Source organism: Polynucleobacter sp. JS-JIR-II-50 (assembly GCF_018687895.1).
Classification (GTDB): Bacteria; Pseudomonadota; Gammaproteobacteria; order Burkholderiales; family Burkholderiaceae; genus Polynucleobacter.
In genome coordinates this window covers 283,268-339,883 of record NZ_CP061307.1, presented here as the reverse complement: position 1 = coordinate 339,883, position 56,616 = coordinate 283,268, and the positions used below count along the sequence as shown (strand labels likewise).

66 protein-coding genes and 1 pseudogene (2 of these 67 only partly in view) are annotated in these 56,616 nt (G+C 41.4%); 14 read left to right on the top strand and 53 right to left on the bottom strand.

Annotated features, from left to right (window positions below):
* The 3 genes from FD963_RS01860 to FD963_RS01850 form a co-directional block, all read left to right on the top strand.
* On the top strand, positions 1-857 hold the 3' portion of the coding sequence (locus FD963_RS01860; protein ID WP_215362694.1) for an amidohydrolase. Its footprint begins 55 nt before the window's first position; the window shows 857 of its 912 coding nt (coding positions 56-912); its start codon lies beyond the left edge, outside the window; it ends in the stop codon at positions 855-857.
* Between the two features lie 72 nt (positions 858-929).
* Positions 930-1,154: a hypothetical protein gene (locus FD963_RS01855; RefSeq protein WP_215362693.1), complete on the top strand. Its 225-nt coding sequence runs from the start codon at positions 930-932 to the stop codon at positions 1,152-1,154.
* A 15-nt stretch (positions 1,155-1,169) separates the two neighbouring features.
* Entirely contained in the window at positions 1,170-1,541 is a 372-nt protein-coding gene (locus FD963_RS01850; RefSeq protein ID WP_215362692.1) for a hypothetical protein, read from the top strand.
* 88 nt (positions 1,542-1,629) lie between these two features.
* Here the strand turns inward: FD963_RS01850 and FD963_RS01845 are convergent, their stop codons facing one another.
* The 3 genes from FD963_RS01845 to FD963_RS01835 form a co-directional block, all read right to left on the bottom strand.
* Positions 1,630-1,932 carry a HigA family addiction module antitoxin gene (locus FD963_RS01845; RefSeq protein ID WP_215363766.1) on the bottom strand — a complete coding sequence of 101 codons (303 nt, stop codon included), beginning with the start codon at positions 1,930-1,932 and terminating at the stop codon, positions 1,630-1,632.
* A 10-nt stretch (positions 1,933-1,942) separates the two neighbouring features.
* Positions 1,943-2,221 (bottom strand): type II toxin-antitoxin system RelE/ParE family toxin, encoded by a 279-nt coding sequence (locus tag FD963_RS01840; RefSeq protein WP_215362691.1) that lies wholly within the window; start codon positions 2,219-2,221, stop codon positions 1,943-1,945.
* Positions 2,222-2,349: 128 nt separating this feature from the next.
* Positions 2,350-3,627: a serine hydrolase gene (locus FD963_RS01835; RefSeq protein WP_215362690.1), complete on the bottom strand. Its 1,278-nt coding sequence runs from the start codon at positions 3,625-3,627 to the stop codon at positions 2,350-2,352.
* Positions 3,628-3,807: 180 nt separating this feature from the next.
* Between FD963_RS01835 and FD963_RS01830 the strand changes: the two genes are divergently transcribed.
* The 3 genes from FD963_RS01830 to cobA are packed head-to-tail and all read left to right on the top strand — an operon-like array spanning position 3,808 to position 6,991.
* A complete protein-coding gene (locus tag FD963_RS01830) occupies positions 3,808-5,565 on the top strand; it encodes a nitrite/sulfite reductase (protein WP_215362689.1) in 1,758 nt (585 codons plus the stop codon).
* Entirely contained in the window at positions 5,562-6,137 is a 576-nt protein-coding gene (locus FD963_RS01825; RefSeq protein WP_215362688.1) for a DUF934 domain-containing protein, read from the top strand. Before FD963_RS01830 ends, FD963_RS01825 begins: the two co-directional genes overlap by 4 nt.
* Before the next feature lie 20 nt (positions 6,138-6,157).
* Positions 6,158-6,991 (top strand): uroporphyrinogen-III C-methyltransferase, encoded by an 834-nt coding sequence (gene cobA / locus FD963_RS01820; RefSeq protein ID WP_215362687.1) that lies wholly within the window; start codon positions 6,158-6,160, stop codon positions 6,989-6,991.
* Positions 6,992-7,001: 10 nt separating this feature from the next.
* Here cobA and FD963_RS01815 read toward each other — a convergent pair whose 3' ends face one another.
* From FD963_RS01815 to FD963_RS01805, 3 genes are all read right to left on the bottom strand, one after another.
* Positions 7,002-7,325 carry a HigA family addiction module antitoxin gene (locus FD963_RS01815; protein WP_215362686.1) on the bottom strand — a complete coding sequence of 108 codons (324 nt, stop codon included), beginning with the start codon at positions 7,323-7,325 and terminating at the stop codon, positions 7,002-7,004.
* An 11-nt stretch (positions 7,326-7,336) separates the two neighbouring features.
* Positions 7,337-7,615 carry a type II toxin-antitoxin system RelE/ParE family toxin gene (locus tag FD963_RS01810; protein WP_215362685.1) on the bottom strand — a complete coding sequence of 93 codons (279 nt, stop codon included), beginning with the start codon at positions 7,613-7,615 and terminating at the stop codon, positions 7,337-7,339.
* 107 nt (positions 7,616-7,722) lie between these two features.
* Positions 7,723-8,085 (bottom strand): sirohydrochlorin chelatase, encoded by a 363-nt coding sequence (locus FD963_RS01805; protein ID WP_215362684.1) that lies wholly within the window; start codon positions 8,083-8,085, stop codon positions 7,723-7,725.
* Positions 8,086-8,160: 75 nt separating this feature from the next.
* Between FD963_RS01805 and FD963_RS01800 the strand changes: the two genes are divergently transcribed.
* Positions 8,161-9,180, top strand: a complete 1,020-nt coding sequence (locus FD963_RS01800) for a calcium:proton antiporter (protein ID WP_215362683.1) — start codon at positions 8,161-8,163, stop codon at positions 9,178-9,180.
* 502 nt (positions 9,181-9,682) lie between these two features.
* Positions 9,683-10,771, top strand: a complete 1,089-nt coding sequence (locus FD963_RS01795; RefSeq protein ID WP_215362682.1) for a glycosyltransferase — start codon at positions 9,683-9,685, stop codon at positions 10,769-10,771.
* Positions 10,772-10,807: 36 nt separating this feature from the next.
* On the opposite strand, the gene FD963_RS01790 is transcribed toward FD963_RS01795, so the two are convergent.
* The 4 genes from FD963_RS01790 to FD963_RS01775 form a co-directional block, all read right to left on the bottom strand.
* Positions 10,808-11,077, bottom strand: coding sequence for a hypothetical protein (locus FD963_RS01790; RefSeq protein ID WP_215362681.1), 270 nt, complete (start codon positions 11,075-11,077; stop codon positions 10,808-10,810).
* Between the two features lie 2 nt (positions 11,078-11,079).
* Positions 11,080-11,481, bottom strand: a complete 402-nt coding sequence (locus FD963_RS01785) for a type II toxin-antitoxin system VapC family toxin (RefSeq protein ID WP_215362680.1) — start codon at positions 11,479-11,481, stop codon at positions 11,080-11,082.
* On the bottom strand, positions 11,481-11,720 hold the full coding sequence (gene vapB / locus FD963_RS01780) for a type II toxin-antitoxin system VapB family antitoxin (protein ID WP_371818481.1): 240 nt from the start codon (positions 11,718-11,720) through the stop codon (positions 11,481-11,483). The genes FD963_RS01785 and vapB overlap by 1 nt, the downstream gene beginning before the upstream one ends.
* Positions 11,721-12,312: 592 nt before the next feature.
* Positions 12,313-12,687: a hypothetical protein gene (locus FD963_RS01775; protein WP_215362679.1), complete on the bottom strand. Its 375-nt coding sequence runs from the start codon at positions 12,685-12,687 to the stop codon at positions 12,313-12,315.
* Positions 12,688-12,776: 89 nt separating this feature from the next.
* Between FD963_RS01775 and FD963_RS01770 the strand changes: the two genes are divergently transcribed.
* Both FD963_RS01770 and FD963_RS01765 read left to right on the top strand, forming a co-directional pair.
* Positions 12,777-13,055, top strand: coding sequence for a hypothetical protein (locus tag FD963_RS01770; RefSeq protein ID WP_215362678.1), 279 nt, complete (start codon positions 12,777-12,779; stop codon positions 13,053-13,055).
* A 10-nt stretch (positions 13,056-13,065) separates the two neighbouring features.
* On the top strand, positions 13,066-13,992 hold the full coding sequence (locus FD963_RS01765; protein WP_215362677.1) for a site-specific integrase: 927 nt from the start codon (positions 13,066-13,068) through the stop codon (positions 13,990-13,992).
* A 190-nt stretch (positions 13,993-14,182) separates the two neighbouring features.
* Here the strand turns inward: FD963_RS01765 and FD963_RS01760 are convergent, their stop codons facing one another.
* The 27 genes and pseudogenes from FD963_RS01760 to FD963_RS01630 form a co-directional block, all read right to left on the bottom strand.
* Complete coding sequence (locus FD963_RS01760) at positions 14,183-14,932, bottom strand: glycosyltransferase family 2 protein (protein ID WP_215362676.1); 750 nt, start codon at positions 14,930-14,932, stop codon at positions 14,183-14,185.
* Positions 14,933-14,963: 31 nt separating this feature from the next.
* Complete coding sequence (locus tag FD963_RS01755; RefSeq protein ID WP_371818480.1) at positions 14,964-16,142, bottom strand: O-antigen polymerase; 1,179 nt, start codon at positions 16,140-16,142, stop codon at positions 14,964-14,966.
* Positions 16,143-16,288: 146 nt separating this feature from the next.
* Entirely contained in the window at positions 16,289-17,173 is an 885-nt protein-coding gene (locus FD963_RS01750; RefSeq protein WP_215362674.1) for a glycosyltransferase family 4 protein, read from the bottom strand.
* A 223-nt stretch (positions 17,174-17,396) separates the two neighbouring features.
* Positions 17,397-18,548 (bottom strand): dTDP-4-amino-4,6-dideoxygalactose transaminase, encoded by a 1,152-nt coding sequence (gene rffA, locus FD963_RS01745; RefSeq protein WP_251367259.1) that lies wholly within the window; start codon positions 18,546-18,548, stop codon positions 17,397-17,399.
* A gap of 30 nt (positions 18,549-18,578) precedes the next feature.
* Positions 18,579-19,322 (bottom strand): class I SAM-dependent methyltransferase, encoded by a 744-nt coding sequence (locus FD963_RS01740; protein WP_215362673.1) that lies wholly within the window; start codon positions 19,320-19,322, stop codon positions 18,579-18,581.
* Positions 19,315-20,247 (bottom strand): glycosyltransferase family 2 protein, encoded by a 933-nt coding sequence (locus FD963_RS01735; RefSeq protein ID WP_215362672.1) that lies wholly within the window; start codon positions 20,245-20,247, stop codon positions 19,315-19,317. The genes FD963_RS01740 and FD963_RS01735 overlap by 8 nt, the downstream gene beginning before the upstream one ends.
* Positions 20,248-20,314: 67 nt before the next feature.
* On the bottom strand, positions 20,315-20,983 hold the full coding sequence (locus FD963_RS01730; RefSeq protein WP_215362671.1) for an FkbM family methyltransferase: 669 nt from the start codon (positions 20,981-20,983) through the stop codon (positions 20,315-20,317).
* A gap of 255 nt (positions 20,984-21,238) precedes the next feature.
* Positions 21,239-22,897: a hypothetical protein gene (locus FD963_RS01725; RefSeq protein ID WP_215362670.1), complete on the bottom strand. Its 1,659-nt coding sequence runs from the start codon at positions 22,895-22,897 to the stop codon at positions 21,239-21,241.
* Positions 22,898-22,980: 83 nt separating this feature from the next.
* Positions 22,981-24,756 (bottom strand): ABC transporter ATP-binding protein, encoded by a 1,776-nt coding sequence (locus FD963_RS01720; protein WP_215362669.1) that lies wholly within the window; start codon positions 24,754-24,756, stop codon positions 22,981-22,983.
* Positions 24,757-24,790: 34 nt separating this feature from the next.
* Complete coding sequence (locus FD963_RS01715) at positions 24,791-25,474, bottom strand: PIG-L deacetylase family protein (protein WP_215362668.1); 684 nt, start codon at positions 25,472-25,474, stop codon at positions 24,791-24,793.
* Entirely contained in the window at positions 25,471-26,517 is a 1,047-nt protein-coding gene (locus tag FD963_RS01710; protein ID WP_215362667.1) for an N-acetylneuraminate synthase family protein, read from the bottom strand. Before FD963_RS01710 ends, FD963_RS01715 begins: the two co-directional genes overlap by 4 nt.
* Before the next feature lie 5 nt (positions 26,518-26,522).
* A complete protein-coding gene (locus FD963_RS01705) occupies positions 26,523-27,236 on the bottom strand; it encodes a WbqC family protein (protein ID WP_215362666.1) in 714 nt (237 codons plus the stop codon).
* On the bottom strand, positions 27,233-28,297 hold the full coding sequence (locus FD963_RS01700; protein ID WP_215362665.1) for a DegT/DnrJ/EryC1/StrS aminotransferase family protein: 1,065 nt from the start codon (positions 28,295-28,297) through the stop codon (positions 27,233-27,235). Before FD963_RS01700 ends, FD963_RS01705 begins: the two co-directional genes overlap by 4 nt.
* Positions 28,284-28,739: a hypothetical protein gene (locus tag FD963_RS01695; protein ID WP_215362664.1), complete on the bottom strand. Its 456-nt coding sequence runs from the start codon at positions 28,737-28,739 to the stop codon at positions 28,284-28,286. Before FD963_RS01695 ends, FD963_RS01700 begins: the two co-directional genes overlap by 14 nt.
* 2 nt (positions 28,740-28,741) lie before the next feature.
* Positions 28,742-29,791 carry an N-acetylneuraminate synthase family protein gene (locus FD963_RS01690; RefSeq protein ID WP_215362663.1) on the bottom strand — a complete coding sequence of 350 codons (1,050 nt, stop codon included), beginning with the start codon at positions 29,789-29,791 and terminating at the stop codon, positions 28,742-28,744.
* Positions 29,792-30,481: a class I SAM-dependent methyltransferase gene (locus FD963_RS01685; RefSeq protein ID WP_215362662.1), complete on the bottom strand. Its 690-nt coding sequence runs from the start codon at positions 30,479-30,481 to the stop codon at positions 29,792-29,794.
* Positions 30,478-30,750, bottom strand: a complete 273-nt coding sequence (locus FD963_RS01680) for a hypothetical protein (RefSeq protein ID WP_251367258.1) — start codon at positions 30,748-30,750, stop codon at positions 30,478-30,480. Before FD963_RS01680 ends, FD963_RS01685 begins: the two co-directional genes overlap by 4 nt.
* A 108-nt stretch (positions 30,751-30,858) precedes the next feature.
* Positions 30,859-31,100: pseudogene (locus FD963_RS10400) on the bottom strand (class I SAM-dependent methyltransferase); the annotation flags it as partial.
* Positions 31,101-31,281: 181 nt separating this feature from the next.
* A complete protein-coding gene (gene pseG / locus FD963_RS01670) occupies positions 31,282-32,301 on the bottom strand; it encodes a UDP-2,4-diacetamido-2,4,6-trideoxy-beta-L-altropyranose hydrolase (protein WP_215362660.1) in 1,020 nt (339 codons plus the stop codon).
* Positions 32,291-33,016 (bottom strand): cytidylyltransferase domain-containing protein, encoded by a 726-nt coding sequence (locus FD963_RS01665; protein WP_215362659.1) that lies wholly within the window; start codon positions 33,014-33,016, stop codon positions 32,291-32,293. The genes pseG and FD963_RS01665 overlap by 11 nt, the downstream gene beginning before the upstream one ends.
* Positions 33,013-34,194: a UDP-4-amino-4,6-dideoxy-N-acetyl-beta-L-altrosamine transaminase gene (gene pseC, locus FD963_RS01660; RefSeq protein ID WP_215362658.1), complete on the bottom strand. Its 1,182-nt coding sequence runs from the start codon at positions 34,192-34,194 to the stop codon at positions 33,013-33,015. The genes FD963_RS01665 and pseC overlap by 4 nt, the downstream gene beginning before the upstream one ends.
* A gap of 2 nt (positions 34,195-34,196) precedes the next feature.
* Positions 34,197-35,195: a UDP-N-acetylglucosamine 4,6-dehydratase (inverting) gene (pseB, locus tag FD963_RS01655; protein ID WP_215299410.1), complete on the bottom strand. Its 999-nt coding sequence runs from the start codon at positions 35,193-35,195 to the stop codon at positions 34,197-34,199.
* Positions 35,196-35,385: 190 nt separating this feature from the next.
* Positions 35,386-36,618 carry a hypothetical protein gene (locus FD963_RS01650; protein WP_215362657.1) on the bottom strand — a complete coding sequence of 411 codons (1,233 nt, stop codon included), beginning with the start codon at positions 36,616-36,618 and terminating at the stop codon, positions 35,386-35,388.
* Between the two features lie 189 nt (positions 36,619-36,807).
* A complete protein-coding gene (locus tag FD963_RS01645; RefSeq protein WP_215362656.1) occupies positions 36,808-38,109 on the bottom strand; it encodes an O-antigen ligase family protein in 1,302 nt (433 codons plus the stop codon).
* 106 nt (positions 38,110-38,215) lie between these two features.
* Complete coding sequence (locus tag FD963_RS01640) at positions 38,216-39,028, bottom strand: hypothetical protein (RefSeq protein WP_215362655.1); 813 nt, start codon at positions 39,026-39,028, stop codon at positions 38,216-38,218.
* Positions 38,986-39,990, bottom strand: a complete 1,005-nt coding sequence (locus FD963_RS01635; RefSeq protein ID WP_215362654.1) for a hypothetical protein — start codon at positions 39,988-39,990, stop codon at positions 38,986-38,988. The genes FD963_RS01640 and FD963_RS01635 overlap by 43 nt, the downstream gene beginning before the upstream one ends.
* A gap of 37 nt (positions 39,991-40,027) precedes the next feature.
* Entirely contained in the window at positions 40,028-40,783 is a 756-nt protein-coding gene (locus FD963_RS01630) for a glycosyltransferase family 2 protein (RefSeq protein WP_215362653.1), read from the bottom strand.
* 250 nt (positions 40,784-41,033) lie between these two features.
* On the opposite strand from FD963_RS01630, the gene FD963_RS01625 reads away from it, so the two are divergent.
* Together FD963_RS01625 and FD963_RS01620 are read left to right on the top strand one after the other, a co-directional pair.
* On the top strand, positions 41,034-42,104 hold the full coding sequence (locus tag FD963_RS01625; RefSeq protein WP_215362652.1) for a glycosyltransferase family 10 domain-containing protein: 1,071 nt from the start codon (positions 41,034-41,036) through the stop codon (positions 42,102-42,104).
* Entirely contained in the window at positions 42,101-42,820 is a 720-nt protein-coding gene (locus FD963_RS01620; protein ID WP_215362651.1) for a hypothetical protein, read from the top strand. Before FD963_RS01625 ends, FD963_RS01620 begins: the two co-directional genes overlap by 4 nt.
* Before the next feature lie 40 nt (positions 42,821-42,860).
* Here the strand turns inward: FD963_RS01620 and FD963_RS01615 are convergent, their stop codons facing one another.
* The 15 genes from FD963_RS01615 to FD963_RS01545 all read right to left on the bottom strand — a co-directional run bounded on the left by FD963_RS01615 (position 42,861) and on the right by FD963_RS01545 (position 53,670).
* The gene (locus tag FD963_RS01615; RefSeq protein ID WP_215362650.1) at positions 42,861-43,844 is read right to left on the bottom strand and encodes a GDP-L-fucose synthase; all 984 of its coding nucleotides are present in this window, start codon (positions 43,842-43,844) and stop codon (positions 42,861-42,863) included.
* A gap of 15 nt (positions 43,845-43,859) precedes the next feature.
* Entirely contained in the window at positions 43,860-44,990 is a 1,131-nt protein-coding gene (gene gmd, locus FD963_RS01610) for a GDP-mannose 4,6-dehydratase (RefSeq protein WP_215362649.1), read from the bottom strand.
* 65 nt (positions 44,991-45,055) lie between these two features.
* A complete protein-coding gene (locus tag FD963_RS01605) occupies positions 45,056-46,540 on the bottom strand; it encodes a mannose-1-phosphate guanylyltransferase/mannose-6-phosphate isomerase (RefSeq protein WP_215362648.1) in 1,485 nt (494 codons plus the stop codon).
* A 375-nt stretch (positions 46,541-46,915) separates the two neighbouring features.
* Entirely contained in the window at positions 46,916-47,431 is a 516-nt protein-coding gene (locus FD963_RS01600; RefSeq protein ID WP_251367257.1) for an HPP family protein, read from the bottom strand.
* 179 nt (positions 47,432-47,610) lie between these two features.
* Positions 47,611-47,919: a high-potential iron-sulfur protein gene (locus tag FD963_RS01595; RefSeq protein ID WP_215362647.1), complete on the bottom strand. Its 309-nt coding sequence runs from the start codon at positions 47,917-47,919 to the stop codon at positions 47,611-47,613.
* A gap of 184 nt (positions 47,920-48,103) precedes the next feature.
* A complete protein-coding gene (locus FD963_RS01590; RefSeq protein WP_215362646.1) occupies positions 48,104-48,331 on the bottom strand; it encodes a hypothetical protein in 228 nt (75 codons plus the stop codon).
* The gene (locus FD963_RS01585) at positions 48,328-49,266 is read right to left on the bottom strand and encodes a hypothetical protein (RefSeq protein ID WP_215362645.1); all 939 of its coding nucleotides are present in this window, start codon (positions 49,264-49,266) and stop codon (positions 48,328-48,330) included. Before FD963_RS01585 ends, FD963_RS01590 begins: the two co-directional genes overlap by 4 nt.
* 4 nt (positions 49,267-49,270) lie before the next feature.
* Positions 49,271-50,074: a GTP cyclohydrolase I gene (folE, locus tag FD963_RS01580; RefSeq protein WP_215362644.1), complete on the bottom strand. Its 804-nt coding sequence runs from the start codon at positions 50,072-50,074 to the stop codon at positions 49,271-49,273.
* 90 nt (positions 50,075-50,164) lie between these two features.
* Positions 50,165-50,536: an MAPEG family protein gene (locus FD963_RS01575; protein WP_215362643.1), complete on the bottom strand. Its 372-nt coding sequence runs from the start codon at positions 50,534-50,536 to the stop codon at positions 50,165-50,167.
* A gap of 26 nt (positions 50,537-50,562) precedes the next feature.
* A complete protein-coding gene (gene plsY / locus FD963_RS01570; RefSeq protein WP_215362642.1) occupies positions 50,563-51,195 on the bottom strand; it encodes a glycerol-3-phosphate 1-O-acyltransferase PlsY in 633 nt (210 codons plus the stop codon).
* 17 nt (positions 51,196-51,212) lie between these two features.
* Positions 51,213-52,136: a site-specific tyrosine recombinase XerD gene (xerD, locus tag FD963_RS01565; RefSeq protein WP_215362641.1), complete on the bottom strand. Its 924-nt coding sequence runs from the start codon at positions 52,134-52,136 to the stop codon at positions 51,213-51,215.
* A 1-nt stretch (position 52,137) separates the two neighbouring features.
* A complete protein-coding gene (locus tag FD963_RS01560) occupies positions 52,138-52,551 on the bottom strand; it encodes a type II toxin-antitoxin system PemK/MazF family toxin (RefSeq protein WP_215362640.1) in 414 nt (137 codons plus the stop codon).
* Positions 52,548-52,829, bottom strand: a complete 282-nt coding sequence (locus FD963_RS01555; RefSeq protein WP_215364025.1) for a hypothetical protein — start codon at positions 52,827-52,829, stop codon at positions 52,548-52,550. The genes FD963_RS01560 and FD963_RS01555 overlap by 4 nt, the downstream gene beginning before the upstream one ends.
* Positions 52,830-52,985: 156 nt before the next feature.
* Positions 52,986-53,168 carry a CopG family antitoxin gene (locus tag FD963_RS01550; RefSeq protein ID WP_215362639.1) on the bottom strand — a complete coding sequence of 61 codons (183 nt, stop codon included), beginning with the start codon at positions 53,166-53,168 and terminating at the stop codon, positions 52,986-52,988.
* Positions 53,169-53,184: 16 nt separating this feature from the next.
* Complete coding sequence (locus tag FD963_RS01545) at positions 53,185-53,670, bottom strand: YajQ family cyclic di-GMP-binding protein (RefSeq protein WP_215321476.1); 486 nt, start codon at positions 53,668-53,670, stop codon at positions 53,185-53,187.
* Positions 53,671-53,855: 185 nt separating this feature from the next.
* Here FD963_RS01545 and murB point away from each other — a divergent pair, with 185 nt between their 5' ends.
* Complete coding sequence (gene murB / locus FD963_RS01540; protein WP_371818479.1) at positions 53,856-54,845, top strand: UDP-N-acetylmuramate dehydrogenase; 990 nt, start codon at positions 53,856-53,858, stop codon at positions 54,843-54,845.
* Between the two features lie 24 nt (positions 54,846-54,869).
* Here the strand turns inward: murB and xseA are convergent, their stop codons facing one another.
* Entirely contained in the window at positions 54,870-56,084 is a 1,215-nt protein-coding gene (xseA, locus tag FD963_RS01535; RefSeq protein WP_215362637.1) for an exodeoxyribonuclease VII large subunit, read from the bottom strand.
* A gap of 313 nt (positions 56,085-56,397) precedes the next feature.
* On the opposite strand from xseA, the gene FD963_RS01530 reads away from it, so the two are divergent.
* A protein-coding gene (locus FD963_RS01530; protein ID WP_215362636.1) for a MotA/TolQ/ExbB proton channel family protein crosses the window boundary here: on the top strand, positions 56,398-56,616 show its start. 423 nt of this gene lie beyond the right edge of the window; only the first 219 of its 642 coding nucleotides appear in the window; it begins with the start codon at positions 56,398-56,400; its stop codon lies beyond the right edge, outside the window.

The following is a 56,616-nucleotide window of genomic DNA, read 5'->3' as shown; positions in this document are numbered from 1 at the left end:
CACCCCTGATCCAGTTTCCGGCAGGGGCTGTGGACTGTCATGCTCATGTCTGCGGTCCTGCCACGCAATTTCCGTATGCTCAGGAGCGCATATATACACCGCCTGATGCCACCCTTGAAAGCTATCAAGCACTGTTAAAGATGTTAGGGATGGATCGTGCAGTTTTAGTGCAGCCTAGTGTATATGGCACAGATAACAGTGCAATGCTTGCCGCACTGAAATCCAACCCCCAGCAACTGAGAGGTGTTGCAGTTATCTCTAACGATCCCCATAAAGTAACGGATCAAGATCTTGCTGACTTACATGCGGCCGGAGTAAGAGGATTGCGTTGCAATATTGTCGATATCGCTGATAAATCTGCCGGACTCCCAATTGAGCAACTAAAAAACTTAGCAAAACGGATTCAAGGATTTGGCTGGCATCTAGAACTATTGATGCACGTGAATGAATATCCTGATCTTGCTAAAACGTTCGAAGATTTTCCGGTGAATTTAGTATTCGGTCACTTTGGTTATACCCATGCAAAGCATGGCGTTACCGATAAGGGATTTCAGGGGCTTCTCGATTTAATGAAACATCAGCGTGCCTGGGTCAAGATGACTGGACCATATCGTATCTGCGATGGCGATCTTCCTTATGTGGATATGCGTCCATTTAACGATGCTGTCATTGAGGCAAATCCAAATCGCTTGATTTGGGGAAGTGACTGGCCGCACGTCATGGTTAAGAAACAAATGCCGCACGATGCTGATCTATGTGACCTTCTAGGCTCCTGGGTTCAAGATACTGGTCTCAGAAATTCGATCTTGGTCGATAACCCCTGTATCCTGTATGACTTTCCAGCCCTCAAAAGCTAGAGGACCTAAATCCCCAAGACCTAAGAGGCAGGTCTACCTTGATGAATTTAGTAAGAGAGATTACAAATAAATATGGATAACACGCTCACCGTTATTTTAGGAATCGTTGCAATACTCCTTCCCCTAGTTGTAGGGCGTCTTTTCTGGAAACGTTTTGATCATTACTTTGGTAGAGGCGATGAGGCCTATATGGATACTCTGGAATATTTCCTCAAAAAGATTGGCTCAACTGTTTTAGTTGCATTTGTTATTTTGTGGATTGGCATGAGCCTCGTATTTAACGGTAGCGCCTCATAAAATATCAATATCAACATGAGCAATCAATTTAAAACCATTCTCCTTAAGGCAAAGCTCAACTTTGCGATCTTAGCTGCTATCTTGGTGATTGCCGTGTTGGGCAAATTTACTAATCCAGAACTAACCAATGGCATTTTTGTAACAGCAGATCAGCTGGTATCAGACCTTTACCTAGTATTTATTGCCATTACTTTGGGCGCTTTCATCCCCAACTTCAAACTCGTGGTATTTGGTGCGATCGCAGCTTTTATTGGCGCAGTCGTATTGATTCAGATGGGCATCTTTACCTATCTCACCACAGAGTACTTATTTGCAGTGCTGATTGTGGTTCTTGGCTTTGCCTCCATTGCCAATCTATATAGACACTACCGCGAGAACGGGCTGTAAGAGCTAGGCTTAGTTTTCGGAACGATTGATTCAAATAAAAAGCCCCGAACTGTCGGGGCTTTTTATTTCTTAAAACATTAAAGAGCAATTAAGCAGCCATTTTGAAAACGCGGATTCTCGATTCAATTTCGTTTTGTAAAGTTCTTTTTGCAACTCTCATGTCGTATTCTGATTGCAGATTTAACCAAAATCTAGGCTCCATCGAAAAGAACAGGCCAAGCCGCAAAGCAGTATCAGCCGTAATAGGGCGTGCGCCATTCACAATCTCACTAATACGACTGGGAGAGACATCTATATCGGCAGCCAGTTGTCGAGCAGTAATACTCATTGGCTTCATAAAGTCCTCAAGCAGTATTTCACCAGGATGAATTTCATCAAGTAATTTTTTCATCATCTTATCTTCAGTGGTAATCCACAATCTCTACGTTATATGCTCCGTCTTCACGCCATACAAAACAAATACGCCATTGCCCATTAATTCGAATACTGTATTGCCCTTTTCGATCTCCACTTAATGCCTCAAGCATATTGCCCGGAGGTATTCTCAAATCAAGCAAGCTAATAACGGCATTTAATTGCAACAACTTACGACGCGCTACCCTCTCAATATTCACGAATCTTCTTACAACCTTGCTTTCAAATAAGTCTTTAGTGAGTTCACAAGAGAATGAGCGGATCATCACCCATAATATTCCGTTAAACAGAATCTGTCAAATGGAATATTTATTACTTTTTATTGCCTTTCCATTCCCTCTATGCAAAAAGCCCCGAACTATCGGGGCTTTTTATTTCTTAAGCTTGAGATGAATTACTTCTCTAACGCTCCATAAATGACTGCATTAAGTTGCTCACGATGCACCTTGCGAATTTCTCCTGGTGCAACGCCCATCATCACTACTACCATTTGCTCTTTTGGATCGGCCCAGAAGATCGTTCCATAAGCGCCATTCCATGTGAAGTCGCCAACGTTACCGTTGATTGCTGATAGGCCCCTATCAGTGCGAACCGCTACACCCAAACCGAATCCATAACCCATACGGCCTGGCTCAGTGCCACTCACATTGTTCTTAATATCTTTATTGAGGTGGTTTGAAGTCATGAAAGCAACCGTCTGCGGACCAAGCACGCGCTTACCTTCTAAGCTACCGCCATTAAGTAGCATTTGTCCAAAACGAATGTAATCACCGGCTGTTGAGTATGCACATGAACCACCGCAATCAAACTTTACTTTCTGCGTATGAATATCCACCTTCTGTGGTTTACCAGTCAATGGATCTATTGGTAATGGTTGCGCTAAACGTGGACGGTCTTTCTCGGCAAGATCAAAGGTGGTGTTCGGCATACCAACCTTATTCCAAATGCGCTCTTGCATGATGGCGCCCAATGATTTACTGGCAATTTTTTCTTCAATAATGCCGAGCACATCTAGGCCAAAGCCATAGTCCCAAGCAGTACCTGGCTCATAGAGCAAAGGGTTGCTAGCTAACTTGTCGATAAATTCTGCTGCTGTGTATTGCACGGCTGCTGGTGCAGAACCTGCTGGATAGGTCTTATGTACTGGAGTAGCACCGCGTCCGCCATAAGTAAGGCCATTGGTATGGCGCATTAAGTCTTGGATAGTGATTGGATTTTTTGCAGGAATTAAATTGAGCTTGCCATCTGCATCTACTTGCCCAACCTTCATATCCTTAAATTGTGGCAACCAATTAGAGATCGGTGCATTTAAGGGAAGCTTGCCTTCTTCGTAAAAAGTTAAGGCACTGACTGAGGACATAACTTTAGTCATCGATGCCAAATTGAAAATGGCATCTGTAGTCATCGGTTTGTTATTTGCCTTATCTAAATATCCATAAGGCTTAAAGATGGTGAGCTTGCCGTTTTTGGAAATTGCAAGAACGGCACCGGCCATATTATTGGCAGCAATCTGATCGGCAAAAAATGCATCGATTCTCTTGAGGCCTTCTTGGCTAAATCCTTGCCCTGGGGTGGCGCTCAAAGGCAATGGTGCTTTTGAGGTATCCGCTGCAAATAGACTTGCACTCACTAATAAACCAGCAATAAGGCTGGTTGCCTGCATTTTTCTCATACTGTCTCCACTTTTTATTGTTTTTAATGGCAATTCTTGGGAATTTAGCTTCCTCTGCAGCTATTGAAGCAGAGTTTTCACAGAATAAGTAATTTTGGACTCTTTTATATGATTTTTGATATATAGGATTGATTTTTGAGTATTTGAAGGAATATTGAAAATACATGACAATCGACGGCTATGTATAAATACGACTCTATTGACCAAACCCTTGTAGATCAACGGGTTGCCCAATTCCGCGACCAAGTTGCGAGGCGCTTAGACGGCACTCTTGCCGAAGAAGAATTTCGCCCCTTAAGACTACAGAATGGCTTGTATCACCAACGCCATGCCTACATGCTGCGCGTTGCCATTCCTTATGGTTTATTTAGTGCAAAGCAATTACGCACCTTGGCACTCATCTCTGAAAAGTATGACCGGGGTTATGGTCACTTCACTACACGCCAAAATATTCAGTACAACTGGGTAACGCTAGAAGACACTCCAGATATTTTGGCTGAACTTGCCAAAGTAGAAATGCATGCTATTCAAACTTCAGGTAATTGCATTCGCAATATTACGAGTGACGCCTTTGCTGGTGTTGCTGGAGATGAATATGTTGATACTCGCCCGATTTGCGAGCTCTTGCGTCAGTGGTCAACGCTGCACCCTGAATTTGCACACTTGCCACGTAAGTTTAAGTTTGCAGTGAACGGCGCCAAAGAAGATCGCACTGTATTGCTTTGTCATGACGTCGGTATTGAGCTTAAGAAAAATCCTAATGTACATAATGGCGAACTAACGAATGAATTAACTGCGGACATCTATGCTGGTGGGGGTATGGGTCGTACGCCAATATTAGGCTCACTCATTAAGCAAGGACTCCCTTGGAATGTATTGCCAAGCTACCTTACCGCCCTACTGCGTGTATATAACCGCTTTGGCAGAAGAGATAATCTCTACAAAGCCCGTATCAAGATCTTAGTAAAGGCCTTAGGTCCAGAAGAGTTTGCTCGCCAAGTTGAAGGTGAATGGGCTCATATTAAAAATAGTGATGACAACTTTACACAATCTGAGTGGGAGCGCGTTGCTAAGCATTTTACAAAGCCAGCATACAAAACATTGCCTGCATTAAGCATTGATGAAATCATTCATACCGCCGCCCAAGCTGAGCAAGCAGCATTTGCTCGCTGGTTAGAGCGCAATGTCAAACCACACCAAGTACCTGGTTATGCCAGCGTGATTCTGTCGCTCAAGCCACATGGCACTGTCGCACCTGGTGATGCCACGACTGCGCAAATGCATGCGATTGCAGATTTATCCGACCAATATAGTTTTGGTGAATTGCGTGCTACCCATGAACAAAACTTGGTTCTTGCTGATGTTGAGCAAGCTAAGTTATATGAACTCTGGCAAGAGGCCAAGAAGCAAAAGGTTGCCTTGCCAAACGTTGGTTTACTCACTGACATCATCGCCTGCCCTGGTGGCGATTTCTGCTCCTTGGCAAATGCTAAATCCTTACCTATTGCAAAGGCTATTCAAGAGCGCTTTGATGATTTAGATTACTTATTTGATTTAGGCGACATTAGTCTGAACATCTCTGGATGCATTAACTCCTGCGGCCACCATCACGTTGGCAATATTGGGGTCTTAGGCGTCGATAAAGACGGTGAAGAGTGGTATCAAATTACCTTAGGTGGTGAGCAAGGCAACGATGCCTCCATTGGCAAAGTAATCGGCCCCTCTTTCTATGCTGATGAAATTCCTGATGTCATCACTAATGTCATCAACACCTACGTGTCACAGCGCAATGAAGATGAATCTTTTATCGAAGCTTATCGTCGCTTAGGAGTTGCTCCATTTAAAGAAGCGGCCTATAAAGATAAAAGCAAAGACAAAAACGAGGCTGCCAAGAAAAAAGAGCAGGCCGAGAGAGCAAACGATGGGGGTGCAGCATGAGTCAACTGAATATTGCCTCCCATTCAGAAATTTTGCATTTTCCTAAAGACGGTAAGCCTGCTTTAGCACCTAATGACTGGCAAGTGTGGGGTGGCAGCCAGGATGAGGGTGGCTTGCCCGATCTAGAGCACGGTGCACATAAGGTATTAGTGCCATTTACATGGTGGCTTGAGCATCATCATGAGGCTGATGTCCTAGCACTAGCTAAGAATGGTCAGATTGGTGTGTGGTTTGCTACTGATGATGACATTCTTAAGCATGCTGACGTTATCGAGGCAGGTAAAAAGGCCTGGCCTCTCGTAGCAGCGCACTTCCCTATCTTTAGAGATGGGCGTAGTTTCAGTACCGCAGCCCTACTCAGAAATCGCTTTGCTTGGGAGGGAGAGATACGTGCCATTGGTGATGTATTAATTGACCAGCTCTTACAAGGTGCTCGCGTTGGCTTTGATAGCTTTGCTTTGCGCCCAGATCAAAACTTAGGTGTCGCTTTGAAGCAGTTTGATTTGTTCACGGTTACGACTCAGAATAGTTGGCGCGGTATCAGAACCACACGCGCAACACTCAGCGCTTAAGCACCCAAGAAGCAAACATCATGACCCAGTCAATAAATAAGAAAACTAATACCCCTGGAAAGGTGTATTTAGTTGGCGCTGGTCCTGGCGCCGTAGATTTGATCACTGTTCGTGGCGCTAAGCTTTTAGAGAAAGCTGACATTGTTTTCTACGATGCCTTGGTTGATCCAGAGATGCTCACGCTTTGTCCGCAAGCTATTCAGGTAGAAGTTGGTAAACGCTGCGGCAAACTGTCTTCAGCGCAGCAGTTCATTAATAAGCGCCTTGTAGATGCAGCTCAGAAACATCAATTGATTGTGCGCCTCAAGGGTGGCGATCCAATGCTCTTTGGTCGTGCTGATGAAGAAATTCAGAGTCTTAAGGATGCTGGTATTGAAGTTCAGGTTGTACCTGGAATTACTGCCGCTCTGGCTGGCGCAGCAAGAATTCAGCAGTCACTAACATTGCGTGGAGTATCCCGTAGCGTGGCATTTATCACCTTAGCTCAGGGCGCCGAGAATGTCGCCCCAGGGCAGCCCATTTCCAATCCTACTGCTGACACTCTGGTGTATTACATGGGTCGCAAAGATGCGGCGCGTATTGCGCAGCAATTGATTGAACAAAGCCCCAATCAGAATGTCAGTACGCCTGTACAAATATTGGAGGCCGTGAGCACTCCACGTGAGCGCCTATGGACAAGCACTTTGGAAGAGTTGGCTGCAGGCAAAGCAGATCAATGGTTTGATAGCAGCTCGCCTGCCCTGATCATGATTGGTGAGGCACTTGCAGGGCGCAACATGAGTAATAAACAGGTGCCAAACGATTTAACCTTAACTTTTGTGGCCCCAACTATTCCAAAGAGCAAAGCAGCTTAATACAAGCTCTTTACGCCGCGAGTGCCAATAAGGTAATAGCAGTAGGTGCCGATTCTGGATGCTGCTGGAATTTTTGCTCCACCGCCCAAATATCAACTGCCTCTTGCATGTGCAGCCAACTCTGAGGTGTTCCGCCAATCACTCGCGCGATACGCACGGCCATTTCTGCGCTAATACCTCTTTTCTCATGCAGGATCTCTGAAACAGTAAGGCGACTCACCCCTAGGTGACTTGCAAGAACCGCTTGGGTAACGCCAAGAGCCGGCAATACATCTTCACGGAGAATTTCTCCGGGATGCGTAGGCCTACGATTTGTATTTCTTAAACTCTTCATTAATTTCTTCATTAGTGATAATCCTCCAAATCTACATATACTGCATTTTCACCATCAAATTTAAATGTCAGCCGCCAGTTACCAGAAACAAGTACAGCAAAAGTCTTTTTTCTTTTACCCTGCAGCTGATGAAAGCGATAACCCGGCAAATCCATATCCTCAGGAATAACTGCTGCATCCAGTCTATCCAGTATGCGAATGAGGCGAGCGGCATGCTGCGCTGGGATTGCCTTATAACTTCCTTTTGAAAAAAAGAGTTCTAAACCTCGATGACTAAAAGATTGGATCATTAAAACCTCTAACACTCAATCTCTTATTGTAATGTATTTAATTACACTGTAATGTATATCATTACATTTAGCAAGGTCTTAATTAAGGTCTAATTGCCTCAAACAAACTAAATGCTTCTTGCGCCAAATTCAATAATCGCTTGCAATACTGCCAAATCCTCGCCAACAGCAGGCGTAGCGCCTAATTGAACATTGGGGAATTTACCCCGACACTCTTCCAGCAACACCGGGAAGTCATTTCGTAAATGGCCGCCCTGCCCAAAGAAAACAGGCACTACAGTAATTTGAGTGGCACCACCGGCAGCCAAAGAAGCTACCGCCCCCTCCAATGATGGCTGCATCATTTCCAAGAAAGCCAACTCTACAGATGTGCTGGGATGCTGCTCTTGCCATAAAGCAGCCAGACGATCAAAAGGCTCGCGCCAGCGGCTATCACGGGCACCGTGCCCAAATAAGATAATGGCTTTCATGGATGGCTATAAACTCTCATTAATATGCTTTAACCGATAGCTTAACCTTATTTTGAAGATCAGATCAGACAGCCTATGACTAACTTACTCAGCCAAACTTGGTTCATTGTCCTTATGAGCGTAACGCTGATTGGAGCAGTTCTCTCAGCGGTTCACCATGCTGAAGTGATTGCCCATAAAACTGGTGAGCCATTTGGTACATTGATATTGTCGATTAGCGTCACCATTATTGAGGTATCCCTCATCATCTCGATGATGCTTGCCGGTCATGAAGGATCTGAGTTCATTGCCAGAGATGCAGTGTTTGCCACAGTCATGATTGTGATCAATGGTGTGATTGGCCTCTGTATTTTTATGGGTGGCTTAACGCATCATGAGATGACTTTCCGCAATGAAGGCACGAATTCAGCACTAGCGGTACTAACCGCTCTCGCAACCTTTATTTTGGTCATGCCAATTGTTACCGTAAGTACTCCTGGACCAGATTTCACTAAGAGCCAATTAGCATTTGCGGGCATCGCTTCATTTGCGCTTTATATTGCGTTCCTCTTCTTCCAGACAGTCAGTCATCGTGACTACTACCTTCCTAAGACAGAAGATAAAAAGACGGATAGTAATTTTCACGCTCTCAAACCTAGCAATATGAAGACTGCTGTTAGTGGAGTGCTACTGATACTCTCCCTGATTACCGTAGTAGGTCTTGCGGAGCTACTGAGTCCGGCCATTGAGCGCGGCGTTGCCGCTGCTGGCGCACCTAAAACGATTGTGGGTATTGCCATTGCACTACTGGTATTAATGCCAGAAGGCTTTGCAGCCGTTAGAGCGGCTAAGGCCAATCGATTGCAAAGTAGTTTGAACTTGGCCCTAGGCTCAGCCTTAGCGAGTATTGGCTTAACCATCCCCACAGTTGCAGCCATTGCGATCTTCTTTAATCTTCCGTTAAGCCTGGGAATTAGTGATCTCAATATGACACTGATGTATTTGTCATTCTTTATTGGAGCATTAACACTAGCGATTGGTAGAACCACCCTCTTACAAGGCGTAGTTCACATCATCATCTTCTTGGAATATTTGTTCTTAAGCTTGGTACCGTAATCAGAAAGCAGCCATAGCAAAGATAGCAATTTGCCACAAAACTTGTTTGGTCATCCACTCATCAGAATCGTTTATCTATTCTTAATGAGATACGCCTGGCAAAGATCATTTAATCATTCTCAAGAAACTGAGGAGTTGCCACAAGAGCATTACAAGTGCAAGAATTGCTAAAACCAAGGGACTTAACTCTATTCGGAATAGACGCACTCTTTTATTAACGTACTCAATTGATAGCATTGATGTTTTCCTTGGAATTTGCTCAACTAATAAGCGTAAACCAAACTCAATGTCTCATTACCATCCAATTACGTATTGTTTTGAAAGAAATAGATGATTCGCTCGTGACCAATATAAAAAATTAATGATCATAAAGCGCAATCTAAACGCCATTCGCATTCTCAATAGTCAATTTTTAATATTTATTAGCGATATTGCATAATTACAGCAACAGTATTGACGTCAATTATCTAAAAAAATTGATTTTAGAACTTATAATTAGCCCATGATCAGTTTACTGTCAGCCTTCTTTTCTTCCTTTATTGCGACCTTGCTCACTATTCGCTTTGAGCACCTTCATAGCCATCTTTCTGCAGACTCTGATTTATCGGGGCCCCAAAAATTTCATAAGAATGCCGTTCCCAGAATTGGCGGAGTAAGCATAGCCCTGGGTGTATTGATTACCATACTTCTAAAACTGCAAGTACAGGCCAATTCCACTATTGAAATCACCCTACTTGTTTGTGCTATCCCAGTATTTGCCATTGGACTAACGGAAGATCTCACTAAAAAGATTAGTGTGCGTATGAGGCTGTTTTTTACCGCAATAGGTGCGCTTATGGCGATCAATCTTTTAGGCATTCAAATTACGAAGCTGGATATACCCGGAATAGATTACCTCTTGGGCTTTTCGCCAATCGCAATTGTATTTACTGTTTTTGCAGTCACTGGGCTATCGAATGCTTACAACATTATTGATGGCTTCAATGGCCTTTCTAGCATGGTGGGAATGATTACGCTCATGGCACTTGGATACATGAGCTATGTACTTGCAGATCCGCTCATGATTTCTTTAAGCTTCATGATGGCGGCGGCAATACTGGGCTTCTTTGTTTGGAACTACCCTAGAGGGCTTATCTTCTTAGGAGATGGCGGCGCTTATTTAATTGGTTTTTGGATTGCCATCATCAGCATCATGCTGGTATCAAGACATGACAACGTATCCCCATGGTTTGCATTGCTTGTCAATGGCTACCCTATTCTAGAAACTCTCTTTACGATCTATAGAAGAAAAGTTCACCAAGGCAAAAGTCCTGGGCAGCCTGATGGCATTCACTTTCATTCGTTGATTTTTAGACGCGTTCTGAACTCAAATCATAGCGGCACAAAAAAGGCAGACTGGTTTACTGATAACGCCAAAACATCCCCTTACCTTTGGGTCCTCACCAGCTTCGCTATTGTTCCAGCAATTCTTTGGTGGCAATCAACCCCTATTTTGATTGGATTTTTTGCTCTCTACATCTTGAGTTATGTATGGCTCTACAAGAGAATTGTGAGTTTTAGAACGCCAGGGTGGATGCATCCAATAAGATAGATTTGGATTTTTATAGGGTCGCCAGAAATCTGCAGCTCAATGATGTAATACTATTGCCCCATAGCGGGCGTACCACCTATCAATCGAGCTCATAATCTCATCCATCTTTTCTTGAAGTCTTTTTTCAGACTCCTCTGTCACCTCAAGGATGGTCAATATTTCAAGACTTGGATTTTTTGTGCCACCTTTTGCTACATTAGTGAATGCTTCGGTCACCTTTGATCTAAGCTCACCAGCTGCCTTGTGATAAGCAGTCCATTGATCTAAGAGTTCATAAAACAAATTCTGAGCTTCTTCAATTTTCATAACTACAATACCCAATTTTCCAGCGCTAGATTTGGAACTCTTTTAAACTCTCGCAAATTGTTGGTAACCAGAATCAAGCCCTGGCTAATAGCATGGGCTGCAATATGAATATCATTCTCACCAATGATTTCTCCCTTCTTCTCCAAGACTGCTTTAATTTGACCATAATGTTGCGATGCTTTTGCGTCATAAGGCAGCACCTCAAGATGACTGATGAACTCTTCAATTGCTTCTAAATTTTTATCCACGTTGGAACTTTTTTCTGCACCGTAAATTAATTCCGATAAGGTAATGCTTGAAATCGCCATGCGACTGGCATTCGTATTAAAAATTTCCAGCACTTCCTTAGGCCTACGCTTTAGAACATAAATGACAATGTTGGTATCGAGCAAATACTTGAGCATTACAAGCTTTCCCTCTCAACTAGTTTTTGTATTCCGCGCTCATTCATAAAGTCATCAGATACCGCTGGACCATTTAGGAAAAAGTTATCCCAGGTATTTTCAATCGGAGTAATGATCCGTTCGCGACCTCGAATACGCACGATTACCTTTTTTACTTCATCAGGCAAACGCGCCTCAGCAGGCATTCTGACTGCCTGGCTTCGATTGTTGGTAAACACCGTTGTAATCGTTATTGTCATCACTTACTCCCATGTATATAGCATAAGTATATAGCATATCTCATCATGTCGATAAATATTGCTACATACCGACATTTCTATCAATAGGGCACCTGATACATGGCATTAGCGCACCTGTTACCCGTTCTAAGCCATATACCATATAGACCCATGGCAAAGTGACATTTCTGAGAATTTGCTTTAAAGCATCCAGGGTCGAGAAATGATTTGGGTCAATTTTCCGAATTCAGAACAAAAAATGGACTTCAAAAATCATTTTTGCGCTTTAAAAAAATCGAAAAGTTTTGAATGCATTTTCCGGATTTAGAAGTGAATGGAGATAGCCTCAATTTTTAAAGAGTGCGTGGACACGCGCTCTTTGGTTTTGGAGAAGCTTGTGAACTCAACCAAAAAGAGTATGGACACGACACGTTTCAAAAAATCCAACGATGTCAGCTCGCACCAACTTCATGACCCCAACATTAAAGATGCAGCTCAATATTGAGATGCATTTTAGACTCTGGAATAGTTCATGCGGAGATTACGTCCCTTATTCTCCGCATTTATTGCGGAGAATAATTGCTTTATGCAGACCAGGGCCTAATGGAGAAACCTACTCAAGGCCATAAGCCAAGACCAAACGCCCTTTAACTTGAGCAAAATCAGGATACGCATCTACATTAACCTTGGCGATGAACTCCTGTAAATCAGCCGAAATTCTATATCCCAGACTAATCCTCAATTGAGGGCTCAATAGATTGGATAAATTAACCACATCGTCTAGGTGTTTGCGAATATCGCCAGGACGAATGGGTGCTCCGGCCTCCTGACCTCGGGTTAAATTGAGCCAAGCCAATGCTTTCAAGGGGATCAAGCGATCTTCAGCAATCCATGTCAGACCTTCCCGCATCTTGCGCCCACTCATCACAAAATCGTAATAATCCCCATCAAGCAAAATCGCAGACATGTCCGAAATGTCATCCCCCATGGGAATGGGGCTCAAACGACTACCAGTGCAGTAATTCACCGGATAAACAATACAAACTGACTTCCACAGGCTATCTGCATGGCCATCAAATGACGGGCTTTTATAAGTTGCTGGAAGCGCGTACGAAATATGTCCCCGAATATCCAGAATCAAGCTTTAATCATTTGCGCCACCTCATGACAGCGCGTATGAGTAGCGACCCACTGAACTATCGCAATGCCCAAATGATTGAGTACGACTTGGTTCAATTAGCAGACATTCTCTCGGCTAAGGGTAACTTACACAGTGATGCCTTTTGTGGATTGCCCTTTGGCAAACATCCATTCCTAGGGAATAGCAAAACCCCTAACTTTAGATATGAACTGTAAGGAGTCAGCCATGGACAACTCAGAACTAAACCTAAAAGCAAGGGCGACTCTTGCCGAAACCCTCGAGAGAATAGAGGGGGCATATGCCCCAGCAAGCATTCGGGCTTACAAAGCCGACTTTAATGAGCTGATTCACTTTTGCGATGAGGAGGAAGAGGAGGCGTTGCCAACTCACCCTCAGACGATTGCAAACTTTATTGTGAAAATGAGTAACGGCAAGAGATCATCAGCCAGTATTCGAAGAGCAGTAGCTGGTATCGCAACCATTCATAAACTCAACCGCTATCTAGATCCCACTAAAGATCCCGATGTTGTTCTGGAAATGCGAAGAATGCATCGCAAGTTAGGGCGCTCTTGTAGTCAAGCTGCCAGTATCAATGCAGATACCCTGGATAAGTTGCTAGTAGCTACCGATGATTCCATTAGAGGGGTTCGGGATCGCGCTCTATTATTAGTGGCCTATGACACCTTATGTAGACGAAGTGAATTGGTCTCACTGCAAGCAAAGGATGTCAAAATTAATATTAAGAATGGTGTTGAAACGTCATCCATTCTCCTGAGAAAAAGTAAGACAGATCAGGACTCCACAGGGAAATGGCTATATCTAAGTAAAAGTGCCCACCTTGCATTGGTGGAGTGGATGAAAGAGCTTCCTGAAGGACAGGAGTACCTCATGGTCGGCATCGACCGCGGAGGAAGAATTTCACGCAGTAGCCTGGGCTCAGGTCAAGTTAATCGCATCTACAAACGAATAGCTAGGAATGCAGAACTCGACGAATTGGTTATTGAAGGGATCAGCGGCCACTCAATGAGAGTAGGTGCCGCGCAGGATTTACTTAATTCGGGAGCAAGCATGCCAATCATCATGCAGCGCGGAAGATGGTCAAAGACCGATACGGTCATGAGATATCTAGAGCACAGTGGATACGTTAGCTAACATTTAATAATGCAAGACTTCAAAGCCAATCCCACAATGATGCCGCCCATAAAAAGCAATTAGACACCCTAGCAACAGTAAGCATATTCACTACAAAACGGAAGCAAAGAAAATTCAAAACAAAACAACTAAGATTAAGGGGCTTGAGTACGTGGCAAGTAGGATTTTAATAAATTCATCTATCAAAATTCTATAAAAACTGAAAAATCTTAGAAAAGTTTTTTAAAAGCAATGCCTTAAGTGCATCAAAGCGACAAAAACCAACAGAACGAAGCGCCGCCCAATCTTCACATGACTTTTTAAAGATGATTGCCAAAGAATGATTGCTAGCTCCACCCATTCTCATTCGAACCAGAACCTTATTAAGATACACAGTCTTAAATTCAGGAATAGAGAACAATTTCAGAATACTCAAATAATCTGCAGCAATACGATATTCATCGTTGAAACCTCCTATTTGCTCATACCACTTTCGACGAACGAATAAAGTTGGATGAGGGGGCATCCAGCCAGCGCCCAATAGATCCCTGGAAAAACTTGTTGACCTCCATCTTCTGATGACTTTTTGAACTTTCAATCTGTCAACATAGACAAGATCCCCATAAACACCCTCAACCGAAGAATCCAAAAATGCAGCAGCAACATCACTCAAAACATTGTGGCCGGCGAAAATATCATCCGCATGCAAAAAACCAATAACCTCGCCAGATGACATTTTTAAACCCTTATTCAGGGCGTCGTAAATGCCGCCATCCGATTCACTGATCAAAATGGCAGACTCCGAGATTGATTTCTTAAGGATATCTAACGTACCATCAGTAGATGCTCCATCAATAATAATATGCTCAATATGCGGATAATTTTGGTCCCGAAGACTTGCAACAGAAGTGGCAATAGTTTCTGAGGCATTAAATACAACGGTTATTATGGATATTTTCAATGTAAATAAATTTCAAATTAATAAAATTGGGTTATTTAAAAATCCGAGAGTCAGCGTATATTACCAACCAGGTAATTATTATTGAAACAACATAGGCAAATTCAGAGAGTAGACCCCCCCTCATTAAAATGACAATAGAGCCAGAAACTTGCATATAAAGCAAACTTCTAATATTTAAACGTAAATCAGATGTGAAATTTTTATCAAACACTTTAAAAATAATACCTAAAAATAAGCTGCCAAATAAAATTCCAACATATGAAAAGTTTAGGTAGAATTCACCAAATATTGGCATAGATACATTCGTGAAAGAAAGATTAGTTAATTCAGCAACTTCCATGCCGGAGTTTATTGGCTTTGAATCCCAAATGGATCTAGGGTAAAAAAAGAGAATGACTCCTAAAAAACCATAGCCAAAGGTTGGAGAATCTGTCTGTAAAGCATGTAGAAACATTTGATAAGCATCGTAATGCCCAGTCATTAAGTATTCAATTCCAATTGTAAAATCATCATATTTCTCAAATGTAAAATTTCTGAAAATCTCAAGAATTGGGAATATAAATATAAGGCTAAAAATTAAAAAAGAAGAAATAAAATATTTTTTATATTTAAAATTAATTGTATTTTTCTTTTTTAAAAAAATGATATAGATAAATGGAATATACAAAATTCCAACTAAGAATCTATATATTCCCGTTGGAAAAGCAAAAAATATGGCAATTAGCAATAAAAAAAACTTTTTTAACCAATGAACTTGTGAAAAAAATAGAATTGCCAAGCCTAAATTAAAAATTAGTGGCCTAATAAAAAAATCAATCATTAAAAATTCAGATTTGGAATTTACCAATAAATCTGAAGTTAATTCCCCCCCTTTTAGTAAAAAATTATATATATTAAAATTATTTGCTTTAAGTGGGAAATAAGATAGCAATAAAATATATATGAAAATACGTAAATAATCGTATTTCGAATAGACTATTTCTTTAAATCTATAAAAATTTACATTCTTAAAAGGCAAATAGTAGCCAATTGACATTAATAATGCTGAAAATATTAACCATAAACTTCCTCTAACTTTCTCATCGAGGGAGATAGAACCCCCCCAATAAATAATGCCGTTAAATTCCTCAAGAATAGGAATGATACCCATAAATAGCAGTATGAAAACCCCTGCTGCCTCTAGGCCCGGACCAACACTAATTCTTGACATAAATAAAGCCAAAAAAATTATTATTGACTGTATTAATAGCAGTGAAAAATCAATTCTATACACCTGCACAATCATCAAATAGGTGGCAATACATAGAATCTCAGCAATAAATATTGCTTGAAATAGGCTTAAATAGTTTTTTAGCCTCAGTTTTCCCTCCATATTTGTAATAATTTCTTCCTATAATTATTTTCAGAAAATGCATTAAGAACATAATTTCTGATATTAATTCTATCGGCTTTGGGTGACATATTTATATAACTAATCAACGCTTCTGAAATGCCTTCTGCGCTTCTATGCGGAACTAAGGCGCCATTGTATTTTGAAATATATTTTGCTATATCACCAGTATTACATGAAATAACATAACAACCAGAAAGCATTGCATCTATAATTGATAGCGGTAAATATTCAGTCTCATAGAATGTTGGCAAGATAAAGACGTCTGTTTCAGCCAATAATTTCCACTTCTGATCACCCATTAGATAAGGGTAATAATTAATCCGCCCGCTTTCAAGTAATTCGTCAAGGATTTGATAATCACCCCCATTAATCCGTGGGCCCGCAATCCAGCAGTTACATCCAGGGAATATTCCTGAAAATTTAGTAAAAGCCTTTAGAAAGTAATTATATCCCTTTTCGGTTATCAAATTTGACATAAAACCTATAGTTATATTTTTACTATGCAGAATTGGTTTAAAGTGTTTTTTGGAATCGATAACTGCTTTATTGGTAATAAAAGCAGGCAGATCTATGAACCTTAATTTAGATGAGTTTATATTATCTGCATCTAAAACCTCACATATCGCATTTTTCATGCCATCTCCAAGGACGGCAAATATAAAATTATTACTCCTTATAGATAAAGTTAATAATTTTCTCTCAAAAATGCTGAGAGAATTATAAAAATTCACAAAATCATTACCAACAATGTGATAAATAATTTTAGATTTTTTTAAATTCGCAATTATTATTGGATATAAATCTCTTAATAAAAAGCTTTTCCTTGTTCTATTGGCAACAAGGTACATATAATCAATATTAAAGAAGATTAATAAATTGATATTTTTTATTATATAAATTAACCAATTAAATAAAAAATATTTAGAGAGGTGTGGTTGCTCTAATATAAGAAATTTTTCTTTGTTAATCTCTGAATTTAGTATCTCTATTATAAATTTTGCTGTATTAATTTGACCGGTAATTCTCCCGCTAATTACCGCTGTAAATACGAATTTATTACTAAATTTTTTCTTAATAATTTTCTTTCCTGCTTAATAATTTTTGAATAACTTCATGACAGCTTTTAATAATATACCCTTGCTTTTCTTCAAGTCCCGGCCAAATTGGTAGCCGGACAATGCGCTCAGAAAAATCCTCTGTAACGCTCATCTCGGAACCCAGTCGTCCTTTTTCAACTCCACATGGAGATGAATGCAACGGGACATAATGAAAGGTGCAGGAGACATCCACCCCCTTCATTAGCTCTATAAATTTAGTTCTGAACGCTAGGGACGGAAGAATCAAATAATAAATATGTGCGTTATGTATACAGCCAGGCGGTATTGTAGGGCGTCGCACCACCCCAGCGCGCTCAAGAGCAAGAAATTCAGAGTTATATCTTTCCCACATTTCCAGCCGTCTCTTTGTAACTTCCCTGGCCACATCTAACTGGGCTGCCAAATATGCGGCATTCAATTCACTTGGTAAATAGGATGATCCTGTTGACACCCAATTATATTTATCAACTTCCCCGCGGAAAAACTTACTACGATTTGTACCTTTTTCTCTTACTATCTCAGCCCGCTCCGCTATTTCTGGATTGCTTGTGAGAAAAGCACCGCCCTCGCCACAGCTAATATTTTTAGTTGCATGAAAACTAATTGCACCCATATCACCAATAGATCCTAAAGCACGCCCCTTATATGATGACATTATTCCTTGTGCGGCATCTTCAAGCACTAATAATTTATGTATCCGGGCGATTCTAAGAATTTCATCCATCTCACATGCAACGCCAGCATAATGAACAGGAAGAATTAAGCGCGTACGCTCTGAAATTGCACCAGATATTAGCTTCTCATTTATATTTAAAGTATCGGGGCGGATATCAACAAACACTGGAACTGCCCCACGCAAAACAATAGCATTGGCTGTAGAAACGAAGGTGTAAGAAGGCATAATCACCTCATCACCAGGATTTAAGTCGGCAAGAAGGGCAGCCATTTCAAGCGCAGCAGTTGCAGATTGCGTTAAAAGCGGAAATTGAGAGCCCAACTCCTTACTTAACCAGCTATTGCAACGTTTGGTATAGGCGCCGTCCCCTGATAAGGTATTTGACTCAATTGCATCTCTTATAAATTCGAGCTCACACCCTCCAACATAGGATTTATTAAACGGAATCACTGGTTCTCCAATTAATTAAATAACTTAAAGTTATTTGCATTCTATTTTTATATCTGAAAAAGAAAGGGGGTTATCTGAAGCCCAAAAATAAAGATTTAAGCGATCTGGAGACTTCGTTTCAAATACAAAAACTTTAGTAAAAAGATTTGCAAGGAAGATATGTAGTTCTTGCGCATTAGAAAAAGTAAGTTCAGGCATAGCCAAATTTTCTGATTTTTTTTGCGCGACGGTATATCCAGAAAAAATTCCTTTTTTTTCGCTTATTCTAGATTTTATATTTTTAAAAATATTTGTTATTTCAATTTCTGAAAAGTATTCCAGCAATGGAAAACCAAAATCCCAAATGACATTATCAAATTGACCTTCAGGCATCGAATTCGTGATATTTGCAATTTCGTAGCTAATATTTGGCGCTGAATTTTTAAGTCTTGCATTAGCTATTGCTTTTTCATCAGAATCGCAGGCCACGATACTGCTGGCCCGTAATGAATAAAAATTACGACTATTAAATCCATCGCCACATGACAATTCAAGAACTTTACCACCACTTAAGATTATGGAAGAAAAAACTCCGCGCTGTAACCACATCGCATCGCGTGTTTTCATCCATTTGTAAAACAAATCAATATGATGGTCAAAATGCTGAGGCTTAGGAGGCAAACCCCATTGCACCATCATAAGCCGCCAATGCGCATTAGCAGCCCAGCGCCTTGCAATGAATGCTTCAAATGAAATTATCCCCTCAAGAATGTCTTTAAAAATATATTTATTCATGATTCTTAAAGCCTGTGTAGAATTTCAGAAAAAAATTAGCGAACTCATTAAAAATATATCGAGCCAATCGCCTTGGAAACCATCGAGTGTTCTTATAAAATAGCTTGACAGCGTCTAGTGCTTCTATAGACTCGATGATTGGTACTCTATTGACCTCAATAGATCGGCAGCTAAGCTGCACATCAAAATCACTCGTGGCATTGCAATGTACTCCACTATTATCATTGCCTATATTCCTCACAAGACTATGCCCCGGATAAAGCGTCATCATCCCCTTAAGAAATACGCTGGCTTGCCAGCGTATTGCCCAAGACTGATTGCGGCCCTTTACTTGATTTTCAAGCATCTTTACATAAGGATAGTATCCATCTAGATTAAATTCACGCGTTAAACCACGTGAGTTAATCTCTGAAAGTAAAGATGCGCCATCAGGATTAAAAAGGCTCCAAGCTCGCCTCCAAGTAGCCCAACCCCAGCAATCTGCACCCTTAAGAAAAAAAGTTTCTGGTAAATTAGTGCCTACGGGCAATGAGTATCCATTAATAGCCGCGACCATAGAATCTTCTTTGTATAGCTCTAGAGCTTGATTCATATACTTTAAAAAAAATGGCGAAACCACTAAATCGTCTTCCAAAATAATAGCGCTTCCATAAGACCTCATTATTTCAGTGACACCCGAAATGATGGATTTTGATAGACCCAAATTTGACGGTTGCATTTTGATTTTTAAGGTCCTAAAACCCGAAATACTGTTAGCAAACGCTCGCACAGCATTTACCAAAGGAACATCTGTGGGAGATCTTGCCCCATCAGAATAAATAATAAGCTCGGAATATTTCGCCTCAGGATTTAACAATAAAGACTCGATAACCATTTTAAGATGGCTAGGCCTATTATAAGAAAAAAGAACAATAGGGGCTAACATTAATCAAGCCAAGATAAATGCCAAGCAGTTTTTTCACGGTCATTATTTACAAGAGATAGAAAAATTATCATGAACAACTTTTAAAAATCATCGTATCGTAAATTTTACATACTGGAGCATAATTTAATGTTGATAAATATATAACTAGCTCTTCAGAATTTATTTGGCTAAGACTAGATCTAAGAATTTCAACCAAAATATACATCGGTCGAAAAGAATCCCAGTAATTAGACTCCAACACTTGCATCTCAAAGCCCTCAACATCAATCGTTAAAAAATCAATCATCTGATGTGGCGGAAGATATTCACGCAATATATCTCCAAGTTTTTTAACTGGGACTTGAACTGTTTTTACAAGGTGGTAGGGTTGAGTGTTCTTAAGTTGAGCCTCTTCCTCATTAAAAGTATTTAATGCTGGTTCATTAAACTGATAATAGGTCAATAGTCCATTTTTTTTTGCAATCCCAACCTCTATATTAATATCCCTTGACCGCCTTCTATTAAATAGCTCCATTGATTTTGGGTTCGCATCTATATTAATACCACTCCACCCTTTTTTATAGAATAAGTAAGTATTAGAGAATCTAGTTGGATGATGAGCCCCAACATCAATGTAAAATCCCATCCTCTTGCCGTTTAATAGCCTATCCAACACAAGATCTTCACCACTTTGTCCATAACAACGAAATGGATTATCAAAGTGGTTGCGAATAAATTTTTTGATTAAATTTCTCATGGCATAAATATTTTTATGGGATATTTTTTTCTTATTCTTAAGAATCTAGACACTTAATCTCTAGTGTTTGGGGAAATATTAATAATTTATTATAATGAGAAAAAAATCTCAGTTGGTTGTTTGATAATAATACTACTTATAATATTGGAATAAACAACATAGAGATAATAACTTATGGATCAATGCATCTTATGTAAAGGATTCTCTTTCCTTTTTATTGAACTGCTTTAACTTAAATTATTGTTATACCTATAATTACCCAAAGTACCCATGGATTTCATTTCTAAAGTTATCTAACATTTTTAAGCATTCATAATCTTGATTTTCTTGACTTGGCTTCCTGATTATCTTAATTTCCTTACTCGAAGAAAAAACTTGAATCGGCTCTCTAAACTTTTTATAAGCTAAAACTCTAAATAGATGGGGAGATTTAAGAATTAAACCTTCAAAGATTGAGCGAATAAATGAAGATACTCTTTTACGATATCTAACACCCAAAATTTCAGTGCCGATTGCGTGGTAGCAAATAGCAATCCATCTTAATACCTCCACATCGTGCGCATTGTCTCTATGTATAAAATTCCTACATTGGATTAAATCTTGCATTTCGTTCAAATTACCCGGTTGAGGTGACATAGCCTCAATAGGATAAACAATATTTCCCGGGAAACATGCAATAACTGGCACCCCAAGAATTACACTTTCCAATGCCATTGTCGACCAACTTACTATAGAAATACTGGATTTCAATAGAACGTAATAACTAGAGATAGGATCATTTGCCTCAATAACAAAGAAATTGGGGAAATTTTTGACGCGCTCAAGTGCAGCGGCAATTAATCTGTACTCTCCCGCCTCTACTTTTTCTCGTTTATTCGGTCTTAACCTTGGATGTAACCTTATGACATAGCCCACAGAAGGGCTAGCATTATCAATGATGTAATTTAACCACTCAATTTGATCTTTAAAAAACCTTTTATCCTGCTCAAATCCATAAACAACCTCTTGAACCCTCATTTCATCGCTGCTACTAACAAATATCGAGACTAGGTGCTTATATTTGCATTTGAAGTCATCAAAGCCAGTCCAACCATCACTTCGCTTGGGGCTACTATAACTATTGAAATCTAATCCTTTAAATCGAGAACGGAAGGCTTGTATAGCGGCGCGCGTATCCTCCAAGTTACATTTATAAGCTTTAGAAGTTTCAACAAATGATGACCAATTTCTATCGTGCACTAATCTATTCTCTTCCAGGTACACTCTTTTTTTAGTTGCAGTATGGGAAAGTGCATACTCAATAGACCAGCATCTAACACCATTCTTTGCAAATCTCTCTCTTGCAACTGCATTTAAACTGTAGTTTCCATTGACGTACACAATCGCGTCTAATTTTTTTGAATCCAGTATTCTGTCGGAAAAATTTAGAACCTTAAAGCAGTCTGTCAAATAAGAAGTGTAGTTTTCAAGCTCTTCATCCTGCAGCAAAGTCTTATCATCAATTTTATTTTGCATTGCAAAGTCATAGAAAGCTAGCTTACCTACGGGAAGATCTTTATAATGAATATCCAGCAGCGAAGAAGAATTACTTGTATGCATATTCCTTACTTTTAGCAATATCTTTTCCTGCTCATGATTGGGCCTATCTAAGGCATCATTTAAACTATATTCAATATTTGGGGATAGCTCATTTTGATGTTTTTGGCATTTTTTACAGGTCGCATCACGCAGTGACTGTGGAAATTTTTGATCAACACGAATCCCTAGTGACGTCATGCTTGTGCAACGCGCTAAATCTCCAGAACACCCAAAAACATAAACGTTATTCTCCACCTCAAAATATCGCTTAAAAAACAATAAGGTTTCTTGATACATTTTAATACGTGCATCAAAAGTAAGAATTGCAATTTTCATAATTTATATTCTGCTCTGCTATGTGTAGAGCGCAGTGAAGTGGTTGAAAATAAACATCTCAAACCATAAACTAACGACTTATGTCATATCCCAGTTTTTGAATTATTTAATATCATCTCTTCGTAACCCCCAAGATTGCGACAAATACCGCTATCAATTTCGTAAATATTTGAACAACCTCTCAAGGTTGATATACGGTGGGCAATGATGATCATTGTTATAGTATCTTCAATACCAAAAATCGACTTCATTACCGCTGATTCTGTTTCATCATCAAGAGCGCTTGTAGCCTCATCGAATATGATGATATCTGCATTTTTATAGAGCGCCCTGGCCAAACCAACTCGTTGTCGTTGTCCGCCAGATAGACGAACTCCTCGCTCCCCCACATTAGCATTATATTTTCCTGGAATTGATTCTATTAAATCAAACAATTCTGCTTTGCATGCAGATTCTGATACACGATCATGATCAATCTGATTGGATGGCAAACCAAAGGCAATATTTTCAAATAATGGTCCGTCTGCTAAAAAAATCATCTGCGGAACATGCGCAATATGCGATTGCCATGAACTCAAATTAGATAGAGTAATCGCGACTCCATCCACCAATATCACACCCTGATCTGGAGTCAGTAGCCCCATAAGCATGTCGACTAGCGTACTCTTACCGCTTCCAGATTTTCCAATAATTCCTATTCGCTCACCTTTTTTAATTGTTAAATTCAACCCATTCAATACCCATTCAGAGGATTGGTCATATTTGAAATAAATATCTTTTAAAGCAATCTCATCGTTGAATTCGATAGGCTTAGCATTCTTCAGCAACTGTTTACTTGGAATCTTTATATCTAATATCTGGAGTGTGTCCTCAAGAGATGCCTGACTGGATATAACAGAAGTCCATGACGCATAGGCAGTCTGTAAAACAGGTAACAATCTTTGCGCCCCAAGAGCCATTGCTCCCAATATTGGTATTGCTGAATTTATTCCTTTTGAATTTGCAGTGAGTGCATACGCAATAAAGGCAATGAGAATAATTCCCAATGATTCAACCAGGTATCTCGGCGATTGCGAAATAAAAATATTAGCTGCCTGAGCCTTTCTCAATGGAATATTTTCAGTCTTATATATTTCGGCATAAATAGATTGAGATCCATCAATCAAAACATCCCTAATGCCACCAATCCCCTCCTGCAGTGCTTTTATAACTTTACTGGCATTAATTGCAATCAATTTACTATTGGTGTGTAGGCGATCTTTTGCAATCAAAATTAATACAAAATAAATTGATCCAAATCCAACCATACTTGAAAACGCAACTAGTGGGTTAATCCAGACTAGCGCACCAAAAATAATAATCATCATCACCAATGACGCCAATAAATTCACGGCGGGCAAAATAACATTAAATATTAGCGCGTTACTTTTTCCAGTTACCGCATCAATTGTTTCGCTACTATTTTTCTGAATATGTTCAATATAAGGTTGAAATAAAGTTTTTAGATAAACTTTGTAGCTTAATTCAGCCCCAACCATAAAAGCCAGTTTAGTACTAACCCAAAGAAGAGTGGCCCGAATTCCACCCGCCAATAGAGCAGCCGCAGAAAATACTATCGTTGCAATGAGGATTAAATTATCCGAATTAAGATTGCCAGTGAAATTAAATACCCCCATTCCACTTAAATTTTTGGGTGATGTTAGCGCCGCTAAAAATGGAATTAACGCACCAATACTTATTGCCTCCGAAAGTGCCGAAACGATCATCAGAAGCAACAAAAGGCCGAACTGTGCTCGCCTTCTCATTTCAAGGTGGCACCACAACTTAGCAATTAATTCAAATACCTTTAATGCTTTCAATATATTCCTGGCAACGGCTTAGTGTTAGATTTTTTCAATAAATACATCGTGCCAACATAAAAGCCTCAGCAGCATTAATTCCTACTGAGCTGCCCCTATAGGTTGCTAGATTTTCGACTGCCTTCAATGAACGAGGGTGCGGCCACTCCCGAAGCTCTGCCTTATATGCTTCAAGCGCCCGCAATTTGATTGAGAGAGTTGATGTTATATCTATAAAAAAATTTGGTGAGAACTGGGTGCAATTCACAGGCGGCTGCCATTCTGTAGAAGACAATGTTTCGCATACAAGCAGAGTTGTGACAGACATTCCTGGCTGAGGACGACATGCCGTAACAACCGCCCTGTAGCAAATCTGATGATCTATATTTACATCACCTGAAAACGTTGTATACACAACAGTAGGTCGCAGACGATTCACATGTTTCTCGACCACTTTTACAACATCTAAAAGCTGCAAACCATCCATCCGGTTGTCCGGAAAATCATGAAGTACAGTATCTGTCACACCCAAAATTTTACTAGCCTTTAGTGCGGCCCCCCTCAAAGCCTGCAACTTCCTAGAGTCCCTTCCTAATTCACGAGTATTCGCGCGAGAAGTTATGCCTTCCGCAAGAATAAGAATTGTGACGGAATCCCCCTGACTGATATGACGTGCAATCGATCCCCCGCAACCCAATACTTCATCGTCTGGATGTGGAACAACTATCAATACATTCATGAGAAGTCTTTTGGAGTTATTAAGGTATTAATTGATATATCTCGTACCGCCTTCTTTCCTAGCACAGCATTCTGCATACTTGTTGGCATACCTATTCCAGGTCTCTTGGCGCCTAAATTTTCAACCGTAAAAACCTCACCAGCCCGAATATCACTTACGCTGCATAAACTTCTGTAATATTTTTTACTTCCCTCTAAATCGGCAGTCGAAGGCTCTATAACCGCCCTGCCGAGGGCGCTTTCTACATGCCTAACTCGCTGAACCCAAGCCTTTAATTCGGCTGGCTCAAGGGACTCGTGCGCATGGAAAGCAAAGTCCGTGCGATCCAATATCAAACGCTTTTCAATATATGCGGCACCAAGAGCTAAAGCCGCAATATCAAGATCAGCGTCCTGAGCAGGCGACGAGAATCCTGCTGGCCATGGAAATAATTCATTTAATTTATTTATGGCTCGTAAATTCATTTGACGATCATCGATTGTATGAAAATCATGCATAAAAAGAACGGTCTCTCCACCTGATTTCTTATACCAGTCGACAATATCGTGCGCCTCTACTTCTGAGGTTGGGCCCAAATCAGCATACATAGGTTTGCCAGTTTTTCCAATTGCCTCAATGAGCTGCTTGTATGTGGAGTCCCATGCTCCAATTTTATGTGCGTCAACACCTATTCGATCCAACATCTCCACGCCCTCAATGTAATCCACTGTAGCAAAAAAATCCAAGCCCTCAGATTTGGCCTCTTTATAAATTTTTGCCCATGTTGCCTCATCGAAAACTAATTTTTGAAACATATCCTTCATCGAAACTTGCGTAGTTATTTCGCCTGTCTTAACAGGGTAATTAACACTCTCATCTGATAGCTGACTTGGATCTATAACCTGAAATTTAATAGCGTCGACACCAGCATCCTTAGCTGCCTTAATTAGCTTTAAGGCCTTGCCTAGATCACCCATGCAAGTAGTTCCGACCTCAGCAATAAGATAACAGGGATGATTTTTCCCAATTAATCGACCGCCAATATTAATCTCCATCATTGACATCCTTTTCAGTTAGTTAAAAGTAAATTTCTTTGAATATTTCCAGCAAGTAAAATGTCACGACTTTCATCGCCACAATTAAATAGCAGATCGATAATACTCAAATAGGGCACAAAATCACCATGTAATTGAGGGTAAATAGGATGAATGTAGTCCTGGAAATGAATGGCTATATTTTCTTTGTTGAAGCTTTCTTTATCAGCGTAATCCTGCCCAAGTGCCCCAAAAATATAATGGCTAGCGCCCACTTGCTTGCACATATTTAAGACCAGCCCACTTTTCTCTCCTTCGAACTTCCACTCCCCAGCAGAGCGAATTGGGACAGGAATCTTAAGAGTTTCAAGGAACCATCTCAGCATATAAGCATTCAAATCAACCAATGATTCCCATTTTCTACTATATGTATCCTCAAAAAAATCTCCGTACCTACCAAAGTAGGGAGCCTTCGAATATGAAATTTTAATGCTTCGCCAATGCTTTCTTCCCCATGGCTCTACATTATTAATCTCAATATCACTAATAGTTTTTTCAAGATATCCTTTTCTTAAGACTGGAACTGATAACCATATTGGCCCATGAGGGGTTTTTATCCTATTCCTATTATTCCAATCCTTTGGTTGATATTGAACTTGATCAAATGAAATAAATAAATCCGATAAGGCTATTTTATGAAATAAGCCAAGCCAAGGCAGGTAAACAGGTTGATGTGCAGTCAGTATCATATTTTGAAATTCTTAATGCAATTTGAGATTAATTTAACCTGCGCATCTGTTAAGGCCGGATAAATAGGCAGGGATAATGTTCTGTCGGCTATATTTTCAGCAACAGGGTATTGTTGAGGGTCTAACTTTAAATAGTTGTGAAGCAATTCAAAGCGCATTATAGGGACGATACAATTAACGCCTCCATCTAGCATATGCTTTTGAAACCTATCCCTAATAGATACATTGGGAGCAATAACAACAAATCTTTGAAGAACTGCATCTGTCTTATCTGCGCCCTTCTGAAACGACAGACCGATCGGCAAAGCATCTAAGTATTGTCGAGCAATAAATTGACGACGCCTAGTGATAGTTTCAAATCTTTTAAATTGACTCACTATCAAGCTTGCTTGAATATCGCTCATTTGAAAATTAAATCTAGGCTCATAAAAAGTCCTGCCATCAAACTGACGATAATCTTTGACTGTATTTACGAGGCTTTCATCACGGGACCAAACTAGACCGCCCTGACCACCTGTAATGATTTTTGTTGCATAAAAGGAAAAAACCGCGGCAGATCCAACCATTCCGAGCAAGCTTTCGTTATCAGCCCCCCATACCGACTGGCAACAATCTTCCACCACCACATGACTATCGATCATTTTCTGGACATCAGCTTTAGCACCAAATGTATGTACTGCAACTACAGCTGAAATATCCTGAACCTCATTTAAACCTTGGGGATCCAAACAAAATGTATCAGGCAAAACGTCCACCAATACAGGCTTGGCCTGAAGCATATAGACTGCATTTAATATTGCCGAGCAAGCATATGTGGGAATTGCCACTCTATCGCCTGTTTTAATACCTAATCCCTTTAAAGCAAGGAATAGGGCTGAAGTTCCACTAGATAATGCACAAGAAAAACCCTGTGCATATTTTTCCACAAAGAAGGATTCCAGGCTTGAAACTGCTTTACCTTGAGCTATCCAGCCAGAAGTTAAGGTTGCGTTAACCGCCTCTAAATCTTCAGTTGCAATAAGTGGAAGATTATGAGGTATGTTTAAATCAGGAGACCCCATGCTTAGCCTCAAACTCTTTACGATAGTATTCAGGTTTTATGCAATCTGGCAAGACAAGCGAGAAAGGGGGGATCTTAATATTCCGTACAATCGCTCCAGAGGCTATAACCGAATTATGACCAATAATGGCGCCTCCAAGCACTACAGCATGAGAGCCAATAAAAACATTATTGCCAATAAAAATGTCACGATACTCGTTATCCGACTCCAAGCCGATGCACCGCCTGTGGGAATCGGCAACATTGATAGCAACAAAGGATGCAATATCACAATTGTCTCCAATTAAAAGCTTTGCGCCTTTTGCATTTATTTCCGAAAAACCTCCGATATATGTTCCGCTACCTATTTCTGGTAATCCGTTTATCCAAACCAAAGGGTGAAAAGGATTATCGATATTATTTATCAGATTTAAAAAGAGTTCTTTAAAATGAGTTTGGTCCATAATCAAAACTCTATTGGTTCGCCTGCGCGATAATCCCGGAGCGCACTTCGCCCCAATAAATAATCAACAAACGATGGCGGTAAACCCCTCCCTCCGGGAACTCGTCGCATAATAAAAGATTCTTCTACGAAAGTATCCCCAGGATTAATATCTTTGGCAGCAACAATACGCCGCTGATATTCGCCTTTATTAATCTTTTCTTGGCTTGTTGGTCTTACAACTGGACTTCCAAGCATACTGTATGCCGTTCGAATACTACTCACCCAATCCAAAAGACCCGTAGGGTCCTCCGAAAACCAGTGATCTGGCCCCGGGAGATCATGTGAAAGCGTGAAATGTTTTTCTAAAAAACATGCCCCAAGAGATACGGCGATCGATGAAGCCAAAGCACCGCGCGTATGATCAGAAAAACCAATCGGAACCATGGGAAAGGCGGCTTTTAAGGCCGCAATTCGCGCAAGGTTAACATCTTTAGGAAGAGTGGGGTATTGAGATGTACATACCAATAGGATTGCTGGATAACTCTCAAGCGCCCCAATAACTTCTAGGGCTTGATAAGCTTCAGCTAAGTTGGACATCCCAGTCGATAAAATTAGCGGCAAGCCAGTTTTTGCATACTCTTTTAAAAGAGGGAGATTAGTGAAGTCATCTGAACCAACCTTAATTGCCGGAACACCTACTTTTTCTAAAATCCTTAAATCAGTAATATTTTGCGGGGTAGAAAAAAATATAATATTTGCTTTTCTACACTCCTCCTTAAGAATCTGCCATGCACTATCAGGCAACTCATAACGCTTAAACATTTCCAGCATAGATTCACTAACTTCCCGACCTTGAGACTGATAGGTAAAAATCTGCGCAGGATCATTAATAAACTGATCTGCCTTGAATGTTTGAAATTTTACTGCGTCACAACCTGCCCTGGAAGCAACGTTAATCATTTCCAATGCACGATTTATATCCCCGTTATGGTTAATCCCCACCTCGGCAACAATGAATGGCTCTTGCCCCAATCCTACTGGACGATCTCCAATTAATATCTGACTCCCCAATTAGCACTCCTTCTGTTTTGTTAGCACCAAATTGAACATATAAAAATGTTGCCAAATACGTGGGTTAATGGGCTCGATTTTCGCAGTTAAACCTACTTCGTTGGCAAGATCAAAAAATTCCTCTTTAGAAATCCAAAGCAAATCATCACATAAAGAAATTTCTCTATCGGCAGCATTTTTATCTTGATTTTTTCTTACGACTTCCTCGTAAGTCAGCCTCTTTAAAGGATCTGGATTAGCTGCAAGTAGGGCTTTGCCTCCATCCCTTAAAACACGTTTAATTTGCTTAAAAGCTGCCAAAACATTTTCTCTCCCGCTCAAATATTGAAGCACGCTGTAGGCAAGTAATTTGTCTGTAGAAGCAGACTCTAAAGGAAGATCGGTAAAATCTCCAACATTAAAATTGATGTTTGAAATTCCCAATAGATTTGCTTTTGCTCTCAAAATTAATGCTGGGCTAATGTCTATGCCGTTAATCTCCTTAAGCCATGGGGCTAAAGATAATGCCACCAACCCAGAACCACAACCAATATCCGCAAGAGATTCGCCTTGCTGTAAATTTAATAGTTTTACAATCTCTTCAATAGTGTATAAAAATCCTAAGGGATCCATAAGACCACGTCCAGTCGCCTGGAAATCATTTGACGCCAGTGCCTTATTGTCCCAAAACTCCCTCCAATTAGTATTCATGATTTTTGAGCAACCATTACAAAGAAATTTCCCCTTTTTTCCGGGGAGCGAAAAGCATTTAAGAGGCTCAACAAGGGTTTCTTTATTGAAAATCCTTTTTTTCTACTAAAAAATAATTTAATCAGCGGAATTTGATTGAGAACAGGAATATCACTGCGGATAGTCCAAAATCTGGGCTTGATAAATCCAGCATGACGCAACTCATTTCTCATAGCCAAGGGGTTCATTGGATATTCGTTAGGAGTCAATTTCCCACGCAAGTCAGCCACACCCCACTCAATTAACTCTAAAAAATCCGCTTGATTTGGCTCAATGGCAACTAGCTTCCCCCCCGGCTTGAGAACGCGCCAAGCCTCGGAATAAACTTGATCTAAAAGAGGGATATGATGGAGTACGCCACCAAAAAAACAGCGTCTTGACTTGAGTCCGGCAAATCCAGATTCTCCGCATCACCAACAACAAAATTTATTCTATCGGAATAATTTTTCCAAAGGTCCTGCGCCTGAGTGACTAGATCTGGAGATATTTCAATGCCAGTAACCTTTGCGCCACAAGCAGCAAATAAAGCGGCCGACACTCCAGATGCACTACCAATATCAGCAATCTTAAGATCTTGCATTTGGGAACCCCAAACCTTATCGAGAACCTCCTTATACTCATCCTCATCAAATGCAGCATAAATACGCTGACGAGACACTTGATCCCAAAATGCTGTTTCAGCATACTTGTCTTGTTGACTGTTCATAATATTTTTTTTATCCATTGGGATGCACTTTCATTTTGCATTGATAGAAAATTATTTAATTTAGTAAAATTTGGGCAACTCTATCTGCCCCATAGCCATCCACGAGGGTGCGCGCACTCAAGGATATTCCATGCCTAACTTGATCATTAACGACTAAATTGTAAATTTCATTCGCAATAGATCTAGCACTTAGATCAGAATGCCAGCCCAACGGTATTGCCGCTCCCGCCGCCCCCATTGCCTCAGCAATAGCAGCCTGATTATTGGCCATCGTTATTACAAGGACAGGCAATCCCATATATGCAGCCTCTAAAGTTGTGCTGCCTCCTGCAATAATTGCAAAATCCGCCCAAAGCATTTTGCTTGGCATATCGTTGGTAAAGCGCTCGATCTCTATGTAATGAACACCAGTTTTTTGCATATGATCTGCATAATCCTTTAGTCGATTTAGATGAAATGAGCTAGAACCTGCAATCACCTTTATTTCCAGCTTTACTTGATCAACGAGATCTAATGCATCTAGAAGTTGAAAGATAACCCCCTGAGGATCGGAACCCCCCAAGGTAATTAATAGGCGATTCTCTGCCTTTTGGCGCAGAGACTGACTTCTCCCTAAAAATTCTTTTCGTAATAACGCATAATTGGGCCCCATCAACATTTGAGCCGCAGACCCCAAACGATAATGACCAGGATGCGCTGAAAAATTTTGATTAAGGATTACGTCAGCATAATAAATATCAAGATGGGCCATATCGTCAATAACCATTAACTTATATCCTTTTTTTTGAATATTTACCTGATCACTTGAATCAAAATCATATCCATCAAGCACAACCCACCCAAAATAATCATCCAAACTCTCTGGCCAGGCGCACCCGAACCCAGAATCTAATGATATAAATTCATGCTTATTGGAAATTATGCGCTGAACTAGCACCTCATCTTCGATGCTACCAATGAACTGGGTTTTTGCTCCAAAATTACGGCATGCATTAGCTAAGGCTAGGCACCTCATAACATGACCAGTCCCAATCTTATTGTTGGCATTTGCTCTAAATATAATTTTAGTCGGCAAGACTTGGATTCCTCTCTGCCAAGAACTCAGCAAATTGAAACTCAAGCTCGGTATCAATATCAATACTGCGCTCTAGTGGCATCTCATAGGCCGCCAGAGGATAAGAATAATAATTCTTAGTTTTTTTAAACTCCTCAACATTGCAGATCGTTATTGCGCCATTGCACCTTGCCAACAAAGGAACTAGCGCATTGCTTCGAGACCCGGTTTGATTTAAGTATTCTGGATGGAGCGGTGTTAGCCATCCATCATCTAAAATAAGGCTACTAAAGGGTGAATGCACTTCGCGTGAGACACTCATGAGAAACTTCGCGCCAGTTTTTAAATACACATCCACTGCACCTTCAATATGCGAACTTTTACAAAAAGGGGAGGTTGGTAGCAAAATAATCAGAGTATCAAAATCCTCACCATGTAACTCAAACCATTCGAGAGCATGCAAAGCCACCTCAACTACACCCGCAGGATCTTTTGATAAAACTTCAGGGCGCATAAAAGGAATATCGACATTGAACTTCCGTGCCTCATCGGCCACCTCATCATCCTCGGTGCTGACACATATTCGATCAATAAAAGAAAGATTTTGAGCTCGCTTAATCGCGCGCCCAAGAAGGCTAACCCCTAAAAACTTTCGAATATTCTTACGAGGCAAGCGTACCGAACCAGCCTTTGCAGGAATCAGCACCAAAATTTTACCGAGCGATTGATGCGTCATGACTGATATTTAATCCCTAAAGCTTGACGGAGTGAGGCAACCACATAATCAAAGTCAGCATCCACTAATGAAGGGTACATAGGCAAAGAGATTGCCTCCCTGTAATACGCCTCCGCATTAGGGCAGTAACCAATATCAAATCCATGACGATTCTTGAAAAAAGGTTGATGGTAGATTGGAATATAGTGGACATTTACCCCGACACCCAGGGCACGCATACTCTCAAAAACTTCAAGCCTAGTCTTTTTAATCGCATCCGTCTTTAATCGAATTACATAAAGATGAAAACTGGAATAACTATCTGGATCTTGCCAGGGGATAGTCACCGGCAAAGAAGCTAAAGCAATATTATATTTTTTAGCGATACTTTGCCGAGCATCAACAAATTTATCCAGTCTATGTAGCTGACTTAATCCCAAGGCCGCTTGAATATCTGTCATCCTGTAATTAAAGCCAAGCTCAATTTGCTCATAGTACCAAGGGCCAACATTTTGACTCAGCATTGCGCTTGAATTTCGGGTAATTCCATGGCTTCTAAGTATTTGCATGCGACTTGCCAACTTCGCATCATTTGTAACGGCAACCCCACCCTCACCTGTAGTAATAATTTTGACTGGATGAAAACTAAAAACGGTAATATCGGAATATCGACAATTTCCTACTGGTTCATTTTGGTATCTTGCACCAATGGCATGTGATGCATCCTCGATAATTTTAAAGTTGTATTCATCGGCCAACTGCCGCACTCTTCTCATATCGCAAGATTGACCTGCAAAATGCACGGGTACAACCACCTTGGGTAAGGCGCCATTCTTTTTTGCTATACGAAGTTTTTCTTCCAAGGCGCCCATAGAGACGTTGTATGTAAGAGGATCGATATCAATAAAATCAACTCGCGCGCCACAATACAAACCGCAATTAGCCGAGGCGACAAATGATATCGGAGATGTCCAAAGCCAATCACCAGGCCCCAATCCCAGAGATAAGCAGCCGATATGAAGGGCGGATGTTGCACTATTTACAGCTATGGCAAAATTGGCGCCACAGTACTCTGTAATAGCATTTTCAAACTGCGGAACAACTGGCCCTTGGGTAAGCCAATCAGATCTTAAGACATTAATAACAGCGTCAATATCCCCAGCTGAGATATCTTGTCGGCCATATGGGATATTTCTCACTACTAAATTGCCCCAATTTTTGCACGGTGACTTTCTATCCAACCCTGAAGCTCTAACACACTCATCTTTTGTTGATTACTCAAGGAGTCATAACTAAAGCCTTCTACTACCTTCACTCCATTTTTAATGCGCAGTGGGTCAGAACTCCACTGATGGATGGCGGGCAAAATTTTAAAATATTCAGGATGCTCATAAGTATGATAGGAATCCTCTGGGCTAATCATCTGCTCATGGAGCTTTTCCCCTGGTCGAATGCCAATAATTTCGTGTTCGGCATTAGGAGCGACAGCCTTCGCAATATCCACAATATTCATCGAGGGGATCTTTTTTACATAAACCTCGCCACCAACCATATCCTGAAAAGCGTGCCAAACCAACTCTACTCCCTGCTCTAAACTAATCATAAAACGCGTCATACGCGTATCAGTAATTGGAAGCCTTCCTGAATCTGCTTGAGACATAAAGAAAGGAATAACGGATCCACGAGACCCCATTACATTTCCATAGCGAACAACAGAAAATCTAGTCTCTTGACCACCAGCATAAGAATTTCCAGCGACAAATAGTTTATCGGACGCCAACTTTGTAGCGCCATATAAATTAATTGGGCTGCTGGCCTTATCCGTTGATAAAGCAACAACTTTCTTAATACCTTGGTCTATGCAAGCATCAATCAAATTCATGGCGCCATTAATATTAGTCTTGACACACTCGAAAGGATTGTATTCAGCAGTAGGAACAATTTTAGTCGCGGCTGCATGCACCACAAAATCGATGCCATGCAGAGCTCTGTGCAATCTCTCTTTATCCCTGACATCACCAATAAAGAAACGAATACGTGGATCAGCCCCATAAATTTTAGCCATTTCCCACTGTTTCATTTCATCGCGGGAAAAAATGATCAATTTTTTTGGCTTAAATTTTTCCAACGTCATGGCAACAAATGCATGCCCGAAAGAACCAGTGCCGCCAGTAATTAAAATACTTTTATTTTCAAACATTTATTGTATTTAAGGAGATGGAAAAAATTAATTAAAAATTACATTCATAAGATACGTTACGTAAAACGTTTTTTCTTATAGCTCGTCAAAAAAATCAGACCTGGCACAACCTTAGAATCTTCGGTAACAACAAAGTTACCACTCAAGCCCGCTAATGCCCGATCCCGGGCACTAGTTTGCACGCGGACCTTCACTTAGCGCCACCGGTTTTAATGCTCGTCCACACGCGTTGACCTAAGAGCAACATGAGCACCAGGAAAAATCCGCCAGCCAATCCGCCTGCAACACTTTTGATCATGCCTTTTTTGCCACTACTAGTCGGCGCCGTATTAGCCTCTAAGCCCTTTGTAAAACGAGCTTGAATCATTAAAAGTTGTGAGCGGATTTGGTCTAAGATTTCTTTTTGTTTGGGGTCATCTTTGCCAATTTTGTCACGCAGATTTGCCTCAATTGCTAGGAGCTCTTTATCTAAAACTAAGCCGTCAAAGGTGGTTTCTATTTTAGGAAGCGCCTCATCGAGAAATAATTTGGTTAAAGAGATCTGAGCCAAGCGATCGTCCATCCTACTTAATGCTTCCTTGGACTGGTTAATATCATTATTTGCCGCAATAATTTGCGTAGTAATGGAGAGGTACTTGGCGCCAGATTCTTTAGGGTCTACTACTTGCTGACCAACACTAGAGTTACTAGGATAGCGCTTGTACAGCTCCTCCAAGGACTTCGCTCGCTGCTGCTGATAACCCATCTCAATTTGCGTACTGGTGATTTTTCTTTGAATTTCTCCCGCGGCACTGATAACTTCGCCCTCATAAGCATTTAGCATACTGCGTATCTGTAGATAAGCTCCTCCAGATCGCAAGAACTGGGCAGCCACTCTCACTGCGTCTATTGCACCCTCTTTAGTGGAGCCACTAGCGTTGACGGCCACACTCAAGATCGTTGTGCTAGCGCCATCAAATTCTTTACTGATTCCCGCCAGATCCTTAGTATCCGCCTTTGAAAGAGCGTAACTCGGTATTGCATTTTTTTGCCACCACTGATCATTAGAAAGGGTGCGATAAAGCCCGGCTTGGCCCTCGGGTGCCTTACCGTCTTCCACTATTTGAGCAGCTAAATTAGGCAGACTTTTTTGAATTACCTTCCAGGACAGTAGATCGAGCCCATAGGTGTTGGTGTTGGTGTTGGTGTTGGTGTTGGTGTTGGTGTTGGTGTTGGTGTTGGTGTTGGTGTTGGTGTTATTGAGGAGCACGTATTCCGCAGAATAACTCCCCAAGACAAACCAGCCCGCTAAACCCAATGCAGCACCGACTAGAGCTGCAATGACGAGCTTTTTCCAAAAAACAGTCAGAAAATTGACTATGTCTAGAAAAGAGATTTCATGGTCGCCATTTAGCTCTGGAGACGCAGATGCGTTATCACTCATGGATAGGCTTTGTAGTGACTAAGATTGACGGGTAATTAATGGTTTTGACTTTTTGCAATTGACCTCCATTATAACTTTTTGCATTAATTTAGGGCAATATTTACGCCTTATTCTGACGCCTAGGCTAATAACCCTTATGAATCTTGTAACCCTAAAAATAGATTCATTTTTTCATTGCCCAGGCATGCATTAATTGGATTTATGGTTAACCCTTAAAGCTAGGCTAGCAGTTAATACGATCCAAAAAAGGAGTGGGTCAAAGTTTCCATTATTTGATACTTCGGTAGTACACCATAGCAAGAGTGTCGATAAAAGCACCCATCTTCCAAGATTTTTCCATGGCGCGGTTGAATCACGAGCCAGTTGTAGCGCCAAAATCAAAGCAACCAGAACTAATGCGATGCCAGGCAATCCTAATCCAAGAGCTAGATCCAACCAGCCGCTGTGGGCATGAGTTAAGTGCACACTTGCTTCTGGCCATTTTTTATTTACCAATGGCCCAAAAGAATTTTCAATCAGCCCATACCCCAAGAGATTTTCTTGAAAAAGTTTTATACCTACCAATCCCCAGGCAATCCTCTCATAATTGGTTGCAGACACAGGCTTACCTAGCTCATTGAGTGGGTAGCCCTTTTCTCCATTAAATTTCCATTCTTGGTAACGATCTAGTTGAACTGCAATTTTGGAGTCTGCAGCAAAGCTAGCCCAAGAATCATTTTGTTGAATATGCTTGTACCCCACAAAACCCACTCCAATAAGTATAAGAGCAATAATTCCCACCTTGATTGGAGTCCAGTGTTTCTTGATCAAGACCGCCATCATCAATAAAAAAAGTATGAAAAGTAGTGCCTCGTAAACAAATCCATTTTTTATATTTTGGCCATAAAAGACAAAAGATACCGCGGCAATAGAGGCGCCATAGATAAATAACTGAGCCCAGTTAATCCGCTTTTCTTGCAATAAAGTGAGTATTTGCCCCAAAGCAACTGCAAGGGTGGGTAAGCAAAAAACCACATAATCTGTTTTTGGCACGTAAAAGAGCTGGGAACCTGGATAGACCTTTAGAAAGAGGGGAACTGATTCAAGTCCAAAGATGCTTTGGCCATAATAGGTGAGAGTCCATTTCAACAAATAGATCAAGGTGGGCATCAATAGACCTAAATAGATCAACAGCCATGCCCATTTTTTTATTCTCTCGGTATTGTTTGCGATCGATAGCCCCAGACCCAACGCAAAAATGACAGCGAGCAATGCTCTTTTCCAGATACCCTTGAATTCGATCAACTGCACAACTGGATTTTGAGACAGAAAAAGTAAATGAAAGCTTGCCCATATAAAAAGCATTCCGACAAGCCAAATCGGTAGAGCCACTTTGTTAAGTAATAGGAATCGATATTGATAGCTCACATACAAACCTAGGGCCGCACCAATTACTAGGGATGTATTTCTCCAGGCGGCGATCTCGGGCAAGATCCAGACTGAGTAGAGCATAACGAAAGTTACGCACTGTAAAAAAATGATCCCTATTGGGATTTGAATAGAGTGGGTTACATCGAACGGTTTGGAAGTTATTTTTTGGGTCATCGCTAATTAAAAATCATGAAAAAAAGTTTGTCAGTGAATAGCGCTTTTTAAACCACCTCCAACTACGTCTCCGGGGAAAATTTTCGTGCAAGTAGTTTCCATGTTTGTAGGTTGCCCTTAAGAGCTGATTTTCCCTCATCCACGAATCTACTCGCTTTTCAAAAAGCTCGCCTGCAAATTTAGGATAACGTTCAGAAGCGGCATTGTAGTACTCATAGATTTTCTGCTTGTAGTCTACCGTCCGAATTAAATACATCTGATCTGAAAATCCATATCCATAAAAGCAATTCTCATATTCACTTTCAGACTCTTCCCTAATGGATTTAAAGTTATTTGTCCATGCAAGATTAAAAACTGCCACATTCGGATTATCTTCAAGCACTTTTATCCCTTGAGCTAACCAATCTTGAGGAGTGCCCTTGACTACAGTTGCATCTCCTGAAAAGTGCAACAGATATTTGGTATCACAAAGGTAAATAGAAACTAACTCAGCTATGGAATAGTAGTAGCCAACGCCTAATTTCTCTTTACTCAGATTGAAATAGGATAAAGCCTGCTCTGCATACTCCTCAACCAAAATCCAGCTGTCAATGGTGCCCTTCGCTACTAGTTGATTGGCAACCTGAATCACTTCTTGTTCATTCTTTACATTATTAATATACAAAACTCTGTTACTTACTAAATCGCCACAACGATCGATTGTTCGCTCAAGAAAAGGGGTCTTCATAATAAGATCCCAGTCCTTTTCCCAAACTTTAGTTTCAAATGTCACATCCATTGAATTTATCTCGATGATGTCAGTTTGCAATTTATCTGCTTCGCCCACCGCGCCATGGTCAATTGATTGCAGAGCTCTAGGCGATTCATTCGTCGCGCAAATTTACTCGTCCCAAAAATAGAATTCCAGGTAGCCTCGTAATTATCTTGAACATTACGAATAATTTCAGGCAACTCGTCCAGCGTTCCCCAGATGATAAATTCAGCATAACGGATGAGCTCTTTGTATGGTGCAAGCTCACTGATAACTATTACACCTGATCTTAGGGCAGGAAGTACACGCAGCTCTTCAAGGGTATCGTGGTGATCAGTCTGACGAATATTTACCAAAATACGTGTGCGCGCATAAAGCTCTTCCACATCCGAATACCATGTGCGAATATTTTGAATGGGAATTTCTTTAGAGCGCATTACTTCTAAAAAATTCTTGCGACGGGGTTCCTCTGCATTACCAAAATTAGTAATAGTAATAAAGTTACGTCTTCTAGCATCGCTTGAAGCACTATTTAATTTATATAGTGCGGGACTTAGATAAAGCACCTTATCCCTAAGATTGCTAAATTTTGCGGCGCCTTGGATGTTGACTAAATTAATTCGACTGTATTCAACAATAAAGTCAAACTTTTTCATTGACTCATATTTGCTTAGTCTTGCGAGATATGTCATAGAGGAAGAGACGCCTGGAATAAGCAACGCTCCAGCTTCGAATCCCTCGCTGTCTCTGCCCCCCGGCTTTACCAGAGTATGCTCAACCTGAACAAAAATGCTGTAGCAAGGAGCCACAAAGCGAAATAAGATCGGCGGATGAACTCTTAAAAAAAAGATACTTCGCCGACTGATATTGGGAAGTTCTTTTAAAAGCCCATCCTTAATATAAGAGCAGTAATCAAAAATATTCTTATCAAATTGAGATTCGCACACCAAATAGGCATTACCAATAGCTTGGTAGCTTAATTTTTTCTTACTAAAAGAATTGAAGAAAAATATTAGTATGGAAATGACTAACTTCATATTTAAATGTCTATGACTTTAGCGAGGCAAGCTATGCTTAAAGTAAATCTTTATTGGCTTGGTAAAAATTTTCATAGGGGTATTGAATTTCATCAGGCAGAATTTTCTTGACTCGCTTATCAAACATACCTTTATAGCCACCAAACCAAATATCTTGATACTTCTTCGTTTTAATAAACTCGCGATTAAATTTAGACGCTGTTCTAATGCCCTTCGTATATCCACCATCGGTAATATCAGAATGGACGTTGTCAATATTTCCAATATCAAATGATGGAATTTCATTATCAAAAGTTTCATGGTATCGCCAGTAAAAATCTCCATCCTCTTCACCGAGCCCCAATAAGCGCTCATCAAAAAACCCAACTTTTGTAAGCTCCTCTTTTGACACCACAAAGTGAGAAAAACTGCCATTAATTGTGAATGTTTTATTGGGAACACTGTTCAACACGGCCTCAAATTGGTCGAAGAATGAATTTTCTACATGAGGATCAATACCCAAATCATCATTCAGAATCAAAACTCGATCATTTGAACTCGTTAGCACGCCTCGATTCCACAATTTAGCCAAGGATTGAAAGCTAGGAAACATGGTTGGATATACCGATTGGGTTGAAGCCATTAACTCCAACACGGAAGAACGGAACGCAGGATCAAATTCAGCCTTTGCCGGCCCATTAACCATCACTATTACTTCAACATTAGGCCTTAGTTGCTTGATTGACAGCAGCAATGGCTTAAAAAAAGCCTCAAACCGTTTATCAAACGTAGTAATTACAATGGAATAATTCATCTAGCATTCTCTATACAAATTAAAGTCATGGAAAAGGGTCTAAATCTAGCATCCTTACACGGTAACCATTATCGCACCCGCCCCACAATCTTTTACAAATAATTTAAGTAATTAAGCCATCAATTTAATGAGTCCGATACACCCCTCCGCTCAACTGAAGATTGGCTTAATACTTATTTAAAAGTACACTTAGTGCGTTATTGCGATGAAAATTTCATCATTCGCCTGCCCTTCATAGAACTCATCAATCATGCTGCTTTTATCCCAATTAATGCATAGCCTCAGGAAATCTAGGCAGAAGCGCATTCTGAGTATTGAGAACGCGGAAAAAGAGCTTCGAGAAGCAATTTTTCAAAGAGAGTACGAAGGCACCTTTTCTCCAGAAAATAAAACCAAGGTTTATATCCATCAAACTGGGTTTAAATTTCAATTTACCCGTTTTTATCAATCATCCATAAATAAAGAATTTGATTTCTTTCTGGTAAATGAAGCCAAGGATGCAGAGGTAGTTGTCTTTATTAATGCAATTGAAAATGGTATAGCGCGACCAGAGCAAAAGATCATTCTTTTTTATCATGAGCCCGAAGCATACAAACACCTATATCAATCTACCATAGCGGATGAACTTCTATCGCTTCACAAGATGGTGATCATCAGTCAAATTGACAATATCAACAAATTAATCAAGAGCGAGTCAGGTGCCGATGTCTCCGATCGCATCACACACCTACGAACCATACCTCATGTTCATTTTCATCATATGGCATCAGCCGAAGAGCTGAACACCATTAAACCCGGTAGAAAAAAACTCATTTGCTCGGTGGTCTCAGGATTTAATGGAGTGCCAGGCTATGAAGATAGAAGAAGATTTTTAGAGGGGGTTTCCAAGTCGACTCCCCAGTTTGATATCTTCGGTCGATATAGCAAGTCAATACAAAGTCTCCCGACTTACCGAGGCTATGCAGCTAGCAAATACAAAACCCTTTCACAATACCGCTACAACCTAGCAATTGAAAACTCTGTCGAAGATTGGTACATATCCGAAAAAATATTTGACTCATTACTATGTGGGTGTATGCCAATTTATTATGGCAGTGAAAAAATATTTGACTTACTTCCAAGTGAATGGTTTCACTTTCTTCCAGATCTAAGCCCAAAAAGTATTAAGCTGGCAAATAATCTAGTGCATACCGACTCATATCTTGGCGTCGCAGAAAATCGCGAGAAAATTGCAAAGGAAATTGATGAGAAATTTTCTTTTTATCAAAAACTAGAGAACGTTGTAAGAAATCATGCTTATTTTAAGATTTCAGCGTCATGAAAAATATCCCTGTACTAATAACTTCTGTAGCTCAACCAAATGCGCCATTTGTTGAATTAAATGACCCCGCTGAGAGAATTAATGCCACTATAAAGTCCCTTGAGCAATGGGCACTAATCTCACCAGGCCAAGAGATTGTTATTTGTGATGGATCAGGTTATGACTTTCAGGGGTTAATTAATAAAACCCCTCTTTTAAAGACTCTCAACCTTGAAGTAATGCATTTTATTAATGATATTGAGATGGTAAAACACAGAGGCAAAGGATATGGGGAGGGAGAGATCATTGCCTATGCTCTGAATCATTCAGAGATATTGAAAAAGTGCAACACATTCTCTAAATGTACAGCAAAGTACTGGGTAAGTAATTTTCAGGAATGTGCTGATAGCCACCAAAAAAATATTAGCATCGAGAAACAGTACGACTCCAGGTACTCATTTAACTATCAAGCTTGTGACACTCGGTTCTACGTCGTAGAAAAAGATTTTTATTTAAAAAAATTATTAAACAGTCATAAAAACAGCAATGACTTTCAATCTTACTTTTTAGAACATGCTTTTGCTAAAGACATCATTCTTAGTAAAGTTACTGGGACTGAATTTAAAATTAAGCCTCTGGTTTATGGCATCTCTGGATCAACTGGACAATTTACCGAATCTCATCCAGAGAGTATAAGAAAAAAAATGGTGAGGCAATTTAGAAGAAATTTTAGCTAATAGAATAGTTAAGATGCTATTACCAACATCATCAGCATTGCTAATTCAGTGCTTTCTCGTTAGCTTGCATTGCTCTATAAGCCTCAGATAGGCCGCTCTCTAGATCTACTAATGGAATCCATCCAAGATTCCTCAACCTAGAGGAGTCCATCCACTTTCGTGGTGCCCCATCAGGCTTACTTGGATCAAAGCTGATCTTGCCTTGATATCCCGTTGCTTTAGCTACAGCAGTTGCTAACTCAGCAATAGTGATATCACTACCAAATCCTACGTTAATATGACTCTGCATAGGCTCAGTATGTTGGTCATAGGTGGATTTATCTAAATTCATCACAAAGACAGAGGCGGCAGCCATGTCATCCACATAGAGAAACTCGCGTCTTGGGGTTCCAGTTCCCCAGATTACAACCTCAGGAGCGTTACCTGCTTTAGCTTCATGAAATCTTCTAATTAAAGCTGGAATCACATGACTGTTCTCTGGGTGATAGTTATCACCCGGTCCATAGAGATTGGTCGGCATTACTGAGCGGTAATCAATTCCATGGCTATCACCATATTGACGGTTGTAACTCTCGCACATCTTAATACCAGCAATTTTGGCAATGGCATAGGGCTCATTCGTTGGCTCTAACTTACCAGTGAGAAGAGCGTCTTCACTCATCGGTTGCGGTGCTAATTTAGGATAGATACAACTTGAACCCAAGAAAAGCAGCCTTTTTACACCGCTGACAAAGGCTTGATGGATAACATTTGCCTCCATCATGAGGTTTTGATAAATAAATTCTGCGGGAAAGGTATTGTTCGCATGAATACCACCAACCTTCGCGGCAGCTAAATACACTTGATCGGGCTTCTCTTCCTCAAAGAATGCTTGTACAGCAGCTTGATTAGTTAAATCAAGTTCAGCATGTGTTCTGGTGACTATATTGGTATAGCCCTTAGCTTGCAGATTACGCACAATTGCCGAGCCGACCATACCTCGATGACCAGCTACATAAATCTTTTGCTTTAAATCTGTTGGCATGTATTAATCTTCTCTTTAATTCTCTTTACCAACTGCAACCGAGTAACCATGCTTACTTAGTAGGGCATGTTGCTTAGCTTGATCCAAATCATTGGCAACCATTTCTACGATCATTTGATCGAGGGTAATTTCTGGCACCCAACCGAGTTTTGTTTTTGCCTTAGTAGGATCGCCTAAGAGTGTTTCTACTTCGGTAGGACGGTAGTAACGCGGATCAATTTGAACAATGACATCACCCACTTTTAAGGCTGGGGCTTTATCACCTTCAATGCTAGCGACAATCGCCTTCTCATTCTCAGCTTTGCCCTCGAACTTGAGAGTAATACCCAACTGTTTAGCGCTACGGGTAATAAATTCACGCACAGTGAACTGCACTCCAGTAGCAATCACAAAGTCTTCTGGCTTATCTTGTTGAAGCATTAGCCATTGCATGCGCACATAGTCTTTAGCATGGCCCCAGTCACGCAGGGCATCGATATTACCCATGTATAAGCATTTCTCAAGGCCCTGGGCAATATTGGCAAGACCGCGGGTTACCTTACGAGTCACAAAGGTTTCACCACGGCGCTTAGACTCATGATTAAACAAGATGCCGTTACACGCATATATGCCATATGCCTCACGATAGTTCACTGTAATCCAGTAGGCATACATCTTGGCAACTGCATATGGACTTCTAGGATAAAAGGGTGTTGTTTCTTTTTGCGGGATTTCTTGTACTAAGCCGTAGAGCTCGGAAGTAGAGGCCTGATAAAAACGGGTTTTCTTTTCTAGACCAAGAATGCGGATAGCCTCAAGCATTCTGAGTGGGCCCATGGCATCCACATCAGCGGTGTATTCAGGGGACTCAAAAGAAACGGCAACATGTGATTGAGCGCCCAAGTTATAAATCTCATCAGGCTGACACTCCTGAATGATGCGCACCAAGTTACTGGTGTCAGTCAAATCACCGTAATGCAAAATCAAATCCGGATGATTGATGTGTGGATCTTGATAGATATGATCGATACGCTCGGTATTAAAAGAAGAGGCACGACGCTTAATGCCGTGAACAATGTAGCCTTTTTCCAATAGGAACTCTGCAAGATAAGAACCGTCTTGGCCTGTAATACCCGTGATTAAGGCTACTTTTTGTGATGCGCCCATACTCTTCTCGCTTTTATGCCGTTTATCTTAGAACCGTAATTTTACTTGTAGTTTCTAATAGAATTTTAATTGCGCCCGTAGGTATCCTCAAAGCGCACGATGTCATCTTCGCCAAGATAGCTGCCCGATTGAACCTCAATGATTTCTAAAGGTTCATTTCCAGGGTTGGCCAATCTATGTGTTTGCCCCTGAGGAATGTAAGTACTTTGATTTTCAGTCAGCGTAATGACTTGATCGCCATTGGTAATCTCCGCTGTACCCTTCACCACAATCCAATGCTCAGCTCGGTGGTGATGCATTTGCAATGACAGGCTGGCTCCTGGCTTTACCTGAATACGCTTTACCTTAAAGCGCTCACCTTCATCCACACTGTCATACCAGCCCCATGGTCTTGCCACTTTACGGTGTAGATTCTTTTCTTCTCTACCCTGAGCCTCTAATTGCGTCACAATATTTTTAACGTCTTGGCTATTTTTTCTATCAGCAATTAATACTGCATCAGCTGTTTCAACAATCACTAGATTTTCTATACCAACAACACTGACCAATCTACTGCTAGCGTGCACTAATGAGTTTTTAGAATTCGTGATTAAAGTATCACCGCTAGTCACATTGCCATCTTGATCTTGCCGACCCACTTGCCAGACTGCCTCCCATGCACCTAGATCATTCCAGCCGGCATCTAGCTCAACCATTTTGATCGGAAATTGCGATTGTGGGCATTTTTCAATCACGGCATAGTCAATAGACTCACTTGGAATAGCTTTAAATTCTTCTTTGCCAGGACGAATGAATCCTACGCCACCGGAAGCATCTTCTGATTTTGCCTGCCAAGCCTTATGTGATGCCTCACTAATGTCAGGCCTAAATTCTGCTAAAGCGGCTAGCCAAGTGCTCGCCTTCAAAACAAACATACCGCTATTCCAAAGATAGGAGCCTTCGGCTAGATAGGCCTGTGCAGTCTTGCTATCGGGCTTCTCCACGAATCTCTTCACCTCGTAAGCATTATTTAAGTCTTTGCTATCTGCACGCTGAATATAGCCATAACCCGTTTCTGGCGCAGTTGGAGTAATGCCCAAAATTGCAATCGAGTTTGGTGAAGCTTCCACAGACTGGATGGAATCTTGCAGTGCTTTCGTAAAAGCCTTTTGATTTTTAATGGTTTGATCTGCGGGCGTAATGATCAAGATGGGATCTTCACCATTTGATAATTGCTGCGCACAGAGTGCCGCCATACTTAAAGCAGGCGCCGTATTTCTTCCAATGGGCTCTAGTATCAATTTAGCTTTGATCAATTGCATTTCGCGCAATTGATCCAAAACTAAGAATCGATGATCTTCGTTGGTGACGACTAGGGTGTCACCTAATCTGATCTTGCTGTTGCTGTCATTGCCAACAGAATTAATTCGCTCTACTGCTTGCTGAAATAAGCTCTGAGAAGAACCATCGCCCGATAAAACTAAAAACTGCTTAGGGAACCCCGAGCGCGATAAAGGCCAAAGTCTGGTGCCTGACCCACCGCAAAGGATGACTGGGATAACTAAAGCCATTTGTCTATCGAAAGCCTTTTTATTTGAACAAGATTCATTTTATAGGCTTTAGCTGCCTACAAAGTGCCAATTATTTATTAAAATTATTCAGGCGCACAATAGGAGACGCTATTACGCGCTGGAATGTAAAACTATAAATAAGGAGTCAAAATGACAGCAGGCAACATACCTAAAATTAACCTTCGCAACTCACTGACAGAGTGTGGTCAATCTATTCGCAAAGAAAATGCGGGTAAATACCAAAACTATGGAATTAAGGACTGCAAGGCCTCTATAGCAGCTGGGCGCATCCAATAGATCCTTCTGCGTTTTAAAAAGGGGCTATTGCCCCTTTTTTATTACCCCCCGCTCTTGAAGACCCCGATCACTGCGACCTTAGCTGGGCCTATTGGGATAGCGCTTACCAGTGAGATTGCTGTAAGCCGCTCCGGCCATCACCAACAGAATCGAATCGACCATTACCGGGAAAAAAGCATAGCGGAAGTGCAAAACATGGCCCAGCACCACAATTAAAGACACTGCGGCTGCTGGAGGATGCAAACACCTAAGAAAAAACATTCCCAAAATAGAAAGGCTAGCCGCTAAAGGCATAGCTATCAGAGGCTCCCCCACTAGATGGGCAATGCAAATGCCAACTAAGGCCGACAAGGTATTACCGGCGATGACGGCCCAGGGCTGAGCCATTGGACTGCCTGGCAAGACAAAGACCAATAAGGCGCTAGCCCCCAATGAAGCCATTAGCCATTCATCAATACCCCCAAGTTCTCCAAGATACTTGGCGGTAGTAAGCACCAACATCAGCCCAATAAAAACCCCAAAACCAGAGCGCACTCGCTCCACCATAGCCACTGGAGGCTGGTCGCCACCTAAATAAAAAGCGTAGCGCTGCAAATTCTTTTTGATACGGGCTTTCAGAGGAAATCTCCTAGGATAGTTTTTACCAAAAGGATACACCCCCTCAATCAGCAATTGACTGCAGGAATATAAAAAGCCACCCTAGGGTGGCTTTTTGTTGCCCCGTTTACACCAGGGCATCAATACACGATTGCTTGCAACTACTTGTTATCCAATTACGCCTTCTTAGCGTAAGCAGAGCACCAGCCTTTACCAGCAACTTGCTTGCCAGCAAACAATGAGCAACCGCCTGCAGCTGCGTCAGCTTTACCTTGGAACAATGCACAGTTGCTGCATTGTTGACCAGCAGCATACTTAGCGTACTTTGCTTTATCTACCTTGGAGGCATCAGCCTTATAGCCCAATGCAGCAGCTTGTGGATCAGTTTCTGCAACCATAGCTTGAGCTTGAACTTTACCGTTCAATGCCAAAGTACAGGCACCAGCAGCAGACAAAATCATAAATTGGCGACGACTATTTTTCATGGATTCTCCAAAAATAAATCAGTGATTAACTTGCACGCGCATTTCAAAACCATGCGCACCTTTGAAAACTAAGGGAGATCATAGTGGAGAAGATTTGCTGCTGCCACTCATGGCGTAAGTCAATGATTTATATAGAAATATAGATGAGAATTGTTCTCATAAAATCTCCTACTAAAAACGTCGATTAATTCCAGCCCTTAAGCTTCATGCAATTAATCCATTGACGGATGTGAACCCCCGAACCCACTTCGGGGTAATCCTCTTGGCATTCTTTGAGATCTCTGTTGTAAGTCGCTTTGTTATTTTTAGCGGGATTTTGGTTTTCGGAAGGGAATGTTGAACAAGCAGCAACACTCAATACAAATACGAGCAGCGAAATTCGTAAGTTGAGCTGCATGATCTTTGTAATCAATTTCTACCCTTATTAACTATCTTCATGTATGCCCCATGATCACCACACGCTCTATTGAACGCAACTGCTGCGATTGAATCTTTTGCACCAATCACACCGCTAGATTTTTCGCCTTGACCTTGAGTGGTTAAGGAAAAGGAATTTCCCTGGCACTTGGCTGTGAAAAAGTAATCCGCTTGTTTTGTTAAATCTTTACCTAAAACGTACGAGCTCAACCTCATTTGCCGAACATCTTTTTTTGAGTCGGTAATCGTTACTTCGTTATTAATGACTTCATAAAAGAGTGGGGACTGAGTATTCACTAACTCCAGGTCTGCCTCTTGCTTAGTAATGACAAGTTGCTTATTTTCTTTTTCATCAAAGATCTCTACAGGCGCCTTCTGGGATATTGGCGCTGGTAGTGAACCTTCTTGATAAAGGAAGTAATTAATATTTTGATCGTCAATGAACTTTCTACCGCAAAGACGGGAGCGCACATAAGCCATTGCGGTTCTTGGGGCAATCTTTACCCAGCCAGAGCCATTCACGGGCTTGATGTCGCCGACCAAAGGCCCCTTCGAGACAATATTCTGGGTATAAAAAGTTTCAGACCACTGATGATTAGTAAAGCAATCCACTTTTTGACGGAACGGACCAACCATAGTGGCGTTATAAGTTGCTAAATTACTTTTTTCTCTTGGTGCAATGAAGGCATCGTAGGTTAAAACGCCATCCTCATCCTCACTTAAGCTGTACGGGTCATAAAACCAGTTCTTGGTTTTAGATTCTGCAAGCAAAATCCAAGTGCGGTCTGTGTAATCTTTTTGATTTAACGGCGGAACATAAAAGAATGGAGATTCCACTTTTTCATCGGCAACAGATTGGTAACTCTGCAGCATCGGGCCCGCAGTGCAGCCCGCCATCAACAAAACAGTCAGAATAAGAAGCTTTTTCATTACCCTACTTACGATCAATCAAAGCCAAGAACTCTCTACGTAAATTAGAGTCTTTCAAGAAGGCTCCACGCATCACGCTGTTGATCATTTTCGAATCACGATCCTTAACACCACGCCACTGCATACAAAAGTGGTCCGCATCCATCACAACAGCCACGCCAACTGGCCTGATCTTTTTCTCAAGCATATCCGCCAGCTCTACAACAGCCTCTTCCTGAATTTGCGGACGACACATGACCCATTCAGTCAGTCTGGAGTACTTAGAGAGGCCAATTAAGGCGGAGTCTTTGCTTGGTAAAACACCAATCCATATACGACCCATGATTGGGCATAGATGATGAGAGCAAGCACTACGAACGGTAATGGGGCCAATAATCATGAGCTCATTTAAGCGGCTCACATTGGGGAACTTGGTTAAAGTGGGCTGATCAACATAACGCCCATTAAACACCTCCTGCACATACATCTTTGCTACACGACGACTCGTGTTTTGGGTATTGTGATCATTTTCAGTATCGATGACGAGGCTTTCTAAAACAGCCTGCATCTTCTCTGCTACCTCATCTACCAAACCCTCTAACTCGCCTGGCTTAATAAATGCCGAGATATTGTCATTCGCATGAAAGCGGGCTTTCTGAGCCTCAATGCGGCGACGAATCACTACTGACAATGGCAGCCCAGAATCATCTTTTGCAGATTCTTTTTTAGTAACTGCTACCTTTTTTGCTGCTGTTTTGGCTACAACCTTAGTCGGCAGTTTTTTTACTGCTACTGACTTTTTTGTTACAGCTGTTTTTTGCGTTGGCATAAAAATAATTTGTCTCGGTGTTAATGGTTTTAGATATGTTGATGAAATGCATTACGTTACTTAACTGGGCCCGAAATAGCCATTAGGTGTTTAAATCTGGAAAAATAATGCCACCACACAAATCATGCCAAACAGCCAAACGATGGATCTCGTGGTTGGCCAATTAGCGATATAGCAAATGAGATAGGCAATACGCGCAATCACAAATCCCATTGCCAGCAAATCAATTCTGTCCTGAGGGGCATTGGCAACTGCGGCAACGATCACTGCCGCAAAGAAGAGTGGCAAGGATTCAAATAGATTGGCTTGAGCGGCATTGGCTCTAGCTCTAAACCCAGTTTGCTTTGCCAGCCATTGCCGTGGCATCGCATTGTCGTAACCCTGAAAACCTTTTTTAGCAATGCCTGCTGCCACATAAGGCAAAAGACCCATGAAGAGAATGCAAGCGTAAGCAATAGTCATAAGAAGTACCGTTAGTTATTTTTTGGTTATGTTGGCGTCTTTTTAGAGCCAATACGACTCTCTTTGCCATTGAGTAAATTCTGAATGTTGCTTCGATGGCGCCAGATGAGTAATGCACAAACAACCAGAAGGGCTAAGCCCATCGGCTGAAAGCCGAATAAGAAAACAAAATAGATGGGGCCAAAGATTGCAGCAGCCAATGCCGCTAAAGAGGAGTAGCGCATAAACATCGCCACAATAATCCAAGTGCTCAGCGTAGCTAATCCCAAAATCCAATTGATGCCAAACAAAATACCGCAAGCAGTAGCAACACCTTTGCCGCCTTTAAATCCATGGAATACGGGGAAGAGATGGCCTAAAAATACTGCCAGAACAACTCCGCACAAAAGCCATGAGCTCATGGTGGAGGTCAGAGATTCATCTCCAAGCAATACTCGCGCCAGCATCACTGCAAAATAACCTTTCAGCGCATCACCAATCAGCGTTAAGACGGCGGCTAACTTATTACCAGTTCGTAGCACGTTGGTGGCACCGGGATTGCCAGAGCCATAGGAGTGAGGATCGGGTAAGCGCATGCACTTACTCACCACCACTGCAAAAGATATAGAGCCTATTAAGTAGGCAATCGGGATAAGCAAGAGATCGAGGGTTAATTCCATACCGCTATCTTAAACACTTATGAACCCCGGGGATGATGCTGCTGATGTATCGATTTGAGACGTTCACGGGCAACGTGGGTATAGATCTGGGTAGTAGAGATATCGGCATGACCCAAAAGGAGTTGTACCACCCTTAAATCCGCTCCATGATTAAGTAAATGGGTGGCAAATGCATGACGCAGGGTATGGGGTGATAGAGCCACCGGAATATTGGCCAATGTGGCATAGCGTTTAATCAGCGCCCAGAATGCTTGACGAGTTAAACCGGTACCAGTGTGGCGCCCTACAAATACGGCATCCGTTGTTTTACCTTCTAACAAAGGGGTACGCGCTTCCGCCAAGTAACGCCTTAACCACTGCCCTGCTTCGCCACCAAATGGCACTAAGCGTTCTTTACCGCCTTTACCATTCACTACTCTTACTACACCCTCATTCAAACCCAGAGCAACTGTTTTTAAAGAAACAATTTCAGATACGCGCAAACCACTGGCATACATTAATTCCAACATGGTGCGATCTCGCAGTCCTAATGGAGTTTCAATATCGGGCGCATTGAGTAATGCAGTGACTTGATCTTCACTTAGCGTCTTTGGAAAACGTAGCGCTTGTTTAGCAGCGCGCAATCCAATGCAGGGATCACTCTTCACTAAATTGATACGGAGTGCATGACGATAGAAGCGCTTAAATACCGTTAAGCGTCGATTAGCGGTAGTTGCCTTGTCAGCACGTCGGTGCGCTATGTAGGCCGTAAGATCTTTTTCAGTAACACCGTATAGATCGGCGCCAGAGTCTTTATGTAACCACTGAGCCAATAACAATAGGTCTCTACGGTATGCGGACAAGCTATTTTGAGCTAACCCATCCTCAAGCCAGCAAGCATCGCAGAAGCGCTCAATGGCCTCCTGGCTTATCACGGAGATTGGAGGTATATATTTTTTCATCCTATCGATTTGATGCTGCACGATAAGCCGCTTCAACAGCGCGAAGAATAGTTGCGTGCAAGGTGCCTAGCTTGGGTGTATTGCCATGCGGGCTTCTAGCGGGTACTTTGAAATAGCGCTCAGACCACGGCAGATCCACAATCACCTTGAAATCAAACTTTGTGTCGTAAGCCAATCCAGCTAGTGCGTAAGCAGCTGGATTCTTGGTCTGGGTTATTGCTACTTCGCCAGCTTTGAGCCTTGTCAGATTTTGGGATGTTCCATACACCACGCTGACCTGATTGCCATCATCCCTACGCTCGACACTCAGGACAATGGCTGGTCTGGGTTTGGGTCCTGGCTCACTATTAGGAACTTCTGGAAACAAACACCAAACGATATCGCCAGGTGCTGGCAACATCCAAGCCTGACTCATGCAAACAATACATCGCGTGCAAGCAGTTTTCCTTTTGGTAAGCGCTTGGCCGCATCCTTGCGCAATGCCAAGACTTGTTTTGCGGTCAACGGACCATCATCAGGGGCATAAGAGGGTAAAACATCAGTAGCAAATTTTGACAAGGCCATATGGATAACCTGCGTTTCATTGACATCGAGCTCTTTAGCAATTGCCTTAACCGTTGTTCGAGTCACGCCAAATTGGGTGTCTTTAGAGCGGAATTTGACCAACAGGTTTTCGTTTGAAGCTCTCATCATGGCACCTCGTTAATTTATATATATAAAATATATACTATTTTGGGTGTAATTGCAATCTTTACGCTCTCATTGAATAGATGGGATTTAACCCAAATCAACGACAAATTACGGATACCTGATTTAACTAATTTCTGGGTTCCTTCACCAAATAAAGTCCTATATCAATTTTCCAAATACCCCAACTTGAGACTTCATAGTCGCAGAGTGGGGTCTTAGATTTGGTGTTGCCACTCTTAATGCTTTATTTAAATCAAAATAATCAGAAGCATCATTCATTTCCCAAAACCGTCTTTCATCAAGTTCTGATTGAAATACAGGAATGGGTTTAAGTATCTTCATTGCACCAAGCCTCTTCTTAGTCACGGAAATTATTAAAGCCCAATGGCGCTTCTGTTACTTCTTTTTTAAGCAAGGCCATTGTTTCTTGTAAATCATCACGCTTTGCACCGGTGACACGTACCGCATCACCCTGAATACTGGCTTGCACTTTGAGCTTACTATCTTTAATGATGCGCACCACTTTTTTTGCCAAGTCAGAAGTGATTCCTTTTTGAATCTTCATCGTTTGCTTACGCTTATCACTGCCAATGGTTTCTGTTTTCTCATCTTTGAGATAACGTACGTCCACATTACGCTTGGCCATTTTGTTAATCAAGACATCACGCACTTGACCCAATTTAAAGTCGTCATCACCAAATAAGATTAATGCCTCATCTTTTTGTTCAACACGGCTATCAGAGCCCTTGAAGTCAAAACGATTGGTAATTTCTTTATTAGATTGCTCGATGGCATTTTTGAGCTCAACCATGTCGGGCTCACAAACTACGTCAAATGTTGGCATTTTTACTCCCTATGTTTTCTCGTAATTACTCTCGTAATCTTTACATTTTCTGGCTATTTTGGCGTCCATCGCAGATTTCTTGCTTCTTGTACTGCCAAAAAATATGCTCTGGATTCTTTTACGAATAAGATTGTGGCATGAACCGTGCTCAAAATGCGCCCCAACCCGCAAAATTGATCCCAAATTTGGGGTTGAAGCACCGCAACACCTTTGGCTTTGACACCAGCGCGGAACTGGCCTACGAAATTACCGCGCCCGAGCAAATTCCTGGAGTGATTGCAGAAGTTGCAGAAAAAAACCTGCCATGGCGGGTTTTAGGCGGGGGTAGCAATGTCATTCTCCCAAGCGCATTACCAGGTGCCACCCTCCTCATGAATATCGCTGGGCAAGAAATCATTTCCTCCGATGAAAAGGCAAGCTATCTAGCAGTTGGTGCTGGTGTTAACTGGCATGAACTCGTTGCTTGGACACTCGAGAATGATTTGCCTGGCCTAGAAAACTTAGCACTCATTCCCGGCACAGTTGGGGCAGCACCCATTCAAAATATCGGCGCCTATGGTGTTGAAATTGCAGATTACATTGATAGCATTGAAGTATTTGATGCAAAAGACCATGCCTTTGTCACTCTCCAAAATGAGGCATGCTACTTTGCTTACCGCGATAGCTACTTCAAGCAAAATCCCCACCGCTTTATCGTGACAAAGGTCGTTTTTAAGCTGCCTAAAGCTTGGCAGGCTCGCATCCACTATGCAGATCTTGCAAAGCAATTTTCTGAGAACTCCAACCCGAGTCCTGAAGATATCTTCTTAGCAGTATGTCGGGTGCGCACACATAAGCTGCCAGACCCCAAAGTGATTGGTAATGCTGGAAGTTTCTTTCAGAACCCTGTAATTCCTGTTGAGCAGTATGAAACTTTACTGAGAGCTCATACGAATCTAGTGTCTTATCCAGATGCAGCTGGTAAACGTAAGCTCGCAGCTGGTTGGCTTATCGATCAATGCGGCTTTAAGGGTCAACGCATGGGCTCGGTTGGTGTTTATGAACATCAAGCGCTTGTACTGGTTAACCATGGCGGTGGTACCGCTCAAGATATTTTAGGTTTAGCCAAATGCATTCAGGAAAAAGTGCACGACAAATTTGGTGTTAGCTTGCAGATTGAACCAAACATACTCTAGTCATATCACTTTGTAGAATTTTGCTTACTTGACACTAGCAACTTTAGCCAACTCTACTGTGACACCACCTTCGGCAACCTGTATTTCATATTCTTGAGCTGTAACTAGTTCACTTGGGTTGCGCACAGCATGCAACTCTTCTTTGTTTTTGCTCAATATCACCGCATAACCACGCTCAAGCGTTCGCTGCGGATTGAGCATCTCCAACTGAGACTGGTAGTGCACTTGATTACGCTTCCAGTTTTCTATACGCACTGACCATGCTTGGTTTAATCGCTGCTGCCAGCCATGAATTTGTTCGCGCATGCGATCTGGGTTGGGCAAAGCATGGCTGAGCCTCAGAGCCAATTGATCTATGGTTTGCGCCTCGCGCTCAACTCGTTGGTTGATACGCTGGAGAAGCGCTTGCATGATGGCATCAAGCTCTTGCAGCATTTGATCTCGCCGTGGTGCTGCAAGCTCTGCCGCGCCCGTCGGAGTTGGTGCACGTAGGTCAGCAACAAAGTCGGCAATGGTGAAATCCGTTTCATGTCCAACACCACTCACCACTGGGATGGATGAATCTGCAATTGCATAAGCCAGTTGTTCATCATTAAAAGCCCACAGATCTTCAATGCTGCCACCACCGCGCACTAGCAATATGACATCGACTGCTTTTTCTTTTTCCGCCGCTTTGAGTGCAGCAATAATTCCGGCAGGTGCATCAGGACCTTGAACTAAAGTTGGATAGATCACAATCGGGATATGAGGCGCTCTTCTTGCCAAAGTACTTAAGACATCTTTGAGTGCTGCTGCTTGTGGAGATGTAATGATGCCGATGGATCTGGGATGTGTTGGTATCTCGCGTTTGCGCTCATCATCAAACAAACCTTCTTTAGCAAGTTTGGCTTTGAGCTTTAGGAAGGCTTCGTATAGACCACCCATACCAGCGCGTCGTAAGGTCTGAATAGTGAGCTGAATATCTCCACGAGGAACATACATGCCCAGACTGGCGCTAACCTCAACCAGATCTCCAGATTGCGGCATGAACCCAACCTGGCCGTTGCGACCACGGAACATGACACAGCGAATCTGACCTTCTGCGTCCTTCAACGAGAAATACCAATGCCCGCTGTCATAAGCCTTGAAGTTGGAAATCTCCCCGCTGACCCAGACGGTATCGAAACGGTCCTCCAAAGAGGCAGCAATGGCGCGGTTTAGATCACCAACACTCAGAATTTCCCTTGATATTTCCGACATTTTTTTTCTTTAATCTCACAGCCATCTGGCTTAGGCGCCAATAAATATCCACAGATAACGATTCACTCTAGGTTTAATGCTCATAAGTAAGTAATTACTGACCCAAAACGTCTCATAAATCCAACATCAAAAATACAAGCCATTGATTTATATAGGAATTAATACATCCAATAAATTCAATTTAATGCAATATAAAACTGAGCCAACCATGTATCAAGGACTTACAGAGCGAATTCAAAAAAGTTTTGCACAGAGTTATCCACAGGCTAGGTTTCCGAAACAGGCTTTTTAATTCAGCTAAAGTACTGAGCTTATGTACTCCATCTTACTATCCGCTGGCTGGCCTATTTGGCCCCTCCTCATCATTTCCATATTGGGCCTAGCAATCGCCATAGAGCGTGGCTGGTATCTGCGTCAAACACATATATTTCCCAAAAACTGTCTGGAAAGCGTCTTTTCTCTTGCAAATCAGTTGGTTGGAAACAAATCCACTGTTTCCGAGCAGCAGATTGCAGAATTGTCCAACCTTTCT

What these genes read in the sequence shown, in the direction of transcription:
- FD963_RS01740 (WP_215362673.1), bottom strand. Translation starts at nt 19,322, where the DNA reads ATGAATAAATATATTTTTAAAGACATTCTTGAGGGGATAATTTCATTT.
- FD963_RS01815 (WP_215362686.1), bottom strand. Translation starts at nt 7,325, where the DNA reads ATGAAGAGTTTAAGAAATACAAATCGTAGGCCTACGCATCCCGGAGAA.
- FD963_RS01550 (WP_215362639.1), bottom strand. Translation starts at nt 53,168, where the DNA reads ATGAAGATACTTAAACCCATTCCTGTATTTCAATCAGAACTTGATGAA.
- FD963_RS01685 (WP_215362662.1), bottom strand. Translation starts at nt 30,481, where the DNA reads ATGAATACTAATTGGAGGGAGTTTTGGGACAATAAGGCACTGGCGTCA.
- FD963_RS01830 (WP_215362689.1), top strand. Translation starts at nt 3,808, where the DNA reads ATGTATAAATACGACTCTATTGACCAAACCCTTGTAGATCAACGGGTT.
- FD963_RS01555 (WP_215364025.1), bottom strand. Translation starts at nt 52,829, where the DNA reads ATGATGAGAGCTTCAAACGAAAACCTGTTGGTCAAATTCCGCTCTAAA.
- FD963_RS01605 (WP_215362648.1), bottom strand. Translation starts at nt 46,540, where the DNA reads ATGGCTTTAGTTATCCCAGTCATCCTTTGCGGTGGGTCAGGCACCAGA.
- FD963_RS01635 (WP_215362654.1), bottom strand. Translation starts at nt 39,990, where the DNA reads ATGAAGTTAGTCATTTCCATACTAATATTTTTCTTCAATTCTTTTAGT.
- FD963_RS01700 (WP_215362665.1), bottom strand. Translation starts at nt 28,297, where the DNA reads ATGGGGTCTCCTGATTTAAACATACCTCATAATCTTCCACTTATTGCA.
- FD963_RS01825 (WP_215362688.1), top strand. Translation starts at nt 5,562, where the DNA reads ATGAGTCAACTGAATATTGCCTCCCATTCAGAAATTTTGCATTTTCCT.
- FD963_RS01765 (WP_215362677.1), top strand. Translation starts at nt 13,066, where the DNA reads ATGGACAACTCAGAACTAAACCTAAAAGCAAGGGCGACTCTTGCCGAA.
- FD963_RS01725 (WP_215362670.1), bottom strand. Translation starts at nt 22,897, where the DNA reads ATGAAAATTGCAATTCTTACTTTTGATGCACGTATTAAAATGTATCAA.
- FD963_RS01620 (WP_215362651.1), top strand. Translation starts at nt 42,101, where the DNA reads ATGAAAAATATCCCTGTACTAATAACTTCTGTAGCTCAACCAAATGCG.
- FD963_RS01645 (WP_215362656.1), bottom strand. Translation starts at nt 38,109, where the DNA reads ATGCTCTACTCAGTCTGGATCTTGCCCGAGATCGCCGCCTGGAGAAAT.
- FD963_RS01715 (WP_215362668.1), bottom strand. Translation starts at nt 25,474, where the DNA reads ATGAATGTATTGATAGTTGTTCCACATCCAGACGATGAAGTATTGGGT.
- FD963_RS01630 (WP_215362653.1), bottom strand. Translation starts at nt 40,783, where the DNA reads ATGAATTATTCCATTGTAATTACTACGTTTGATAAACGGTTTGAGGCT.
- FD963_RS01855 (WP_215362693.1), top strand. Translation starts at nt 930, where the DNA reads ATGGATAACACGCTCACCGTTATTTTAGGAATCGTTGCAATACTCCTT.
- FD963_RS01575 (WP_215362643.1), bottom strand. Translation starts at nt 50,536, where the DNA reads ATGACTATTGCTTACGCTTGCATTCTCTTCATGGGTCTTTTGCCTTAT.
- cobA (WP_215362687.1), top strand. Translation starts at nt 6,158, where the DNA reads ATGACCCAGTCAATAAATAAGAAAACTAATACCCCTGGAAAGGTGTAT.
- FD963_RS01835 (WP_215362690.1), bottom strand. Translation starts at nt 3,627, where the DNA reads ATGAGAAAAATGCAGGCAACCAGCCTTATTGCTGGTTTATTAGTGAGT.
- FD963_RS01705 (WP_215362666.1), bottom strand. Translation starts at nt 27,236, where the DNA reads ATGATACTGACTGCACATCAACCTGTTTACCTGCCTTGGCTTGGCTTA.
- FD963_RS01665 (WP_215362659.1), bottom strand. Translation starts at nt 33,016, where the DNA reads ATGACGCATCAATCGCTCGGTAAAATTTTGGTGCTGATTCCTGCAAAG.
- FD963_RS01770 (WP_215362678.1), top strand. Translation starts at nt 12,777, where the DNA reads ATGACGGGCTTTTATAAGTTGCTGGAAGCGCGTACGAAATATGTCCCC.
- FD963_RS01560 (WP_215362640.1), bottom strand. Translation starts at nt 52,551, where the DNA reads ATGAGTCAGGCTTGGATGTTGCCAGCACCTGGCGATATCGTTTGGTGT.
- pseB (WP_215299410.1), bottom strand. Translation starts at nt 35,195, where the DNA reads ATGTTTGAAAATAAAAGTATTTTAATTACTGGCGGCACTGGTTCTTTC.
- folE (WP_215362644.1), bottom strand. Translation starts at nt 50,074, where the DNA reads ATGCCAACGCAAAAAACAGCTGTAACAAAAAAGTCAGTAGCAGTAAAA.
- FD963_RS01785 (WP_215362680.1), bottom strand. Translation starts at nt 11,481, where the DNA reads ATGCTCAAGTATTTGCTCGATACCAACATTGTCATTTATGTTCTAAAG.
- vapB (WP_371818481.1), bottom strand. Translation starts at nt 11,720, where the DNA reads ATGACAATAACGATTACAACGGTGTTTACCAACAATCGAAGCCAGGCA.
- FD963_RS01650 (WP_215362657.1), bottom strand. Translation starts at nt 36,618, where the DNA reads ATGAGTGATAACGCATCTGCGTCTCCAGAGCTAAATGGCGACCATGAA.
- FD963_RS01800 (WP_215362683.1), top strand. Translation starts at nt 8,161, where the DNA reads ATGACTAACTTACTCAGCCAAACTTGGTTCATTGTCCTTATGAGCGTA.
- FD963_RS01795 (WP_215362682.1), top strand. Translation starts at nt 9,683, where the DNA reads ATGATCAGTTTACTGTCAGCCTTCTTTTCTTCCTTTATTGCGACCTTG.
- FD963_RS01585 (WP_215362645.1), bottom strand. Translation starts at nt 49,266, where the DNA reads ATGAAAAAGCTTCTTATTCTGACTGTTTTGTTGATGGCGGGCTGCACT.
- FD963_RS01625 (WP_215362652.1), top strand. Translation starts at nt 41,034, where the DNA reads ATGCTGCTTTTATCCCAATTAATGCATAGCCTCAGGAAATCTAGGCAG.
- FD963_RS01595 (WP_215362647.1), bottom strand. Translation starts at nt 47,919, where the DNA reads ATGAAAAATAGTCGTCGCCAATTTATGATTTTGTCTGCTGCTGGTGCC.
- FD963_RS01545 (WP_215321476.1), bottom strand. Translation starts at nt 53,670, where the DNA reads ATGCCAACATTTGACGTAGTTTGTGAGCCCGACATGGTTGAGCTCAAA.
- FD963_RS01850 (WP_215362692.1), top strand. Translation starts at nt 1,170, where the DNA reads ATGAGCAATCAATTTAAAACCATTCTCCTTAAGGCAAAGCTCAACTTT.
- FD963_RS01710 (WP_215362667.1), bottom strand. Translation starts at nt 26,517, where the DNA reads ATGTCAATGATGGAGATTAATATTGGCGGTCGATTAATTGGGAAAAAT.
- FD963_RS01840 (WP_215362691.1), bottom strand. Translation starts at nt 2,221, where the DNA reads ATGATCCGCTCATTCTCTTGTGAACTCACTAAAGACTTATTTGAAAGC.
- FD963_RS01615 (WP_215362650.1), bottom strand. Translation starts at nt 43,844, where the DNA reads ATGCCAACAGATTTAAAGCAAAAGATTTATGTAGCTGGTCATCGAGGT.
- FD963_RS01810 (WP_215362685.1), bottom strand. Translation starts at nt 7,615, where the DNA reads ATGATCCAATCTTTTAGTCATCGAGGTTTAGAACTCTTTTTTTCAAAA.
- FD963_RS01735 (WP_215362672.1), bottom strand. Translation starts at nt 20,247, where the DNA reads ATGTTAGCCCCTATTGTTCTTTTTTCTTATAATAGGCCTAGCCATCTT.
- FD963_RS01790 (WP_215362681.1), bottom strand. Translation starts at nt 11,077, where the DNA reads ATGAAAATTGAAGAAGCTCAGAATTTGTTTTATGAACTCTTAGATCAA.
- FD963_RS01775 (WP_215362679.1), bottom strand. Translation starts at nt 12,687, where the DNA reads ATGGGGGATGACATTTCGGACATGTCTGCGATTTTGCTTGATGGGGAT.
- FD963_RS01750 (WP_215362674.1), bottom strand. Translation starts at nt 17,173, where the DNA reads ATGTACCTTGTTGCCAATAGAACAAGGAAAAGCTTTTTATTAAGAGAT.
- FD963_RS01845 (WP_215363766.1), bottom strand. Translation starts at nt 1,932, where the DNA reads ATGAAAAAATTACTTGATGAAATTCATCCTGGTGAAATACTGCTTGAG.
- gmd (WP_215362649.1), bottom strand. Translation starts at nt 44,990, where the DNA reads ATGGGCGCATCACAAAAAGTAGCCTTAATCACGGGTATTACAGGCCAA.
- FD963_RS01755 (WP_371818480.1), bottom strand. Translation starts at nt 16,142, where the DNA reads ATGTCAAGAATTAGTGTTGGTCCGGGCCTAGAGGCAGCAGGGGTTTTC.
- xerD (WP_215362641.1), bottom strand. Translation starts at nt 52,136, where the DNA reads ATGAAAAAATATATACCTCCAATCTCCGTGATAAGCCAGGAGGCCATT.
- FD963_RS01730 (WP_215362671.1), bottom strand. Translation starts at nt 20,983, where the DNA reads ATGAGAAATTTAATCAAAAAATTTATTCGCAACCACTTTGATAATCCA.
- FD963_RS01695 (WP_215362664.1), bottom strand. Translation starts at nt 28,739, where the DNA reads ATGGACCAAACTCATTTTAAAGAACTCTTTTTAAATCTGATAAATAAT.
- plsY (WP_215362642.1), bottom strand. Translation starts at nt 51,195, where the DNA reads ATGGAATTAACCCTCGATCTCTTGCTTATCCCGATTGCCTACTTAATA.
- xseA (WP_215362637.1), bottom strand. Translation starts at nt 56,084, where the DNA reads ATGTCGGAAATATCAAGGGAAATTCTGAGTGTTGGTGATCTAAACCGC.
- FD963_RS01805 (WP_215362684.1), bottom strand. Translation starts at nt 8,085, where the DNA reads ATGAAAGCCATTATCTTATTTGGGCACGGTGCCCGTGATAGCCGCTGG.